Raw genomic sequence first — 56192 nt, forward strand, 5'->3', positions numbered from 1 at the left:
CCGAAGCGTGGAGGATCTCGGCCAGCTCGCCGCGGCCGACCTCCAGGTCACCTCCGGTGAACTCACCGGGCAGGGTGGCGACGGGACGGCCCTTGCCGGTCACGAAGACGACATCGGAACCGCCGGTCTCCACGGCGCGCAGCCGTTCGAGGACCCCCATGCGGTCGAGGACGTCGAGCTGTCGGCACCCCTTGAAGTCCACGTTCTGGCCGCCGGGGCGCACGGCGGGAGAGCGCTCCACAACGGTGACGGCGCATCCGTACCTGGTGAGCCAGTGGGCGGTGGCGGCCCCGGCGATGCTCGCCCCCGAGACCAGGACCCGGGTCCCCTCGATGTTCGGCATGGTGGCACCTTCATCTGTGTCTGGTAGATACTGTTTCTGATGGACACAATTAGTATCTGGTAGACACGGTTTTGACAAGGGTGGGTCTGAGCGGTGACGGAGGGGCGGCGGATGGCTGAGCGCGCAGAGGCGGACCGGCACGAACGCACCGCAGCAATGCTGTGGGGCCCGCCCCGCGTGCCGAGTCGGGGCCCGCGCCCCAAGCTGTCCCAGGACCGCATCGTCGGCGCCGCCGTCGCCCTCGCCGACGCCGAGGGGATCGAGGCGGTGTCCATGCAGCGGGTGTCCTCGGAACTCGGTTACACGAAGATGTCGCTGTACCGGTACGTGTCGCGCCGCGACGAACTCCTCGCCCTCATGACCGATGCCGCGCACGGGCCCGCCCCTGGGGTCGGCGGCCCTGAACTCGGCTGGCGGGAGCGCCTGCGGACCTGGGGGACGGCCCTGTGGCCGGTCCTGAGCGAGCACCCCTGGCTGCTGCGGACCGCGGTCGGGGCACGGGTGATGGGCCCCAACGAGCTGGCTTGGACGGAAACGGCGCTGAGGGCGCTGTCCGGGTCCGGACTCGGCGGCTCGGAACGGCTGGACGCCGTGGCGCTCGTCGCCGGGCACGTGCGGGGGATCGCGCAGCAGGCCCTGCCCACCGAGCCCGGCCCACGGGGCCCGCAGGAAGGGGAAGGTGCGGAAGAGGCGATCCTGAGGGCCATGGCGCCGGTCCTGGCCCAGCACGGCGAGCGGTACCCCGAGACCGCCGCCGCCTTCTCCGGCGGTGAGGGGCGCGACTCAGCACTGGAGTTCGGCCTGGAGTGCATCCTGGACGGCCTCGAACACCGCATCGGCCAGGATTCGGGCCGCTAGGCAGGCCGTTGGTCCGGACGAACCGCTGGACCGGCAGCCACGCCAAACGGAGACCAGCCCGAGCACCGCGGCCAGCGCCACGAACGCACTCTGCAACTTCTCTGGCGGGGGCACGCGGCGGCTTGCTGGGTGGGTCGGGCAGGGCTTGGGGAGGGCATGGGTGTGGGGCGGATGGAGTGGGGGCGGATTGAGTGGGGCGGGCGATAGACGGCGGGGTCCACGCTAGCCGACTCAGACAAAAGCGGAGAGCCCCGGTCAGTGCTCATCCGTAGTTCTCCCGCAGTCACCTTTATCGGGCCTTCGAACTTAACGTGTCTTCGAAGTTAATAAGGGTCGGTGGTGTCCTTTGGCGTGGGGTTGCCTTGCGGGTTGGGGGTGTCCTCCTTTCCCGCCGCGTGATTGTGGCCGTCTCCGCTGCGCGCGTCAAGGTCGTCGCCGTCGGGCGCTTCGCGCGTCAACGGCGCTCCACCTTGACGCGCTCCGCTGCGACGGCGGGTTGGCGGCTATCGGGAAAGGGGGACGGGTAGTCGAGGTCCATGCCATTTCGGGCTTCGCCCGAAAAACTGAACTCCTCGGCCTGGCGGCCGATGCCTGCCACGCCGCCGGAGCGTTGACGGGTCGGGTGTCACGGCTGGTCATGGTGGGCGGCGTACCCCGACGGCGGGGCCTGGCGGCCGGGTGGTCCACTGCGCCGGAGCGTTGACGCCTGGCGGTGTCGCGGCTGGTCACTGTGCGCGGCGAAAACCCCGATGATCTTGCTCCTGTCTCCACCCTCGGCCGTCGAGAATGGCGACAGGAGCAAGATCATTCCCATTCGGGTGCGCATATGACCGCTTTGTCCAAGAATGCGGCCAGGGGAGGTTTGCTCCCTTTTCTGGAAGGCTTCTTTCCGGGGAATGGGAAAGGCGGATTGGGGTGTCCTGGTAAGTGTTGTGTCACCCCCGGGGTAGGTCCTTTCTGGGCCTTTCTTGGTATCCTTAGGGTATGACTTCTTCTTTCGGGCAGTGCGGGAATGCGGCGGGCAATAAGCCCGCCGTTTCCGCCATGCGCACCGCCCGGGAGAAGATCGCTTCGGAGATGGCGGAGGTGCCCCCGGCGGGTGCGGCCGGTGAGGTCCTGGATGTGATTTCTCAGGTGTTCGAGGACTTCGACCGGGCCCAGCTGGCGATGCTGCTGCGTCTGGCGCAGCTGGAGGCGGCCGGGACCCTGTTGGAGGCGGGTGGGCAGAGGTCGGTGCAGAACTGGCTGATCCACTCGGTGGGGATGGCCCCCGTTGAGGCCAACGGGCGCGCCCAGCTGGCGCGGCGGTTGTTCGCCCAGGAGTTGCCCGCGACCCGCCAGGGCTTGGACTCTGGGTTGTTGTCGATCGGGGAGGCGGTGGCGGTGTGCAAGGCCGCTGATAAGGCGGTGGGGGCGCGCAACACTAAGGACTGCCCGGATGCTGGCCTCTTCCGGCGGATGGTGGAGGCCGGGATTTTGGCTTCCAAGGCCAGGGAGCCGTCGATGTCGGCCTCCGACATCGCCCGGCTGGGTAGGGAGCTGCTGGCCCAGTACAACCCGGCGGTGGTGGAGGAGCAGTACCAGGCCGCCTTCGACGCCCGTGGTGCACGCCTGGTGCGCACCTTTGATGGCACTCACCTGTTCGAGGCCTGGGGCCCGGGTGAGCACGCCGAGGAGCTTAGGTGTGTGCTCAAGGCCCACGAGGTGGCCTATGCCCCCGAGAGGCTGCACGTGTCGGCTTCGGAGCGGATGTATGACGCGTTCATGAACCTGGTCCGGTCCGCCTCCCACCCCACCGGGGACGGTGAGAGCGCTGAGGGTGCCGACGGTGCCCGGGGCGGGGACGGCCAGGGGAAGGGGCGCAAGGGTCGCAAGCGTGCTGCGGTGGCGATGATCAACATCATGGTGCCCCTGCCCACCTTCCTCGGCCTCCAGAACCAGACCGAGGGTGCGGGTCCGGCGGTGACCCAGGATGGGCAGGTGGTCTCCATGGCCGCGATCCGTGCCCTGGCCCCCAACAGTGTGCTGCGCCGGATGGTCACCTCCCCTAAGGGTGACCGGGTGTTGGACGTGGGCCGTACCCAGCGCGATGCGACGGGTGCTCTGCGGGATGCGGGGCTGTTCGGTCACTCCACCTGCGCTTGGCCCCAGGGGTGCAACTTCCCGGCCAGCGGGTCGGAGGCCGACCACAAGATCAGCTTCTCGGCCGGTGGGTCCACCAGCGCGGACAATATTCAGCCGCTGTGCTCGGACCATAACCGGTTGAAGTATCGCCGGGAGACCAACCCGGAGGCCTCGACCTGGCAGGGTCGTCCCTCCCACCGCAACCGCAACCGCAGCAACAAGGGGGAGGACTCGGACGGGGACCCGGAGCCAGCCCAACCCCCTTCTTGGAGTCACGGTCACCCTCGTTTTTGACTCCAACTGGGGGGTTCACCACACACCCACCTCAACCCAACCCGCCCCGGTGTTTCGCGCTGCCCACCGTGACCGGCCGCGACACCCGACCCGTCAACGCTCCGGCGCAGTGGCCCACCCGGCCGCAGGCCGCGCTGTTCGGGGTCCGCTGCCCACAGTGACCGGCCGCGACACCCGACCCGTCAACGCTCCGGCGCAGTGGCAGGCATCGGCCGCCAGGCCGACCGGGGTTACCCGGCCGAAGGCCGTGTTGGTCCCGTTCGGACCTCGACCACGCGTCCCCCTTTCCCGATAGCCGCCAACCCGCCGTCGTAGCGGAGCGGGTCAAGGTGGAGCGCCGTTGACGCGCGAAGCGCTCGACGGCGACGACCTTGAGGCGCGCAGCGGAGACGGCCACAATCGGGCGGCGGGAAAGGAGGACACCCCAGCCAACAGGGGCACCCCCTGGAGCGGCCACCCCATCACAGAAGGGACCCTCCGCCACAACCCTCCGCCACACCCCCCGCCCCCAGAAGTAGGGCTCCGGATGGGGCGAGGCCTGGTTGTTCGGGCGCCGACTACGGGGTCCAGGTCCCTAAGGGGCCCTACGGCCTAGCCGGGCAGCTCACCCTTGCGGGCGAGGTCGCCGTACCAGCGGCCGCTGGGTTTGACGGTGCGCTCGAAGGTCTCCCGGTCCACCTCGACCAGGCCGAACGTGGGATCCCACCTGCCCCACTCGTAATTGTCCAGCAGCGACCAGTGCAGGTAGCCGCGCACGTCCACCCCGTCGGCGATCGCGCGGCCCAGTCCGGCCAGGGCGCCGGTGGTGTACTCGATCCGCTCGTCGTCGGAGGAGGTCGCGATGCCGTTCTCGGTCACCACGACCGGGACCCCGCCGGTGCGTTCGGCGGTGTGCCGAATCGCGCCCTCCAGAGCCTGCGGGTAGAACTCCCAGCCGGTGATGGTGCGGCGCGTGCCCGGCTCCGGCTCCCTCGGACCCTCGGGGCCGATCACGACCCGGGTATAGGCCTGCACCCCGACGAAGCCGTCCTCCTTCGCGGCGTCCAGGAACTGGTCCTCGCGGGTGTGGGCCCACTCCTCGGCGAGGGCCTCGGCCCCGTCCACCGCCTGGAAGTTCTGGTTGGCGACGGTCCATCCGGTGGCCAGACCGGACAGGTCCGACAGTTCCCCGCTGGCCGCGCGGTGCGCGGCCATCAGCGCCTCGGAGGTCTCCTGGTCCGGCGGCGGCATAGCACCGGCCACGGCCTCCTTGCGCTCGCCCTGGCGGAACATGCTGGCCATCATCGCGACCATGTTCGGCTCGTTGATCGTGCACACCCACGGCACCCCGTCCAGGATCCGCTTGACCTGGCACACGTAGCGGCGGAACAGCTCGATCCCGTCGTCGCCGGTCCAGCCGCCCGCCTCGGAGAACCACTGGGGGGAGGTGAAGTGGTGCAGGGTGACCATGGGGGTGATCCCGCGCTCCAAGCAGCCCTCCACCATGCGCCGGTAGTGCGCCAGCGCCGCGTTGGAGAAGTGGCCCCGGGCGGGCTCGATCCGCGCCCACTCGACCCCGAAACGGTACGAGTTCAGCCCCAGGTCCCGGACGATGTCCAGGTCCTCGCGCCACCGGTGGTAGCTGTCGCAGGCGTCGCCGCTGCGCTCGGGCAGGATCGACCCCTCCGTGTTCTCCAGCGCCCAGATGCTGCTGTTCGTGTTGTTGCCCTCGACCTGGTGCGGTGCGGTGGCCGCGCCCCACAGGAAGCCCTCGGGAAGTGCCGTCATCGTCTGGTCCTCTCTCAGCCGGTGATTTCGCCGCGCTCGATCGCGGCCAGCCGCCGGGCTTCCACGTCCTCCACGAGGAGGTCGATCATGTTCTCGTCGATCCCCAAGCCGAAGGTCCGCAGGGTGACCAGCGGCAGGGAGTCCGCCATGCGGAGCATGTCCTCGGGGACGCTTTCGAGCTCGGGCATCCCCTGGCGCAGCTCGGCCATGACCGGGCCGCCGACGGGGTGCCCGCGCCAGTCGCCGACGGTGGAGCGCTTGGTCAGCGGCGGGACGAACCGGTCTCCTTCGGTGGTGACCTCGCCGACGAGGCGCGTGTCCCGGGAGGAGGCGCCCACCGCGACGGTGTACGTGCCGGCGGCCAGCGACCAGCGCCGGTACTGCGGGTCCCAGGTGGACAGGTCGTGCCCGGTCAGGGGCAGTTCGACCCGGGCGCTCCGCCCCGGCTCCAGGCTGACCTTCTCGAACCCGCGCAGTTCTCGGCGCGGCCGCGTGGGGTAGTCCTGCTCCACACCGGTGTACAGCTGGGCGACCTCGGCCGCGGTGCGCCCACCGGTGTTGGTGACGGTGAACGACACGGTCCACTCGTTCTTGCCGGAGGACGCCACGGACAGGTCCCCGTACGCGAACGTGCTGTAGGTCAGCCCGTGCCCGAACGGGTAGGCGACCGGCCGGTCCAAGGTGTCGAAGTGGCGGTAGCCGACGAACACGCCCTCGCCGTACCGCACGTGCCCGTACCCGCCCGGGAAGTTCAGGTACGAACCGTGGTCGCTGAGCTTCAGCGGGATGGTCTCGGTCAACCGCCCGGAGGGGGAGGCCGCGCCCGTCAGGACGTCGACCACCGCCCCGCCCCCGGCCTGGCCCAGCAGCCAGCCCTCCAGGACGGCGTCTGCCCGGTCCTGCCAGTCGGACACCGACACCACACCGCCGTTGGACAGCACGACCACGACCCGGTCGCTCACCTCGCGCACCCGGGCCAGCAGTTCCAGCTGGTCGGCGGGCAGGTCGATGTGGGTGCGGTCGTAGCCCTCGGACTCGGCGGCGTCGGGCAACCCCAGGAAGAGCACCGCGGTGTCGGCCTCGCGGGCGTCGGTCACGGCCTCGCGCACCAGCGCCGGGTCGGCGACCCCGTCCAGGGTGAACCCGGGGGCGAACCGGACCCCTTCGGGTAGCGCGGTGCCGAACGCGTCCAGTGCGCTGGTCACCCGGGTCGGCACCACGCGGGAGGAACCGCCGCCCTGGTAGCGCGGGGTGCGGGCGAACTCCCCGATCACGGCCACGGAGCCGCCCTGCGGCAGCGGCAGCGCGCCCCCGTCGTTCTTCAGCAGGACCAGCGCCTCACGGGCGGCCTCGCGTGCCAGTTCGTCGTGCGCGTCGTGCTCCAGCCTGCGGGTGGTGTCCGCGGACACCCGGTCCTGCAGCCTGCTCAGCCGCTCCACGACCGTGTCCAGTACGGACTCGTCCAACTCGCCCTTCTCCACGGCCGCCGTGACCACGTGGTCGGTGCCGCTGGGCGGCATCTCCAGGTCCAGCCCGGCGCGCACGGCCTCGACCCGGTCCACGACGGCGCCCCAGTCGGAGACCACCGCGCCTTCGTACCCCCACTCACCGCGGAGCAGCTCGGTCAGCAGCCACGGGTCCTGGCTGGCGTACACCCCGTTGACGCGGTTGTACGAGCACATCACCATGGCGGGTGCGGTGGTGCGGATGACCTCCTCGAACGCGGGCAGGTAGACCTCGCGCAGCGTGCGGTCGTCGACGTCGGAGCTGACCCGCATGCGGTCGGTCTCCTGGTTGTTGGCGGCGAAGTGCTTCACGCACGCGCCGACCCCCTCGGCCTGGATGCCCTCCACCAGCGCGGCGGCGATCCGCGCGGTGGTGTGGGGGTCCTCGGAGACGTACTCGAAGTTGCGGCCGCACAGCGGCGAGCGCTTGATGTTCATGCCGGGGCCGAGCACGACGTCCACACCCATGGCGCTGGCTTCGGCGCCGAGGGCTCCGCCGACCCGGCGGACGAGCTCCGGGTTCCAGGTGGCGCCCAGCCCGACGGCGGGCGGGAAGCAGGTGGCCGGAACGCTGCCGCCGATGCCGAGGTGGTCGCCCTCCTCGGGCTGTTGGCGGATCCCGTGCGGCCCGTCGGCCAGGTGGAGGGCGCGCAGAACGCCGTCCACCCCGGTGCTGTGCCAGGTGTCGGAGCCGGAGGTGACGGAGGCCTTGGCGGCCGGGTCGAGGCGGGGTTCGGTACTCATCTGGGCCTTTCTGGGGAGGAGGGGTCATCCGGTTCGGCGATGCCGAGACCGCGGAGGAAGGACACGACCGCGGCACGCATGTCGACGGCACCGGGGTCGAGGAGCCACTGGATCTGGAGCCCGTCCTGGAGCGCCAGGAACTGCTGCGCGGCGGTCTCGGGGGTGGGGTAGGGGCGGCCGTCGAGCAGTTCGGCGAAGGCCGGGACGAGGAGCGAGCGCAGGATCTGGTAGCGGCCGAAGAAGTACTCGTGCGCGGGGTGCGAGGGCTCGGTGGCCTCGGCTGCCAGGTTGACGTAGAGCGACACCAAGCCGGGCGTGCCCGTGTTGCGCTCGACGATCTGCACGATGTTGTCGATGAGTTCGCGGTGGGTGAGCCCTTCGTCGAGGACCAGGGGGGCGTCGACCTCGTCACGCCTGCTGAGGACGTGTATGAGGGTGGCCTCCTTGTTGGGGAAGTGGTGGAGCACCCCCGCGTGGGTGATCCCGGCGTGCGCCGCGATGTCGCGCAGGGACACCGCCCGGTAGCCGGACCGGGAGAACAGCTCCGTGGCGGAGTCGATGATGCGCTGCCGGGTGCGCTCCCCCTTGGTCAGGCGGGGTCCTTGATTCAGGCGCTGCCGGGCGCGCTCTCTGTCCGTCACGGGGCCGTCTCCTAGCGGGTTGTTATGCGTTCGTGCCGCGGGTCTCCCAACGGCCGTGCTGGCCGTGTTGGCTCCGAGATTACGGTTCCGGCGCCCGCCATCCCGCTCTTCCGGGACCCGATCCCCGTGTTGTACGGTGACCGGCACAAAACTTACCATGTGGTTAGTTTGTGCTGCCAGACACAGTATCCGATCCCCGGACAGCCTTCCGGGCCTTGCTCACCGGAGTGGGACATGCACACGAAATCCCGAGTCAACGCAGGTGTGGCCGCCGCTGGCGCGCTTGCGCTCATGCTGACCGGTTGTTCCGGGGCCGACGGTGGAGGGGACGCCTCGTCACTGACCATCGGGACCATGACGGTCCCCCAGAGCCTGGATCCGGCCGAGGCGATGGGCAGCGCGATCCCCTACTTCCAGCCCGTCTACGACACGCTGATCAAGCGCGAGGCCGACGGAACGTACGCGCCGATGCTGGCCACGGAGTGGGACTACGACGAGTCCCGCACCGAACTCACCCTGACCCTGCGCGACGACGTCACCTTCGACGACGGCACACCCTTCGACGCCGAGGCGGTCAAGGCCAACCTGGAACGCTTCCGTGACGCGGGCGGCGGCCAGGCACACGTCCTGGAGCACCTCACCGAGGTCGCGGCCGTCGACGACACCACCGCTGTCCTGCACTTGGACGAGCCCAACCCGGCGATGGTCTTCTACCTCAGCGACGCGGCGGGGTTCATGGCCAACCCCGCCGCCTTCGACGGCGACTCCCTCACCACCGCCCCGGACGGCACCGGGCCCTACGAGCTGGACTCCGAGCGCACGGCCGTCGGCACCACCTGGGTGTACACCCGAGCCGAGGAGTACTGGGGCGAGGACCTGCCCTACGAAGAGATCGCCATCAACCTTTTCGACAACGAGAACGCGATCGTCAACGGCGTCCGCACCGGGCAGATCAACGCGGCCATCCTCCAGGACGTCGACCAGCAGGCGGTCGTGGAACCGGACCCGGAGATCGTCACCCAACCTCAGGACATCGACTACCAGGGCATCATCCTGTTCGACCGGGACGGGCACATCACCCCGGAACTCGCCGAGCCCGAGGTCCGCCAGGCCATCAACCACGCCGTCGACCGCGGGACCATGCTCGAACAGCTCCGCGACGGCCAGGGGGAGGCCACCAACCAGGTCTTCGGCACCGAGACCGACGCCTACGACCCCGAGCTGGACACCTACTACGACCACGACCCCGAGCGCGCCCGCGAACTGCTCGACGAGGCCGGGTACGCCGACGGCTTCGAGCTCACCCTGCCGCGCATGAGCGAGATCGTCACCGACCCGATGGCGACCAGCCTCCAGAGCGACCTTGACGAGATCGGCATCAACCTGACCTGGGACAACCTCGACGAAGGCGATGCCCTCAACAGCATCTTCACCGAGCAGGCCTACCCGGGCATGGTCATGAACAACGCCCAGCCCGCCGAGGACTGGGTCACTACCGCCGAACTCGTGCTCCCCGGCACCTTCAACTTCTTCGGCGCCACGGACGAGACCATCGAGGAGCTGACCCAGACCCTCCGGACCGCCCCCGAGGGCGAGGCCGTCGAGGAGGCCCAGGCGCTCAACCGGCACCTCGTGGAAGAGGGCTGGTTCGTGCCCTTCTACCGGATGACGTTCCTGCACGTCACCGACGGCACCGTCGACGTGGAGACCCAGTCGGGCATGGCCGTCCCCTCCGTGTACAACTACGAGCCGGCCGAGTAGCGGACCATGATCCAGTTCATCCTCCGGCGACTGGGGTCCGGGCTCCTGCTCCTGGTCGTCATCTCAGCCTTCGCCTACCTGCTGCTGTCCCTGCCCGGTACCGACGTCGGCCGCCACGCCCTGGGGCCGGCGGCCCCGCAGGACGCCGTCGACGCGCACAACGCCGGCCTCGGCCTGGACCGGCCGGTGGCCGTGCGCTACCTCGACTGGCTGACCTCCGCCCTCCAAGGCGACTTCGGGCGGTCCTGGTTCACCAGCGAGGACGTCACACTGGCCCTGGCCAACCGGCTGCCGGTCACCCTCAGCCTGATGGTCGGCGTCACCCTCGTCACCACCGTGGTCTCGTTCGTCCTCGGCGTGTGGGCGGGGGTGCGGCGCGGAGCCGTGGACCGGGCGGTACAGATGGTCAGCGTGCTCGGCTACGCCCTACCGGGCTTCCTCGTCACCCTGATCATCGTGCTGGTGTTCGCGGTCCAGCTCGGCTGGTTCCCCGCCATCGGCTACACACCCCTGAGCCAGTCCTTCAGCGGCTGGTTCGCCACGGTCACCCTGCCGATCCTGTCCCTGTCCATCGCCGGCATCGCCGGGGTCTCCCAACAAGTACGCAGCTCCGTCATCGACGTGATGGGCCGCGACTACGTGCGCACACTGCGCGCCCGGGGCCTGCCCGCCTCCCGAGTGATCTTCCGGCACGTGCTGCGCAACGCGGCCACCCCGGGGCTCACCGTGCTCGGCATGCAGTTCGTGGGTCTGCTCGGGGGAGCGGTGATCGTCGAGCAGATCTTCGGCCTGCCCGGCATCGGCGCGATGACCGTCCAGTACACGACCCGGGGGGACATCCCCGTGATCATGGGCGTGGTCATGGTGACCGTGATCGTGGTGATCGTGATCAACCTGCTCGTGGACGTCCTCGTCGCCTGGCTCAACCCGAAAGCGAGGGTCTCGTGAGTACCCCTGGCACCCCCGGTACACCCGGCCCGGACACCTCGGCCGCCGCGAAGCCGGAGCGCGGATCGGGGCCGGACACCTCCGGCCCGAGGCGCCGGTCGGGGACGGCCCGACGCTTCCTCACCAGCCCGCAGGCCGTGCTGTCGTCCCTGGTCCTGGCGGTCATCCTCGTCCTGGTCGTGTTCGCCCCGCTCTTCACGGCGCACGACCCCAACGCCGCCAACCTGCAGGACGCCTTCGGCCCGCCCAGCGCCGACCACCTCCTCGGCCTGGACCCCTCCGGCCGCGACGTGTGGTCCCGCCTGCTGTACGGCGGCCGCAACACCCTCGGCGGCGCCGCCCTCGCCGTGGCGGTGGCCCTCGCCATCGGCCTGCCCAGCGGCCTGGCCGCAGGATACTACGGCGGCTGGTTCGACTCCCTGTCCAACTGGTGGGTCAACCTCGTCATGGCGCTGCCCGCCATGGTCGTGCTGCTGGCCACCCGAGCCGTCCTCGGCCCCACGGTGTGGGTGCTCATGGTCGTGCTCGGCGTCCTGGTCGCCCCCAGCTTCTACCGGCTGGTGCGCGGCACCGTCGCCGCGATGCGCGGCGAACTGTACGTGGACGCCGCGAGGGTGTTCGGCCTGCGCGACTCGCGGATCATCGCCCGCCACGTCCTCACTGTCGTGCGCGCACCCATCATCATCCAGGGCGCCCTGGTCGCCGGGATGGCGATCGGCCTGCAGGCCGGACTGGAGTTCCTCGGCATCGGCAGCGGCGACCTGCCCACCTGGGGCGCCATGCTCAACGAGGCCTTCACCAACATTCAGCGCGCACCGCTGTTCATGCTCTGGCCCGGTCTCGCGCTCGGCCTGACCAGCGCCGCCCTCGTTCTGCTCGCCGCATCCCTGCGCGACGTCCTCGAGGACCGGGGCAGCGGGCCCGCCACCGGACACAGGGCCCGGCACCTCGAAGCCGACGCCCCCACCACACTGGACTCCGCCGGTGAGCGCTCCGACCTGCTCTCCGTCCGGGACCTCGCCCTCACCTACGAACTCGCCGACGGCAGCTCTCGTGAGGTCGTCCACGGGGTCGACCTGGACGTGCGCCGCGGCGAGGTGCTCGGTCTGGTGGGGGAGTCCGGTTCCGGCAAGACACAGACCGCCTTCTCCATTCTCGGCCTCCTCCCCGAAGGCGGACGCGTGTCGAGGGGCAGCGTCCGACTGGACGGCACCGAGGTCGTGGGATCCACGGAACGGACCCTGCGCGGACTGCGCGGGGACACCGTCGCCTACGTGCCACAGGAACCCATGAGCAACCTGGACCCCGCCTTCACCATCGGGGACCACCTCACCGAACCGCTGCGCGTCAAGCTCGGGCTCTCCCGCTCGGCCGCCCGGAAACGCGCACTCGAACTGCTCCGACAAGTGGAGATCCCCGACCCCGAACGCACGTACCGCAGCCACCCGCACCAGATCTCCGGCGGCATGGCCCAGCGCGTGCTCATCGCCGGGGCGATCTCCTGCGACCCCGCCCTCCTCATCGCCGACGAACCCACCACCGCCCTCGACGTCACCGTGCAGGCCGAGGTCCTCGCCCTCCTGCGGCGCCTCCAAGCCGAACGCGGCATGGGCGTGCTACTCGTGACGCACAACCTCGGCGTGGTCGCCGACCTCTGCGACCGGGTGGCCGTCATGCGCGGAGGCCGGATCGTGGAGTCCGGCGGCGCGGAGCACATCCTCACCGCACCGGAGGAGCCCTACACCCGGGGCCTCCTCGACGCGGTACTCGACGACACACCGGCCCGAGCGCCGTGGCAGCCCCGGGAGGAGGCCCCGTGAACGAAACGAACCCCCTGCTCGACCTCCGCGACCTGCACGTCTCCTTCCCAGGCAAAGGATGGCGGGCCCCGCGCGTCGAGGTGCTCAAGGGTGTGTACCTGGACATCCGGCCCGGAGAGACCCTCGGCCTGGTGGGGGAATCCGGTTCGGGCAAGTCCACCATCGGCCGGGCCGTCCTCGGCCTGGTCCCCACCTCCGGCGGCAGCATCAGCTTCGACGGTGAGCGCATCGACCGCGCCACCAAACGCAGGCGGCGCGCGCTCAGCCGGGACATCCAAGTGGTCTTCCAGGACCCCTACACCTCACTCAACCCGTCCATGCTCATCGGCGACACACTCGCCGAACCCCTGCTCGCCCACGGCGTGACCGCGGCCGAGGCCCGGGGCCGCGTGGCCGGCCTGCTCGACCGAGTGGCGCTGCCGCGCGACGCCGTACACCGGCTGCCCCGGGAGTTCTCCGGAGGCCAGCGACAGCGCGTGGCCATCGCCCGTGCCCTGGCGATCTCGCCCCGGCTGATCGTGTGCGACGAACCCGTCTCCGCCCTGGACCTCACCACCCAGCGCACCGTCATGGATCTGCTGCTGGAGATCCAGGAACGCACCGGAGTGGCCTACCTGTTCGTGTCGCACGACCTGTCGGTGGTGCGGGCGCTCAGCCACCGGGTGGCGGTCATCCACGGCGGCGAGATCGTCGAGTACGGCGAAGCCGAGCAGGTCACCGGCGATCCCGAGCACCCCTACACGCAGCGCCTGCTGCTGTCCGCGCCGGTCGCAGACCCGGAGCGCCAGAGGCAGCGCCGCAACGAGTACGAAAGGCGGTTCCATGCCGAAGCACACTGAACCGGCCGGGCTGGTCCCGGCCCCCGCCGAACACCGGACCGGGACTCCGGTCGGGGCAGGGTCTGCGGTCCGGATCGGCACGGCGGGGAAGCTGACTCTTGCCGGGGCCGTCCCCGACGCCGTCGACTGGTTCGCCTGGTCCTGCGGGCGCCTGCACGGACTCCGAGTCGAGCCCGTCCAGGGCGAAGCGGACGTCGTGGTCTCCACCGAGGCCGAGGCCGCCGAGTTCGCGTCCGTCGCCCCGGCCACCGGGGTGGACCCCCGACCCGAGCCGGGGGCGGACGAACGGCACCGCCTGGAGATCGCCGAGGGGCGGGTCCGGCTGTACTCGACCAGCGTCGAGGGTGCCTTTCGGGCACTGACCAGCCTGGTCCAGCTGCTCACCGTGGACGGCGACGGCCACGTATGGGCACCCGAGGATGTGATCGTCGACGGCCCCCGGTACGCCTGGCGCAGCCTTTCGCTTGACGTGGTCCGCCACTTCTTCACCTCCGACGAGGTGCGCAGGGTCATCGACCTCATGGCGCTGTACAAGTTCAACGCGCTGCACCTGCACCTGACCGACAGCGAGGGGTGGCGGCTGGAGTCCCGGGCATGGCCCGAGCTGACCCCTCCCAGGTCCGACGGCAGCCGCGGGTACTACACGCGTGAGGAGTTCGCGGGCCTGGTCGCCTACGCGGCCCGCTGCCACATCACCATCGTCCCCGAGGTGGACCTGCCCGGCCACACCCGGTGGGCCTTCGACGCCTACCCCGAGCTCGCCGACGGCATCGACTACCCCCATCCCCGGCTGCGCTACCTGCACCCGGACTCCGAACCCGCCCGCCGCTTCGCCCGGGACGTGATCGCCGAGTTCGCCGAGGCCGCGCCCGGCCCCTTCGTGCACTTGGGCGGCGACGAACCGTTCGGGATGGACCACGACGACTACGTGGCATTCATCCGCCTCACCCACCAGTGGCTGAGGGAACAGGGGAAACGCGCCCTGGGCTGGCAGGAGACCGCGCGGGCCGGAGTGCTCGACGGAGAGGACGTCCTCCAGTACTGGATCGGGGCGCCGGAGGAGTTCGACCCCGACGCCATCAAGGAGTCGGTGCCCGAGGAGTACCACCCGCTGGTGGACCAGGCAGCCGAGACCTTCCGGATCTCCCCGGGTGACGTGCCCGCGGCCACCAAGCAGGGCGTCCCCGTGCTGATGGCGCCGAACTCCCGCCTCTATCTGGACCGCCCCTACGCGGACACGTGCGCGGATCCGGCCCAGGAGAGCGATCGCACGCGCTTGGGTCTGCCCGCCTACACCCCGATCACCGTCGAGGGGACGTTCGCCTGGGACCCGGCCGAAACCGCGGAAGCCCAGGCTCCCGGGACCGTGGTCGCCGGAGTGGAAGCGGCGGTCTGGGGCGAGACCCTCACCGAGTTCGGCGATCTGGCGTTCCTCTTGCTGCCCCGCCTGCCCGGCGTGGCCGAGAAGGCCTGGACCCAGTCCCGAACCACCTGGGGAGACCATCATGGCCGGTTGGCGGGCCACAAACCCCTGTGGGAGGCGCTCGGCTTCGAGAACCACTTCCGTCCCCAGCACTGACCGCACCCTGACCGACCCTGACCGGCGCCGCCCCGGCAGGGGTTGTCCACAGGCGAACGAGCAGGCCTGGCACCAGCAGCGCGGGCACGGTTGACGCCTGCGGTGGCCGGGCCCTCATGCTGTGGGCTCCCGCTGCCTGGGCCAGGCCCCTCATCACGTGGGTGCGGACCGCTCACAACACCGAGACGGTCAGCGGTGGCCCGCCAGCTCATACCGCACAGGGCGGCTGCCATACAGGGCGGATCATAGCGGGCGAAACGGCTCAGAGGAATACAACACCGGGCCCTGAACGGAGAGGGGACACGGACGGCAGATCCGGGGGCTCATGCTCGGGACACAGCCCGCAACAGCTTGACGAAACCGTCCGCGTGCCATGCGGCACGGCCGATGAAGAGTCCGTCGACGTCTTCCAGGGCAAGAAGGCCGGGCATGTTGTCCAACGTCACCGACCCCCCGTAGAGCAAGCCCGCCACAGTGTCCCCGTACTCGCGCCGCAACGCGGCGAACGGCCCCTCCAGTTCTTCCCCGCGTGCCGGCCGGCCGAGTTCCCCGATAGCCCAGCGGGGCTCGTAGGCGATGAGTACCCTGGCCAGCTCCGACTCCGGAACACCGGCCAGGGCACCGCGGGCCTGGGCCAGGATGTACGACGAGGCGTCACCGCTGGCGCGGGTTTCGGCGGGCTCGCCGATACACAGCAGGGGCATCAACCCGTGCCGCAGCGCTGCCTCGACCTTGAGGCGGGTGGCCTCGACGCTCTCGTGGAAATGTGTCCGGCGCTCAGAATGGCCGATTTCGACCATCGTCGCGCCCGCATCCTTGACCTGCGGCATCGAGACCTCGCCCGTCCAGGCGCCGCTGTCCTGCCAATGCGCGTTCTGAGCACCGACCCGAACGCCGCCAGCGGTATTGGCCTGTCGGCCGAGCCGCTCGGTGACGGTGGCAAGCGCCGTGTGCGGCGGGATCACGAAGGCCTCGACGCCCTGGGTCAGGCAGGGATCCTCCGCGATGGCGGTGGCGACCGCGGTCGTGTACTCCCCGGCCTCTGCCAGAGTCTTGTTCATTTTCCAGCTTGTTCCGACCCAGAGCTTCGACTTGCGCATTACTTCATGTCGCGGAAGTACTCCGCGAGGGTTTCCACGAGCACGGCGAATGAGGTGGCTCCGGGGTCGGGGGTGCCGAGCGACTTTTCGCCCAGCGCTTGGGAACGCCCCCGCCGCGCGGTGAATCCGGAGGTCTTCTCCGCGGCCTCTCGCGCCGCTACCGCGGCAGCGGAGATCGCGGCGGCGAGGTCATTCCGCACGTCCATTTCCTGCTCAAGCGTCGCGGCGAAGGGCAGCGCCGCGTCGATCATGGTTTTGTCCCCGGGTATGGCACCGCCCACCCGCTGCACCGCCTTGACCCCGTCCAGCAGTGCACGGGCCGCCGTGGTGCCGTCCCCACCGTTCTGGTCTCCCAGCGCACCCCCGGCAGCGGTGAGTGCGGCACCCCAGAGCGCTCCGGAGGTGCCGCCGGCCGTCTCGGACCACGCGGTACCCGCGTGCACCAGGAGCGTGCACGCCCCGGCTCCGCGCTCCAGGGCCTGACGGCCGGCCCGCACCGCCCCGCCGGAGCCCAGAACCATGGCGTGACCGTGGTCGCCGTCGCCGGCGACCGCGTCGATGCGTCCCCAGTGGTCCTTGTTCCGCTCGCACTGGTGCTCAAGGAGTTCCAGGGCTCTCTGGACCTGCGCGGCGAGTGCTTGGGAATCAGCTGACGCAGCGGGAACGCCTTCTTCGCCTGGCGTGTAGATCTCGGTCCGTTGCGGAGCACCCCACGACCGCCCGAGGCCGTTCAGGTGACCGCGCCGGTAGGCGGGCGTGTCCGCGGGGGCGGCCCAGTACTCCTCGAGCTCCTGGTCGAGGAACACCAGGGTCAGAGACAACCCCGCCATGTCCAAACTGGTGACGAACTCGCCGACCTCGGGCCGTACCGGTGTCAACCCCGCCTCTTCGAGCCGCTCGGCAAGTCGGCCGTAGACGACGAAGAGCTCCTCGTACTTGACCCTGCCCAGACCGTTGAGCACGACGGCGACGCGACCGGAGCGGCCGTCGGGCGCCTCCGCCATGACCCCGTCGAAGAGCAGGTCGGCCACCTCGGACGCAGTGCCCATGGGAAGGTCCTTGATCCCGGGCTCTCCGTGAATGCCGAGCCCCACCCCCATCGTGCCCGCGTCCACACCGAAGAGCGCGCTCTTGGCCCCCGGCAGTGTGCAGCCGTCGAACGCCGCACCCAGGGACCTGGTCGCGTCATTGGCCTTCCAAGCGATCCGCTCCGCTTCGTCGATCCCTGCTCCGGCTTCGATGGCCGCCCCGGCGATTTTGAAGACCGGCAGGTCTCCCGCGATGCCACGCCGCTCCCGATGCTTCTCCGGCGGGTTGGAGGCGATGTCATCGCTCACCGCGATGATGCGGACGTCGATGCCCTCAGCGCGGAGCTTCTCCGCGGCACTGCCGAAATGCAGCACATCGCCGGCGTAGTTTCCGAAGCCCAGGATCACACCGCCACCGTTCTCCGCGTTTCGGGCAACGGAGTAGACCTGTGACGCCGAGGGCGAGGAGAAGATGTTGCCGCACGGGGCGCCGTGGGCCATGCCGGGCCCTACCCAACCGGCGAAGGCCGGATAGTGCCCCGAGCCTCCACCGACCACCAGCGCGGGCTGTCCGGCGGGGGTCTGGCGGGAGCGGACCACACCACCGTGCACGGCCGTGGCGTACTGATCATTGGCCAGGGCGAAGGCCTGGACGGCTTCATGGGAGAAGTCTGATGCCGAGTTGAGGAGGAAGGTCATGACGGTCCTTGCCGGTTGTGCGGACGTTCATACTCGGATGGCTTGGTGGGAACGGAACCCGGGGGTAGTGGCGCGTGTTACTTCTCCACTTGGCTGGTGCGGGTGTTGTTGCCCGCACTGACCGGGTTTGGCTCAGGCGCACTTCCCCGTCTGCTCAAAATCGATGAGGGACTGGACCTTCTTGGCGGACGCGCTCGAGGAATCGAACTCGTGGGTCAACCATTCACGCACCAGTTTGCGGGCGAGTTCCCTGCCGATCACTCTCTGGCCGAGGCACAGGATCTGGGCGTTGTTCGAGAGGACGGAGCGCTCGACCGAGTAGCTATCGTGCGCGGTGACGGCGCGGACGCCCTCGACCTTGTTCGCGGACATCGCGACACCCAGTCCGGTACCGCAGATCAGTAGGGCGCGGTCCGCCTCGCCTGCCGCGACCATCTGGGCGGCGGCAACGGCGATCGTCGGATACTCCGTGATCTGCTCGGCCCCGACACCCACGTCGCGTACCGATGACACGCGTTCATGGGCTTCGAGCTCTTCTTTCAGGAACTCCTTGTACTGAAATCCCGCATCGTCCGACCCGACCACCATGCTGAAACGCTTCCCCATAGCGGTTGCTCCTTGCCGCGTAGAACGAAGATGCCGACTCTCAGCACCGTCCTCAGCTTGAGACAGCCGGGAACAAATGTCAAGGACACATGTTCTGCATCTGTTTCGCCGGGCGCCGCCGCGATCGTCCACCGCGGCGGCGAGCACGGCACCGGGATCGAGCCCGGCGCCGTGCGGCTCCACGCCCTAGGGCGACCCCGCCTGACTTGCGAGTTCGGTACGCACCGTGGCGACGAGCTCGTCCCACGACACTTGGAACTTCGCCAGGCCGTCCTCCTCCAGGTCCGCGACGACCTGCTCGTAGGAGGTCCCCGCGTCCGCGAGCTGCCGCATGACCTCGCGGGAATCCTCGTAGCTGCCGCGCACGGTGTCCCCGCGGAGCTCGCCCCGGGCGGCCACGGCCTCCAGGGTCTTCTCCGGCATCGTGTTGACGGTGTCGGCCGCCACCAACTCCGTGACGTACATCGTGTCGGGGTATTCGGGGTTCTTAACCCCGGTCGATGAGCGAAGCGAGGTTGCCGGACTCAAGGCGTTCGCGCGAGAGGTCGTCGAGCCAGACCGAGACCTGTTCCTTCGCGAGCTGTTCCAGTGGGATACTCAATGGTCTCTCCTAGCTAGTTGGTGAAGGACGAGTCCGCCCCGTAGGGTGCGTCCGGGCCGTCGGCGGGCCCGGCCGCGTGGCTCGGCCGGGGGGCGGTACCGGTGCCGGACCGTGCGGCTTCGATCGAACTGCGTGCCGCCTGGGCGACCGCTTCTGCCGTGATGCCGAGTTTCTCGAATACGGTGGCGTAGTCCGCTGAGGCCCCGTAGTGCTCGATGCCGACGATGCGACCGGCATCGCCGGCGACGTCGTGCCACCCGAATGCGACCCCCGCCTCGACGACCACCCGTGCGCGTACACGCGCAGGGATGACGTGGTCGCGGTAGGCGGCCGTCTGCCGCGCGAACCATTCGCGCGAGGGCATCGACACGACCCGGGCACCGACGCCCTCGGCGGCGAGAGCGGCGCGCGCCTCGACCGCTAGCTGCACCTCGGAGCCAGTGCCGATGATGAGTACGTCCGGGTCGTCCTCGGTATCCAGCAGGATGTAGGCGCCGCGCGCCGTGTCTTCGGCTCCGTTGTACACAGCGCCCGAAGCGTCGGCCGTGCCGCGTGCGAAGACGGGTACGTTCTGACGGCTCAGGGCCAGCGCGACGGGGCGGTCGCTCTGGCCGAGGGCGGTACGCCAGGCATGCACCGTTTCGTTGGCGTCGGCGGGCCGGACGACGTCGAGCCCGGGGACCGCCCGGAGGGCGGCGAGCTGTTCGATCGGCTGGTGCGTGGGGCCGTCCTCTCCGAGGCCGATCGAGTCGTGGGTCCAGACGTAGACCACGGGGAGCTCCTGCAGGGCGGCGAGCCGGACCGCGGGCCGCATGTAGTCGCTGAACATCAGGAACGTTCCCCCGTAGGGCCGGGTCGGGCCGTGTAGCGCGATGCCGTTGAGGATCGCCCCCATCGCGTGTTCGCGGACACCGAAGTGGAGTACACGGCCGTACCAGTGGCCCGTGAAGCTCTTGGTCGAGCGGTCCGGCGGCAGGAACGAGGTCTGGCCTTCGGGCGTGGTGTTGTTCGACCCGGCAAGATCGGCGGAGCCGCCCCAGAGCTCGGGTAGCAGCGGCGCGAGGGCCGACAGCACCTCACCCGAGGCTTTGCGGGTCGCGATGCCCTTCTGGTCGGGGCCGAACTCCGGCAGCGCGTCGGTCCACCCGTCGGGCAGGCGGCGCGCGTGCAGGCGTTCACGCAGCTCGGCCGCCCCGGGATTGCGCTCGGCCCAACGTGCGAGCTGGTCGTTCCAAGCCGAGCGCGATGCGCGTCCCCGCTCGCGTGCTGTGCGGGTATGCGCGATGACGTCGTCGGCGACCGCGAAGCGGGCGGCGGGATCGAAACCGAGGACCTCCTTGGTCGCGCGGATTTCGTCCTCGCCGAGGGCGGCACCGTGGGCGGCGCCGGTGCCCTGCATCTTCGGTGCCGGCCAACCGATGACGGTGCGGAGCACGATGATGCTGGGGCGGCGCGTTTCGGCCGCTGCGGCACGGTAGGCCCGCCAAAGGCCGTGGACATCCTCGCGGTAGCCGCCGTTTCCGCTCCAGTCGATGGTCTGTACGTGCCAGCCGTACGCGGCGTAGTGGGCGGCGACGTCCTCGCTGAAGGCCACGTCGACGTCGTCCTCGATCGAGATCCGGTTGTCGTCGTAGAGCACGGTGAGGTTGCCGAGTTCCTGGTGGCCCGCGATCGACGATGCCTCGGAGCTGACGCCTTCCTGGATATCGCCGTCGGAGGCGATGACGTACACGGAGTGATCGAAGGGGCTCGAGCCCGTGGGGGCCTCCGGGTCGAATAGCCCGCGTTCGCGGCGGGCCGCCATGGCCATCCCTACCGCGTTGGCCAGGCCTTGGCCGAGGGGGCCCGTGGTGACCTCGACCCCGGGCGTGTGGCCGTACTCGGGGTGGCCGGGGGTCTGGCTGCCCCAGGTCCGAAGTGCCTTGAGGTCCTCCAGAGCCATCGGATAACCGGCGAGGTACAGCTGCACGTACTGCGTCAGGCTCGTGTGTCCGCAGGAAAGAACGAAGCGGTCCCGGGCGGACCAGGCCGGATCCGCCGGGTCGTGGCGCATCAGCTTCTGGTATAGCAAGTACGCCACCGGCGCCAGGCTCATGGCGGTCCCGGGGTGACCGTTGCCGGTTCTCTGTACGGCGTCGGCTGCCAGGAGGCGAGCGGTGTCGACCGCCCGGTCGTCCAGCTCTGTCCACTCGAGACCGCGAAGGGCTGTCGTCATAGCATGTGCTCCAAAGAGGATGAACGAATGTGCTTGACACGTGTTCTGGACATTCTAGGATTGAAACCGTGACATGCACCACCCGCGATCAGCGGATAGGAGTCCGCTCCACCGCACCTGGTTTGAGGAGTAACGCGATGAACACCACTCCCACCGCCTCTTCCGAGGCAGCGTCGGAGCAGATGCTTCCGTCCGAGATGCGAGCTGTCGTCGTTCATGGTCCCGGCGACTACAGGATCGAGCAGCGCCCCGTTCCGGTACCGGAAGCAGGCGAACTCGTGCTGAGGACCGACGCCGTCGGTGTGTGCGCTTCCGACCTGAAGTGCTACCACGGGGCCGAGAAGTTCTGGGGTGGCGAGTACAAGCAGGCGTGGGCCGAGACCAACCGCATCCCGGGCCATGAGTTCGTGGGCACAGTGGTTGCCGCCGGTGAAGGCGCCCTCGCGTCCCGAGGCGTCGAGCTGGGTGACCGGCTCGCGTGTGAGCAGATCGTGCCCTGCGGTGAGTGCTTCTACTGCGGCCGTGGGATCTACTGGATGTGCGAACCCCACGACATGTTCGGGTTCAAGGGTTTCGACGGAGCCATGGCGGAGTACGTTCTCGTTCCGTCCCGGGCGCTGGTCCACCCGGTTTCGTCCGCCCTGCCCGGACACTTCGCGGCTTTCTCCGAGCCGCTTTCGTGCGCGATGCACGCCGTGGAACGGGCCAGCATTCAGTTCGAGGACACCGTCGTCGTCGCCGGAGCCGGACCGATCGGACTCTCCGCCATCGCGGGGGCGCGGCAGAAGAACCCGATGCGCATCATCGCCCTGGACATGGTCGACGCCAAACTCGAGCTCGCCCGGGACTGTGGTGCCGATCTGACCGTCAACATCACCACCGGGGACCCCGTTGCCCGCGTCAAGGAACTGACGGGCGGATACGGCGCCGACGTCTACATCGAGGCGACCGGGCACCCCTCAGCCGTGGCCCAGGGCATCAACCTGCTGCGCAAACTCGGCCGCTTCGTCGAATACTCCGTGTTCAACGAGAAGGTCTCGGTCGACTGGTCCATCATCTCCGATGACAAGGAGCTCGACGTACTCGGCGCCCACCTCGGTCCGCACTGCTGGCCCTCAGCGATCAAGCTGATCGAAGCCGGTGCGCTGCCCTTGGAGCGCGTGTGCACCCATCAGTTCCCCCTCGAGCGCTTCCAGGACGCTCTGGACGCCGTCGCGGACTCCTCTGGAGAGTCCGTCAAAGTCTCGATCCTGCCCAACGGGCCCATCCCCGCAGGCACCGCCAACAACCTCGTCGGGGGTGTGCCGGCATGAGTGATACCTCCCAAGCGCCGGTATCCGCGCAGCAGGAGGCGGAGCGCGACAAGGGCGCCGGGAGCGGAGAAGGCACGCGGCCGACCTCCCCGGGGCCGCGGCGCAGAACCTCGCGGACGCGGCGCCGCGTCGTGATCGGTGCGCTCCTGACGGTCCTGGTGGTCGCGATGCTGGCGAACACCAGGTTCCTCACCCCGGCGGAGGTCGACGAACTGACCTCCGATGACTTCGATCCGGCGGTCACCGCCGATGAGCTCTTCGAGCAGGCACGGACCGAACTTCTCGCCGACCCGTCCGAGCTCGGCGCGGTGGCCGCGGCGCTGGCCGAAGATCCGGATGCTGCCGCTGATGAATTCGACGCAATGGAGCCGAGCGAAGAGACGACCGCCTTCGCCGTGAGGGCGACGGGTGCTGTCGAAGAGGCGGACGACGAAACCCTGACGCTCGATATCGAAGACGTCGACACCGGACAAACCGTCACCGTGCCTCTGGGCAACGCCCTGGACGGAGGCCTGATTCGCAACGTCACCGGCTACGAGTTCGGCGATGCTCCAGGGCAGACCGAATACCAGCAAGTCGGTAACGAACTGAGCGCGCTGATGCTGACCAACGTGCAGGAGGCGTTCGGTTCCGACCCCGGCGCGGCGCAGGGAGAGCAGATCAGCATCGAAGGCATCCTCAGCTACGCCGGTTCCGATGCCGACGCGGCCGCGCAGCGCCCGCTCATCATCCAGCCGCTGGACGTCGGAGCCGACTCATGAGTGCCGTTGTGCCGCCCCCTCCCGCAGCCGTGGCAGAGCGGTCCGCGCAGACCCGTTCGGGCGATGTCGTCCTGCGCGCGGTCGATATCAGCAAGACCTACGGGGTCACTCGTGCCCTCAAGGGCGTCAACTTCGACGTCAGCGCCGGAAAGGTCACGGTTCTCTTCGGTGAGAACGGTGCCGGCAAGTCGACGCTGATGAAGATCCTCTCCGGCGTCGAGCAACCGACCGCCGGGCACCTCGAGCTCGACGGGGAGAAGATCGAGATCTCTTCCACCACGGATGCCGTGGAGAAGGGCATCGCGATCATCCATCAGGAACTGAACCTGAATCCGAACCTCAAGGTCAGTGACAACATCTTCCTGGGGCGCGAGATCGCATCGGTCCGCGGAATCCACTACGCGGACCAGGACCGGGTGACACGGGAGCTGATGAAGCGGCTCGAGGAGCCGATTTCGCCCGACACTTTCGTGCAGGACCTGCGCGTAGGGCAACAGCAGATCGTGGAGATCGCCAGGGCCCTGTCCACCGACGCGCGCATCCTCATCATGGATGAGCCCACGTCCGCGCTGAGCGCGGCCGAGGTCGAAGTGCTGTTCAAGATCATCCGAGAACTGCAGCGCCAGGGCGTAGCCATCGTCTACATCTCCCACCACCTCGAGGAAGCCCTCGAGATCGCCGACTACGCGGTGGTCTTCCGTGATGGGGACCTGGTGGCCACCGAGGAGGCCTCAGCCGTCGATCTGGGCTGGGTCGTGCGCCAGATGGTGGGCCGTGAAGCGGACTACGACTTCCGCGATGAGACTCGTGAGCACGGGGAGGTCGCGCTCTCCGTCCAGGACGTGACGGTCGCCGACACGGTACGCGGCAAGTTCCCGGTCGACCATGTCTCACTGGACGTAAGAGAGGGAGAGATCGTCTGCCTCTTCGGTCTGATGGGCGCGGGAAGAACCGAGTTGATGGAAGCGCTCTGCGGACGGGACGAGCTAGCGGGTGGCCGAGTGCTGCTCGCCGGACGCGACCTCGCGGGCCAGAACATCGCCGATCGCATCGACCTCGGTATGGGGCTCGTACCCGAAGACCGGCAGCGCGACGGGCTCATCCAGATGCAGACCGTCGGTAAGAACATGTCGCTCGCGAGCCTGAGCTCCTGGGTGCGGCGCGGATTCATCGCCGTGCGCGATGAGATGCGAGGCGTCAAGGACCAGATGAAGAGGATCGGGGTCAAAGCCGAAGGGCCCGAGACACCGATCACTGCCCTCTCCGGCGGGAACGCCCAGAAGGTCGTCATCGGCAAGCTGCTGATGTCCCAGCCACAAGTCCTACTACTGGACGACCCCACACGCGGCGTCGACGTCGGAGCCAAGGGCGAGATCTTCTCGCTGTTGTTCTCCCAAGCGAAGAAGGGGCTCGCGGTCCTCTTCGTCACCTCCGACGTCGGCGAAGCGCTGAACGCCTCACACCGCATCGTCGTCATGGACCGCGGCCGGGTGGTCACAGAGTTCGACCCGCGCAACGCCACACGCGAAGAAGTGATGGCGGCCGCCGAAGGCAGCGGCGGTAAAGCAGCAGAGCCGGCCACGACAGAAGAAGGGGGACCACGATGAGCGCAGCGACCACGCCGGAAAAGACATCGGGCTCCAAGATCAACCTCGGCGCCTTCTTCATCGAGGCGCGCGCCCTCGTCGCGCTGGCGATCATCATCGTGATCTTCGCGTCGATGAGCGATACCTATCTCTCGGCCGGCAACCTCGTGACGGTCGCCAAGGATGTCGCCTTCAACGCCATCATCGCCCTCGGGATGCTGATGGTGATCCTCCACTCGGGCATCGACCTTTCCGTCGGTTCCACGGTCGGACTCACCGGTGCCGTGGCCGGCAACCTGTTCCAGGGGGTCCATCTGCCCCTGACCGACGCGGTCATGTATCCGTCAACCTGGGTGATCATCGTGATCGCCGTCGCCGTCGGGATGTTCGTCGGCTGGGTCAACGGCTTGTTGATCGCCCGGCTGAACCTTGCTCCGTTCATCGTCACGCTGGGCATGCTCTACGTCGGTAGAGGTCTGACCCAGGTACTGCTCGGTGGCACCAACATCACCAATGAACTCCGGGGCCAAGAGGAGTTGGGCAACACCGGCTTCTTCGACGTCTTCGCCAGCAGCCCTCTGGGCGTGCCGATCTCCGCATGGGTGATGATCGCGATGGCCGTCGCGTTCTCCATCATTCTGACGCGCACCCCCTTCGGGCGCTGGCTGTACGCCATCGGCAGCAACGAGCGCGCTGCGGCGCTCTCCGGCGTACCCGTCACTCAGGTCAAGACCAGGGTGTACGTGCTCACCGGACTGTGCGCGGGCATCGTCGGGATTCTGCAGATCGCGAATATCCGTTCATCGACTGCGGACCTCGGCCAGTTCTACGAGCTGAACGCCATCGCGGCAGTGGTCATCGGCGGCGCAGCCCTTTCCGGTGGCCGCGGAACGGTGCGCGGCACCATTATCGGCGCCTTCGTCATCGGATTCTTGACCAACGGGCTCGTGATCGTCGGTGTCTCGCCCTTCTGGCAGACCGTCATCACCGGTGCGGTCATCATCCTGGCTGTGGCCGTCGACCAGATCCAGCAGATCCTGCAGCGCCGACAGGCACAGGCGCGCGCCGTCGCCGAAGCCAGACGGGAATCCGAGAAGAGTCTCGCCGGGGCTGGCGCCGGGACCGGAGGCCGTGAGGGCCCGTCCTCGAAATCGACATCGTAGTTACCGTCGTTGCAAGAAGAGAAAAAAGGGGAGACCCATGTACCGGAAATCGATGGCAGCGATCGCGGCCACCGCGTTCGTTCTCACCGGATGCGGGAGCGACGGCGGGGGAGGCGCTGAGGGCGGCGGGGAAATCGCCATCATTACCGTTGACCCCTCGAACCCCTACTGGGCCGCCGAGGTGAACCGCGCGGAAGAGTTGGCCGAAGAGCTCGGATACAGCTACAACGTCGGCGCTCACGAGAACGATCCCGACGAGCAGACCCGACTGATGGAAACCGCCATCAACAACAACGTCGATGGCATCCTCCTCGACCCCGCCGGTGCGGACGAGAGCGTGGCGATCGTTGAGCAGGCCGTCGACGCCGACATCCCCGTCTCCCTCGTCAACGCCGAGATCTCGGAAACCGGCCTGGCGGAAGCCCAGTTCGTCTCGGACAACGCCCAGGGTGCGGCCGAGGGGGCCGAGAGATGGGCCGAGGCCATGGGCTATGAGGGCACCTATGTGGAACTGTTCGGCGAGCCGAGCGACAACAACGCGCCGGTCCGCTCCGAGGGCTACGAGAGCGTGCTCTCCCAGTACCCGGACATGGAGAAGGTCGGTGAGGAGATCGCCAACTGGGACCGCCAAGAGGGCCAGACGGCCATGGAGCAGCTGCTCTCCCGCAACCCGGACATCGACGGTGTGATCTCCGGCAACGACGAGATGGCTCTGGGCGCGATCAACGCCCTTGAAGAGGCCGGGGTCCTCGACGACGTGGAGGTCTTGGGCTTCGACGGGAGCAACGATGCCGCTGAGGCCGTCGCGGATGGCAAGATGGTCGCTTCGGTCCTGCAGCCCATCGACGACGCCACGACCCAGGCCCTCGAGGTCCTCGACGAGGTCATCCGTACGGGGGAGTCGTCACTGGACGGTGAGAAGGTCGCGTTGGACTGCATCCTGATCACCGAAGAGAACGCCGACGACCTTCAGGACTTCGTTATCGAAGAGTGAATCGAACACGCCCTAGTCGCGGTCCGGACGCACATCCGGCAGACCCGGCCGCCCTCTCGCTGTACTACCGGCGAGAGGGCGGCCGGTCCCGTCACGGTAGGTGTGCGGCGATCACATGTCCCGCTCGATCGCTTGGGCGGTGGCCTCATCTGTCACCAGCTGATTCAGCCAACCCGATCGCGCGGCGACAGTGATACTCAGGGTTTTCTCCTGGCCGACGGCCACGGCGATGCGGTGCGGTACGGCGCGAAGCGCGTCGCCGGGCACCCTGACCATGCGCTCGTTTCCCGGGAACGTGACCTCGGCGCCTTCCCGGTCGAAGAAGGCGAGGCAGACATCCCCCACCGACTTGGCCAAGTTGGGGTGGTCACGGGGGACGGAGCGGGAGATGGATTCCCTTGAGAGGGGCGGAGCCCCGACGCCGACGAGTGCGGCCTTCGCCGACCCCCAGTCCTGAACGATCTGCTGAAAACCCGGATCGTCCTGCAAAGCGGTCAGCAGGGCTGGTGACGGCAGCGCGGGGGCGAAGAGGTAATGCGGACGGCCCCCGGAGGTTGAGGTGAACATCCGAACGACCTCGTTCGTCTGGTGCCAGGGGTCCGCCTCGGCTTGCCCACCGACCGTGGGCGCGACGATGACACCGGGGTAGTCGCCCATGCGCTGTTGGGCCAAGGCGTAGGTGGTCACTCCGGAAGCGATGAGCAAGACGTCACCGGGACGCAGGCCCACGCCGCTCAGCGCGTGGCGGGCGAGCGGACCCAATCCCAGGCCCACCCGTTCCGACTGGTCCCCGGGGGCGATATGAACGGCGTCGAGCTCCAGGGCCTCGCGCAGCCGCGCACTCAGCTCTTGGGTGCTCTGGGAACTGGGGCGATGAACGGTGATTTCGACAAGCCCGACAGCTCGCGCCTCCGCCAGCAGGCGACTGACCGAAGGTCTCGAAACGCTGAGCTGTTCGGCGACCTCTGCCTGAGTCGCACCTTGCTCGTAATACAGCTGCGCGGCGCGATAAAGACGCTCGGGGTCTGTGTCGGGTCCGTTGCCTGCGGAAACATCCATCGTCATCGAGCTCTCATGAATTGTCGGTGGCCGAATCGACGTGCTGGCACGGAGCTCTCCTCATCATCTGTGCACGGTCCAGCACAGTTTAGATGAACCCGTGAACATTTGTGCCTTGATTCAGTGCAGTGGCTGAAGTGCTGGAGCACGCGGCCACGGCATCGTCGGGGTGCGGGAAACAGCCCGTTGGGCCCTTGCTTCAGGTCTTGGACACGCTGTACCCGACACGGACCGGGAGGAGGCGGGAACCGGGGAACCAGCGCCAAGGCCGCGCAAGGGGCTCCGGCGCACACATTGACCGGCCGCGACAGCCGACCCGCCTCAGCGCTGACGAGAGTGGCGGTCACCGGCCACCAGGCCGACAGCTGAATCTGGGCAGCACGAAGCTGGCACAAGCTGGACTCCCCCGATACAACAAGTCAACCGGGTCTGCCTCCGTCGTGCCAGCCCCGGATCCTGGCCTGTGGACAACCCCCCGCTTCCCCCTCTGGGCGGCCTTTCCTCTGAACGGTCCTTCTTCCGGACGGCTCTTCCCCCGGACGGCGCGATTCCTCACGGTGCACCACGCGCGGGCGGCACGGGTCACCGCCCGGCACCCTCAAACAGGGGGTGTGGACCCCCGCCCCGGCGGGCGCAGTTTGGCCGCGGCGTCGCGGAGCAGCCCGGGGGCTAGTCGGCGGTGCAGGGCGGACAGCGCGGGCCACACGACTCTGCCGAGGGCCCGCCGGTAGTGCAGGAAGGTACCCAGTGACACCCCGGCACCGTCGGCCCGGACCACGAGGTTGCCGTTCAGGAACCAGGAGTCGGCTTCGAGTCGGATCCAGTCCTGGCCGCGCCCGGCGATCCGCCATCCGGCGACGGTGTCCCGTGCGGAGCCCCGGCTGAGGCGCAGACCCAGGAATCCGCGCCAGATCAGCCAGGCCGCGAGGTCGGGGTTATCCCCGAACATCGCGCGGGCCCATCCTTCCGGGGGCGCGCTCAGTCCGGTGGTGAGGGTGAACGCGTCGGCGTAGTCGATGCGCGGCAGTGAACTGGCTGAACGGAGGGAGCCGGGGACGGCACTGACCCCCACGGCGCTCTCTACGTGACCGTCTCCCCTGTGCCTCGGGTGTGGAATCGGATCATCCGGCATTGCGCTACCCCCAAATATACGGTGGCGTATATATCGGCTTCGGCTAATCTATACGCTGCCGTATGTGACGTCGAGAGGTGAGGGGCCGCATGGGTGCTGTGCGCACACCGCGTGAGAAGTGGGTCGAGGAGGGCCTCCGCGTCCTGGCCGCCGACGGGCCGGACGCGGTCCGTGTCGAAGCCCTGGCCAAGAGGCTCCGGGTGACCAAGGGCGGCTTCTACGGGTACTTCGCCGACCGGAACGCGTTGCTGGACGCGATGCTGGAGACCTGGGAGCGGGAGAGCACCGACGACGTGATCGACCAGGTGGAGCGGGAGGGCGGCGCCCCCAAGGACCAGGCGTACCGGGCGGGCATGCTCACCTTCTCCGACGACCGCCTCCTGCCCATCGATCTCGCGGTCCGCGGATGGGCCAGGCACGACGAGGCGGTCGCGGAGCGGCTGCGGCGGGTCGACAACCGGCGCATGGAACTCCTGCGCGGGGTGATCGGTACCTTCTGCTCGGACCCCGACGAGGTCGAGGCCCGTAGCCTGCTCGCCTTCTGCGCCGCGATCGGGGAGCACTTCCTCGCCGCCGACCACCCCGGCCGCAGCCGGGCCGACGTCCTGGCCCGCGCCGCAGACCTCCTACTCGATCGTCCTCAGGCCCAGAGCTCCAGTCCGGAGTGTTCGGAACGGCGGGCCTGACAGCACGTGACGGGCCCGCCGGTGACCGGTTCAGCTCCTCTCCCACACCCCCGTCCCTGCGGCCTTGGCCGCGTAGTCCCCGAAATCGCCTGCCGGGCGGCCGAGGGCACGATGGACCCCGTCGGCGGGCTTGGTGTTGCGCCCGTCCAGGACCTGGGTGAACAGCGTGACCAGACCCTGAGCCAGTTCCTCGGGTACGCCTTCAGCCGCGGCCCAGGAGACGTACTCGTCCGGGGTCGCCTTGCGGTAGGCCACGGGGTAGCCCGCCGCGTCACCCAGGACCTTTCCGGCTTCGGCGAAGGTCAGCGCCCTCGGTCCGGTCATCTCGTACAGCTCGCCAGCGTGTCCTTCTTGGGTGAGGGTCCGGACAGCGGCCTCCGCGACGTCGTCCAGGTCCACGAACGGCTCGGGCACGTCCGCCACGGGCAGGGCGAGCGTCCCCGAACGAACCCCGTCCAGAAAGAAGTACTCGGAGAAGTTCTGCGCGAAGAAGGAGCAGCGCAGCACGGTCAGGGCGGGGAAGACGGACCGGACCACCTCCTCGGCGCGCTGGGCCTCCGGCTCGCCGCGGCCGGACAGCAGCGCCATCCGGCGCACCCCGTGCCCGGCGGCCCGTGCCGCGAAGGCCGAGACGATGTCGGACGCCCCGGGGAAGGCGAGGTCCGGATGGTAGCAGAGGTAGACGGAGTCGGCCCCCTCCAGGACGGTGTCCCAGGTGTCGGGGGAGTGCCAGTCGAAGGGCGGGGTGCCGGACCCCGGGTGGCCCGCCCTGGAACCGACCCGGTGCTCGATGCCGAGCTGGGTCAGCAGTCGGGTGACGCGGCGCCCGGTCATCCCGGTTCCGCCGGTGACGAGGACTCGCCGAGTGGTGCTGTGTGCGCTGCTGTTCGTATCCATGAACCCAGTACAGCGGGAAAGCTCTGGACGGGACATGGTTCATCTGCTGGACTCCATAAGAGAACGTCCACTGTTCGTGCCGTAGCCGGTCCCGGCCCTGTGGGAGGAGACCATGGACCCCCTGGTGCACCTGATCGACGGGCCGCGCGCCCGGGCCGCCTTCACCCTGCGCATCGTGATGGGTCCGCCCTGGGCCATGGACATCCGCGACGGAGCCCCGCTCGCGCTGGTGGTGATCACCGGCGGCCGGGTCTGGCTGCGCCGTGAGGGCTTCGCCCCCGTCCTGACGGGCCCCGGAGACGTGTTGCTCATCCGCGGCCCGGAACCCTACGTGCTCTCGGACCACCCCGACACGGCTCCCGGCACCATCGTCTATCCGGGTAACCGTTGTATGAGCCTCGACGGCCGGGAACTCCACGTGACCATGAGCCACGGCGTCGGGACTTGGGGAAACGACCCCGACGGCACGGACACGATGATTCTGGGCGCCTACGAGGACACCGGCGAGATCGGGCGCCTCGCCCTCGCCGCGCTGCCCCCGCTGGCGGTGCTGCCGGCGGGGGCCGTAGACCCGGCGGTGGTCACCCTGCTCGCCAGGGAGATCACCAGCGCGCGGGTAGCCCAGAGCGCACTCAACGACCGCCTGTTGGACTCTTTGCTGGTCATGGCGGTCCGGGCCTGGCTGGAATCGCACCCGGACACCGCGCCGAACTGGCTCAGCGCCCAGCACGACCCGACCGTCGCCCGCGCCCTGGACCTGGTGCACGAACAGCCGACCCACCCCTGGACCCTGGAGTCGCTGGCGGCGGGGTGCTCGGTCTCCCGGTCCACCCTGGCCACCCGCTTCCAACGCGCGGTGGGCAGCCCGCCCATGACCTACCTGCGCACCTGGCGGCTGAGCCTGGCCTGCGACCTCCTCGTGGCCGAACCCGACCTGGGCCTGGAACCGCTGGCCGCCCGCGTGGGGTACGGGAGCGCGTTCGCGTTCAGCGCGGCCTTCAAGAACCAGCTGGGCACAAGCCCTTCCGAGTACCGAAAGTCCAGGACCGGCACCGCCTCCACCCCGCCGACCGACACCGCCGTTGCCCCGCCGACCGGGGTCGTCGGCTGAGCGCTGTCGCGGTACTCGGTCATTGACCAGAACTGTGCGCACGGGCGGTCCTCCCTGGGGAGCTGGGTAAGGGGTGGGATCCATTCCAGTGAAACCGCAGCGGGCCGCCCGCGCCAGAGGCACTTTCCAGGTTGTGGACAACCGGCTGGAGCCCGCGGACAGGGCACGGCCCGGCCCTCTGCGCAACCCCAGCGGTACACCGCGCGGTGACCCTGCGTCCCGACATGCCACCGAACCGTCACGGACCGGGAGCAAGCGCTATGATTCCGCCGTAGCAGGCAACGGCTCATCCGCGGCGGAGGACGCCCCATGAACGACCGCACCCAGGCTTTCGAAGGTCTCACCGAGAACTACCGGGCCTTCCGCCCCGGGTACCCGGAAGAGGCCCTGGGCACCCTGCGCGACCACGTGCGCGCCGGTGCCTCAGACGCCTGGCCCGACCCGTGGCTCCTCCTCGACGTCGGGGCCGGGACCGGAATCTCCACGCGCGCTCTCCGCGGTGCCTTCGGCCCCGGGCCGCGCGTGGTCGGTGTGGAACCCGGCCACGACATGCGCGATGCAGCCGTTGCGCCCGCCGCGTCCGAAGCCGCAGTGACCGGCGCTGACCCGGCCGAGGGCGACGCGGTCGAGTACGTGGACGCCCGAGCCGAGGACATCCCCTTCCCGGGCGCCTCCGCCGCCCTGGTGCTCACCGCCCAGGCCGTGCACTGGTTCGACCGTCCCGCCTTCTACGCCGAGTCCGCGCGCCTCCTCACCACAGGCGGCACCCTCGCCGTGCTCAACAACAACCGCGACCTCGACGGCAGCGCGTTCACCGACGACCACGAGGACCTGCTGGAGCGCTACAGCCCCGGATACGACCGCTACTACCGCACGTACGACCTGGTCGGTGAAATGTCCGAGACCAGGACCCTGACCGGCGCGACCGAGCACACCTTCCCGTGGGTCCGCGAGCTCACCGTGGACGGCTACCTCGGTATGGCGATGTCCTCCAGCAAGATGGCGGCGGCAACCGAGGAGGCCGGTGCGGACCGGGTCCGGGCCGAGCTCCGGGCCATCGCCGACCGCCACTTCCCAGACGGAGCCGTCCGCGTCCCCTACACCACCCAGCTGGTGGTGTCCCGCAAGTCCTGAACCGGGGCGAACTCCGCCTCCACGTGTGAGAACCACGGCGTGGGTAAGTCTTTCGGAGAGACCGACCCTGGGAGGCGCACCGAGTGGAGATCGTCCTTGCCCTCGCGCACGAACTCGCTGATCCCTCCCGAAACCACCCGCTGGCCCGCCTCATAGGCCTGCTGGCGATCTGTATCCCCCTAGCGTTTTACGTCGGCTACCGGCTCCTGGGCAACGAGCGGGAACGCCGTCGAGACGCCCGGACGGCTGCCGACTGGTCCACCGCAAGCGGAACCGTCCTCGTCGCGAAACCGGTCTGGGCCAGACCGCCCCACGCCGTTCCCGAGCTCGCGGGTAGGGAGCCACAGCCCAAGCTCGACAGGGTCGGGGTCAGGTACGTGTTCGAGGTCGACGGCCAGGAGTACGAGGGGAACACTCCCAACCCCGACGAGCTCACCCGGCGGCGCTGGGGTGCCCACCGCGCCTGGAAGTACGCTCAGCGCCACCCGCCCGGCAGCGAGGTGGCCGTTCGCTACGATCCCGAGGACCCCACCCGCAACTGCGCCGATCCGGCGGCAACCGCTTCCGGGCAGACACAGGAGTAGATCCGAAAGGCACGCATGGAACTCGGCCCGCTCGGCTACCTGATCGTCGCCGTGGCCGTCCTGGCCTGGTCCTACGGCCTTTACCGGATGGTCCGGCGCCAGGTGCGGCGCGAACAGGACCCAGACGACCCCGGCTACGGGCCAGGCGGGCCGCTCCGCGACTGGTGAGGTTTTGCGGGATCCGGGACTCCCGGTGACGTTGGCCGAAGCCGGCCCCGGGAAGACTGCGGCAGATCGGGCCCTGCACCCGGGCCCGGAGCCGACGACGGAGGAACACACCAATGGCGCAGTTGATCGTGCTCGGAGTGACCGACCGGGACACCGCCGAGGAGGCACTCGACATCGCCGCCGACCTCAGCAAACAGGAACTCCTCCACCTGGAGGACGCCGCCTACGCGTACAAGGACGACAAGGGACGTCCCCGCATCCACCAGACCGTCAACCTCACCGGCTACGGCGCCGCGGGCGGCGCGCTGTGGGGCACGCTCATCGGCATGCTCTTCCTGAACCCGCTCCTCGGACTGGCCGTCGGCGCGGGTGCCGGGGCGATCGCGGGCAGGCTCAGCGACGTCGGGATCGACGACGACATGATCAAGGACATCGGCTCCGAACTCCAGCAGGGCAGGGCCGCCGTGTTCCTGCTCGCCGACGACGCCACCATCGACCGCGTCGTCGACGCCTTCCGGCCGCTGCACCCCACGGTCATCCAGACCAACCTGTCCAAGGACAACGAGCACGAGCTCATCGAGGCACTCCGAGGCTAGGGCCCGAGCCCTCTCACGCCGCCGGTGCGGGCCACTCGCACCGGCGGCTCCTCACTTCCGCTTCCGGGTCGCGGACCAGCCCCCGCCGGTACTCACCGGGCGCCTTGGTCAACAACAGAGCCGAGCGTTGCACTCCGCTGAACCCCTCGCCCCGATCATGGATCTTGCGCCCGTACCCGGCCCGCTGGCCAGCGTCGACTCGACGAGGAGAAGTGATGACCGGTAACGGACCCGACCACGCCGATCCCACCGACTTCGCCAACGCGGACCGGGGACTGATCGCCCGGCTTGAGCCGGGGCAGGTCAGAAACGAGGAGGGCCGGGTGGTCTGGGACGCCGACGCCTACGCGTTTCTCGACGGGGAGTGCCCGGACAGCGCCAACCCGAGCCTGTGGCGCCAGTCCCGCCTGTGTGCCAAGCAGGGGCTGTTCAAGGTCACTGAGGGGATCTACCAGGTCAGGGGCCTGGACCTGTCGAACATGACGCTGGTCGAGGGCGACCAGGGCGTCCTCGTCATCGACCCGCTGATCTCCGCCGAACCCGCACGTGCCGGGCTTGAGCTGTACCGCGCGAACCGCGGCGACCGCCCGGTCAGCGGGGTGATCTATTCGCACTCGCACGTCGACCACTTCGGCGGGGTCGGCGGCGTCACGGACGGCACCGTGCCGATCCTCGCACCGTCCGGGTTCATGGAGCACGCGGTGTCGGAGAACGTCCACGCCGGGCCCGCCATGGCCCGCCGCAGCCTCTTCCACACGGGATCCCACCTGGAACCGGGGCCGCGGGGACAGATCGGGCTGGGCCTCGGACAGACCAACTCGAGCGGCACGGTCACCCTCATCGCGCCCAACCGCGACATCACCCGGACCGGCCAAGAGGAGGTCGTGGACGGGGTTCGGATCGTCTTCCAGATGACGCCCGGAACCGAGGCGCCCACGGAGATGAACTTCTACTTCCCCGAACACCGGGCCCTGTGCATGGCGGAGAACGCCACCCACAACCTGCACAACATCCTCTCGCTCCGCGGGGCCCAGGTCCGCGACGCCCGGATCTGGTCGCGCTACCTCGACGAGTCCGTCGAACTGTTCGCGCACGATTCCGACGTCCTGTTCGCCTCGCACCACTGGCCCACCTGGGGCACCGACAACCTGGTCAGGTACCTGAGGCAGCAGCGCGACCTCTACGCCTACCTGCACGACCAGACCGTGCGGATGATGAACCAGGGGTACGTGGGCTCCGAGATCGCCGAACACCTGCAGTTGCCGCCCGGACTGGAGGGGGAGTGGCACACGCGCGGCTACTACGGTTCCGTCAGCCACAACGTCAAGGCCATCTACCAGCGCTACATGGGCTGGTTCGACGGCAACCCCGCCCACCTGTGGGGCCACCCTCCCGAGGAGGAGGCCCGCAGGTACGTCGACTGCATGGGAGGTGTGGACGAGGTGGTGCGCAAGGCGGACGAGTACCGGGGCCACGGGGACCTCCGGTTCGCCGCGACCCTGCTCAACCACGCGGTGTTCGCCGAACCCGGGCACGGCCGGGCCCGAGCAGCGCTGGCCGGGGTGTACGAGCGGTTGGGTTTCGGCTCGGAGAACGGTACCTGGCGCAACTTCTACCTCCAGGGCTCAGCCGAGCTGCGGCGCGGCAAACCGGACCACTCGCCCGACCTGGGCGCCGGTATGACGGCCGCGCTGTCGATGGGCCAGCTCTTCGAGTCGCTCGCGATCCGGATCAACGGCCCCAAGGCCTGGGACACGCACATGGTCATCGACTGGGTGTTCTCGGACCTGGGCACCACGTACCGCACGACCCTCTCCAACGGGGCGCTCACCACACGGGAGAAGCCGCGCCGAGGCGAGCCCGGGCTGGTCGTCACCCTGAACAAGTTCCGGCTGCTGCGGTTGCTCGCGGGCAAGGGGACGGAGGGTATGGCGTTCTCCGGTGACGAGTCGCTCCTGGACCACCTGTTCGGTCTCCTGGACCAGCCCGACCCGAACTTCGACATCGTGACCTCCTGAACGGGCCCCTGAACGGTCAGGGAAGCGCACTCGCTGCCGACGACTGCGCGGCGATCCCGTCCAGGACCATGTCCAGCCCGGTGAGGACCCAGTCTCCGCCCTTCTTCCCGTCGTCCTCATCGGATTCCGGGGAGGAACTGACGAGGGCGGCAACACAGGGGAAGCCGGAGAGGTCCTCGCCGCCGAGCCTCCTGCGCCAAGCGTTCCCGGGGCTCCGGTCCGCGAGATCACCGGTATCACCCAGTCCGCTCGCGCCGCCCGGCCCGGTCTCGTCGCCCAGTGCCATGCGGGCGCTGCCCTGGAGGTAGTGGGTGACGGCCATGATCGCGCGCCCGGCCTGGGGAGGGGTGAGGTCGAGGGGTTCGAGAGCGGTCAGCGCCCACTCCATGGACGCGAGCATGTGCGGACCGGCTGGCGGGGCGACGGTCGCCGCGGCGGTGAGCAGCCAAGGGTGGGCGGTGTACATGGCCCAGTCGTGCCGGGCGAGCAGGCGCATTCGCTCGCGCCAGTCCAGGCCGCCGGGATCGGGGTAGGCGTGCCGGGCGTGGAGGGTGTCGATCATGTCCCGGAGCAGCTCCTCCTTGTCGGAGACGTGCCGGTACAGCGACATCGCGCCGGCGCCGAGCTGCTTGGCGATCCGGCGCATCGACACCGCGTCGAGCCCCTCGCGGTCGGCGAGGCCGATCGCCGCCTCGACGATGCGTTCCCTGTTCAACGCCTGTCCCGCCACACTCACCGCCCGGTTCGCCGTTGCGGTCATGCTAACCCTTGCGTACGGTGTACCCACGTGCATGCGTACACCGTACTCAAGGAGCTGTCGTGACCACTCGCACCCAGCGAACCCACTCCCGGCGGTGGCTCGCCTTAGGCGTGCTCATCGTCCCCGTCCTGCTCACGTCCATGGACATCTCGATCCTCTACATGGCCGTGCCCGCCATCACCGCGGACCTCGCCCCCACAGGAGGGCAGACGCTGTGGATCCTCGACATCTACGGCTTCCTGCTGGCCGGGCTGCTCATCACCGCGGGCAACATCGGTGACCGGATCGGACGGCGGCGCCTCCTGCTCCTCGGCTCCGCGCTCTTCGGCGCGGCCTCCTTGGCCGCCGCCCTCTCCCCGACCCCCGAGGCGCTGATCGCCGCCCGCGCCCTCATGGGGGTCGGCGGGGCCACCCTCATGCCGTCCACGCTCGCGCTGATCCGCAACATCTTCACCGACCCTGCCGAACGCACCCGGGCCATCGGGCTGTGGACCGCGGGCTTCGCCGGAGGGGCGGCGCTCGGCCCGATCGTCGGCGGCGCCCTGCTGGAGTTCTTCGCCTGGGGATCGGTCTTCATGATCAACGTGCCGATCATCCTCGCCCTGATGGCGGTGGGCGCCCTGGTGCTGCCCGAGTACCGGGACGAACGCGCCGAGCGCCTCGACGTGCCCAGCGTCCTGCTCTCCTTCGCTGCCGTCCTGCCCTTGGTGTGGTCGGTCAAGACCGCCGCGGAAGCGCTCGCCGTCTCTCCGGCCAGCGCGGCGGCCCTGGCAGTCGCCCTGCTCGCCGGGGCGGCCTTCGTCCTGCGCCAGCGCCGCCTGGCGGTACCACTCGTGGACGTGTCGCTGTTCGCCAACCGGCGGTTCACCGGCGCGGTGCTCGCGGGCGCACTGATGATGTTCTCCCTCGTGGCGATGATGCTCCACACCGCCCAGTTCCTCCAGCTGGTCCAGGGCTTCTCACCCCTGAACGCCGCGCTCATGCTGCTGCCGGTCCTGGCCGGGGTGGCGGCGGCCTCGGCGTCCGCGGCCACGGCCGCCCGACTGTGGGGTCACCGGACGGTGTTCGCGGGCGGAGCCCTAGTCTCGGCCGGTGGCATGCTCACACTCGGCCTCGTACCGGCTGACCCGCCCACCTGGTGGGTTCTGGCCGGGGGAGCGCTAGTCGGCATGGGCGTGGGCCCGGTCGTCGCCCTGGCCGTGGACGTGGTGGTCGCCGCCGTCAGCCCCGCACGGGCAGGCGCGGCCTCGGCGGTGTCGGAGACCGCGAACGAGTTCGGTGCCGCGCTGGGTATCGCGGTCCTGGGCACGGTCAGCGCGGTGTTCTACCGGACCGGGGTCCGGGAACGGCTCCCCGACGATGTCCCAGAGGAGGGGGTGGAGGCGGTCGGGTCCAGCCTCGGCGCGGCGCTGGGGGTCGCCGAACAACTGCCCGACGCGGCCGCGGCGAGCATGACGGCCTCGGCGCGGGAGGCGTTCGTCGAGGGGATGTCCGCCACCGGCCTGACCGGTGCCGCACTCCTGCTCGCCTTGGCGGTGGGGCTCCTCGTGCTCCTGCGGCAGCGTTGAGTGCGGAGGGCCAAGGGGGTTCCGCTCAGCTGCGCACACGCAGGCGGCGGAGCATGCGGGCGTCCTGGAAACCCACCGCCCGGGCTGCCGACTCCACCGTCGCACCGCCACCGATCAGCTGCTCGGCGCGCTCCACCCGCAGACTCTGCTGGTACCGCAGCGGAGTCAGGCCCGTGGCCCGGGTGAAGGCCCGGGTGAGTCTGCCGGTGCTGGGAACTGTGCTCATACCCGAACCTTCCCAGCGGTCCGGGGCCCGGGCCAGGCACGATCCCGGCCCCTACCGGACTGATCCGGTCACAAGTCCAGGGACCAGTACTGGCCGACGAGGTCATGCCCGAAACTGTGGTGGGGCTCCTCCTCCACCAAGGTGAATCCGGCTTCCTGGTAGATCCGTCGCGCCGACGCCAGGACGTCGTTGGTCCACAGGGTCATCCGCTTGTAGCCCTGTTCCCGCGCGTAGGACAGGCAGCGTTCCACGAGGGCGGAGCCGATCCCCAGGCCGCGTGCCCCAGGGGCGACCAAGAGGAGCCGGAGGCGGGCGGTGCCGGGTTGGCCGTCGGGAACACAGAAGACACTGCCAGCCCGTGCCCCGTCCGCCTCCGCGATCCACGCCGCGCCGGTGGCCGGGTCGAAGTCCGCGACGATCCTAGCGACCAGGGCCTCGTAGGTCATGTCCCAGCCGTACTGCTCCGCGTACGCCTCGCCGTTGACCTTGACCACCCATCCCAGGTCGCCGGGGGCTCCGAGCGGTCGGATCCGAGTCTTCACAGCGCCCTCCAGGATACTGACACGACTGTTTCAGTGCTCCTAGACTAGGCGCGTGCCCACCGACGGATCAAGCCCCTCACCGCGCCGGAACCACCTGCTGGAAGCGGCTTACCGATACGCCCTCGACCACGGGCTGGCCGACTTGTCCCTGCGCCCCCTCTCCGCCGCCATCGGCACCAGCCCGCGCGTACTGCTCTACCTGTTCGGCAGCAAGGACGGGCTCGTCCGCGAACTCCTCGGACGCGCCCGCGCCGACGAGCTCGCACTCCTGGAACGGCTGCCCCGCGGCACCGACCTGCCGGAGACCGCGGCCCGGGTGTGGGGGTGGCTGACCGCCGAAGAACGCCAGCCCCTGCTGACCCTGTGGGTGGAGGGCTACGCCCGTTCCCTGGTCGCCCCCCAGGGGCCCTGGGCCGACTTCGCCGCCGCCACCGTCCGCGACTGGCTGGAGGTCCTGGCCCGCTCCCAGCCCGACCCGGACACGCCCGAGGCGCTCGCCCAGCGCACCCGAGCCCTCGCCCTCCTGCGCGGAGCCCTGCTCGACCTTCTTGCCACCGGCGACACCGACCGCGTGACCCGGGCCGTCCAAGCCGACCTGGCCGACCTGGCGGACCAGTCTGGTCGAGCTGGGCGCTCTGGCCGGGCCGACCAGTGACACCCGCTCGGTCGAACCCGGGCAGGGGCCGGGGACCGTCCAGGGGCCCGGGTGCCGCTCCCTCCGCGGGCTCAGCCGAGCCGCTTCTTGAAGCCCACGTGGCTGGCCTCGTAACCCAGGTGCTCGTAGAAGCGGTGGGCACCCTCCCGCTGCGCGTCCGAGGTGAGCTGCACCAGCACGCAGCCGCGCCTGCGTGCCTCGTGTTCGGCCCACTCCAAGAGCTCGGTGCCCAGGCCGCTGCCGCGCTCCCCGCTGTGGACCCGCACCGCCTCCACCTGGGCGCGGGAGGCGCCCTTCCGTGACAGTCCGGGCAGGACCGTGAGCTGGAGGGTACCCACTACGCGGCCGTGCCGACGGGCCACGGCCAGGTACTGGCGCGGGTCGGCGTCGATGTCCTCGAAGGACCTCAGGTACGGGGCCAGGTCGTCGGGGGTCTCCCGGGAGGCTCCCAGGGGGTCATCGGCCAGCATGGCGACGATCGCCGCCACGTCCGTCTTCACGGCGCGTTCGATGGTGAGCATGTTGCCCAAACTAGCTCTCCGCCCCCGCGCGGCCCCGGGCCTGGCCGTCCGGAGGCCGGTCAATTACCGTTGACCCATGGACTCCGAACAGCTCACCGCGCTCACCCGGTCGATCGATAGCGACGATCCACTTGTGGGTCTGGACGCCGTCGTCCAGTTGCGAGGGGAGGCCGAACGGGTCGAGGCCGTCCTCGTCCGTCGAGCCCGCAACCAGGGAACCACCTGGGCCCGGATCGCCGAAGTCCTCGGGGTGTCCAAACAGGCCATCCACAAGAAATACGGGGGCAAGGGCATCCTCCGGTCGGAGAAGTAGCCGGAGCCAGCCAGGGGAGGGTGGGCCGGAGCCGGTCAGCGCAGGGCGGCCACGAACCGCACCATGCGCTCCTCGAACCCTTCCACGTCGCCGAACCACACGCCCACCGAGTCCGCGCCTGAGGCCGCCAGCTCGCGAAAGCGCGCCACCGCGGCCTCGAACTCCTCTTCGCCCCCGGTCCACGCCATCCGCGTTCCAGCGCGCAGGGGGCGCGCGGTGAGCTCGCGCAGCCGGTTGCGGGCCGTGCGGAAGGCCTCGGGTGACGGGTCGACCCCCTGCCACTCGTCGGCCCACTCCGCCGCCCGGCGCAGTGCCGCCTCGGAACCGCCGCCCACCATCAGCCGGATCCGCTCCGGCGGGCGCGGCTCGAACACCCCCTTCTCGTAGGAGTGGAACCGTCCCCGGAAGGGGCCCTCACCCTCGAACAGGTGCCGCAGCAGCTCCAGAGCCTCGTCGGTCCGGGCTCCCCTGGTGGTGAAGTCGGACCCCACGGCCGCGAACTCCTCGCGCGACCACCCCACGCCCACCCCCAGCGTGAAGCGGCCGCCGGAGAGCCGGTCCAGGGTGGCCACCTGCTTCGCCAGGACAACGGGGTCACGCATCGGCAGTACCAGGACCGACGTGCCCAAGCGCACCCGCTCGGTGCGCGCGGCCAGGTACGCCAGGGTCACCAGCGGCTCGTACACACCGCCGAACGTCGTCCCGTAGGGCTTGGGCGGCAGTAGGTGGTCGGGCAGCCAGACGGTGTCCACACCGAGGGCCTCCGCGCGAACTCCCAGGTCCACGAGGGCTGACGGCGGCATCAGGGGTGACTCGTCGGGCAGGACCACTTGGAGGCGCGGTCCGGTCATCGGTTCGGTGAGCTCGCTCATGCGGCGACCGTAGCTCCTGACACCGGTGTGAGGGTCAAGATCCCGCGCGCGTCGTCACGCCGGCCCCGGTCGGCGGGAAGCCCTCAGTCCGACTCTCCGGGCAGGGCCAGGCTGGCGACCAATCCCCGGTGGTCGGTGCCCGCCACGTCCAGGAACTCCAGGTCCGCCACCGCCACCCGCTGGTCCACCAGGATGCGGTCGAGGGCGACCTTGGGCAGCGGTGTGCCCACCGGCCAGGTCCCGGTCAGGCCCAGCCCCAGGTGGTCGGCGGCGTCGGTGTAGCCCCGGTTCAGGACCGCGCGCATCTCCGCGTGGTCGAGGGTGGCGTTGAAGTCCCCGGAGAGGATGCGCAGGGTGTCGTCATCGGACTCGGGCAACGTCCGGAGCCCTTCCTGCCAGAGGGCCATGGTGGAGGGCCGCAGGGGAGGCATCGGGTGGACCGACACCACCTCTAGCGGGAGCTCGGCCCCGGGCACCGCCAAGCCGGCCCTCGGCTGGGCCAGTGAACCGATGTCGTGCCCGAGGTCGCCGAGGTCCGTGAGCGGGTATTCCGAGTGCACGCTGCCGCCGGAGGCCGCCCGGTCGGAGCGGTCCACCGCGTACGGCAGTTCCTCCGCCAACCCGGCCGCCTCGAGCCCCTCGAACAACTCGGGGGTGATCTCCTGGAGTGAGAGGACCTCGACCTCGTGTTCGCGGACCAGGTCGACAACGAGGTCCGGGTCGAGCTCGCCCAAGTGGGCGTTGAGAGTGAGCAGGCGCAGCTGCGGTCCCTCCGCGTCCGTAGGCCCGTCCGCCACCGCTCGGGGCAGGACCACCACTGCCAGGAGCACCCCCGCGACGGCAACGGCCGCCACCGACCACCACTGGCGGAGGAGCGCCGCGCCCACCAACAGTACGGGTGAAAGCAGCAGGGCCAAGGGGACGTAGGCGACCAGCTGTACGAGCGGGAAGCCCCACTCCAGCCCGAACACCCGCACCAGGGCGTACACGAGGGAGACCGCGGCGGCCGCGCGGACCAGGTGGGCCGTCCGCCGAACCAAGCGTGTGCGTCCGTCGCCGGCTGCCTCTGACCCGTTCGTCCTGCGTCCGTCGCCCGGGTCCGCTGGTTCGGCCGTCCGTTCAGCGGTCATCCGGCCGTATCCGGTCGATCGCCCCGATCAGCAGCTCCGGGGCGAGGTCCTGGCGGGCGCTGTCGGAGAGTGAAGCGCTGCGGGCCGGACCCCTGGTCGGGCCCGGGCGTGCGGGATCGGAGGGTGCCTGCAGAGCGTGCATGGCCCGCACCCTAGCGGCCACGGTTCGGGTCGGGGGAACGCTGGCCACCTCCGGCCCTGCCACAGATACCTCCGGCTGCCGTCCCCTAGCCGAACGTGTCCGCGCCGTGTCCGTTACGGAACGCCGCCGCATAGGCCCGCGCCCCAAGGACAGCCTCCGCCCGTGCACCGATGCGGTCCACGTCGCCCCTCTCCGCTTCGGGCAGGGGCGCGCCCACAGACTCCCGTGCGGCCGCGGCCGCCCCCAACAGACGGGCCGCCTCCTCCGCGTCACCGTCGAGGACCGCGACCCCCGCGGAGCCCTCCAGCGCCAACGCCACCGCGCGCGTATCGCCGGTGGCCCGCGCCGCTACCAGACCTTCCGAGTGCAGCCTCCGTGCGGCGTCCGCATCGCCCCGCAGCTCCGCAACGAACCCCAGCTCCGCCTTGCCCAGGGCGACCCCGGGCAGGTAGCCGCTCCGCTCGTTCCACTCCATGAGCCGTTGCATGCGTTCCTCCGCCGCATCGAGCCTGCCGTTTCGGCGGTCGGCCAGGGCCAGCCCGTTCTCCGCGAAGGCCGCGCCCGCACCGTGGGCGCGTTCCCGCGCGATCCGCAACGCCCGCTCGTGAAGGTCCGCCGCGGTGTCGAAGTCGGCTGCGAGGAGGGACAGCCGCCCCAACCCCGACAGCTGTTCCGAGACGAACGTCCACAGGCCGAGGTCCTCGGCCACCCGCAGGGAGTCGGTGTGCAGCCGCCGGGCGGTGGTGTACCGGCCGCCGATCTCCGCCAGCGTGCCGAGGATGCGGGTGGCGCCCAGCCCGCCGTGGTCGTCCCCGGCCTCCCGGAACAGGGCCAGGGCCGACTCGGCGTCGGTACGGCAGCGGTCCAGGTCCCCACCGACCAAGTTCAGTTCGGCCCGGACGACGAGCGCCGACGCGATCCCCCACCTGTTCCCGAGGGCGCGGAAGGCGGTCAGGGCCTCCTCCGCCAGCCCGCCGATGACGGCCGTGTCCCCGGCACCCAGCATGCTGGCCGCGCAGAGCAACCGTGCGTGGGCGGCACCCACAGGGTCGTTGGCGGCCGTGTAGGCGTCGAACAGCTCTGATAGCTGGTCGTGGCGGTCCTCGTCAACCGGGTCCAGGAAGCCGACGGCGGTGCGCCAGGCCATGGCCCGCAGCCGGGCGGGGGAGTGCTGCCCGCCGACCTCGGCTCGGGTGCCGAGCGCGGAGGCCAGGCAGCGGCGCGCCTCCCTGAGCCGGCCCCGCATGGTCCAGTACCGTCCCAACGCCCCGGCCAGCCGTACGGCCAGCTCGTCCGCGCCCCGGTCGGATGCGAGGGCGGCCCAGTCGAGGGCGGCCCGGAGGTTTGCGGCCTCGGCGTCCAGACGGCACAGCCAATCGCGCTGCCGGTGCCCGCGCAACCCGCGCTCGGCCTCTTCCGCGAGGTCGGTGTGGTGCTCGGCGTGGGCCCGCCGCACACGCTCACCCTCACCGGATTCGGCCAGCCGCTCCAAGCCGTAGGCGGCCACGGACTCCAACAGCCGGTACCGGGGTGAACCGGCCGCCCCCTCCTCGACCACCACGAGGGAGCGGTCCGAGAGGCGGGCGACCAGGTCGAGGACGTCGTCCTCGGGCACGCCGCCGCCCGAACCCACCCGCTCGGCCGCCTCCAGCGTGCAGCCGCCCCGGTGGACGGCGAGCCGGCGCAGCACGGCGCGTTCGTCGCCGTCCAGCAGTTCCCAGCTCCAGTCCATCACCGCGCGCAGGGTGCGCTGGCGTTCCGGCGCGGTCCGGTGCCCCCGGCCCAGGACCCGGAAACGGTCGTCGAGCCGCCGCGCCAGTTCGCGGACCCCCAGGGTGCGCACCCGGGTGGCGGCCAGCTCTAGCGCGAGCGGGATCCCGTCCAGGCGGCGGCAGACCGCGGCCACCGCCTCCCGGTCGTCCTCCTTCAGCGCGAACCCCGGGGAGGACCGTGCGGCGCGGGCCACGAACAGGCGCACCGCGGCCGAGCGGTCGGCCTCCTCCGCGCTCTCGGGCAGTTCCAGCGGGGGAACGGGGTGTACCCGCTCGTCCACCAGTCCCAATGGTTCGTGGCTGGTGGCCAGGGCCCGGACCCCCGGGGACGATTCCAGCAGCTGTTCGCACAGGCGGGAGACGGGGTCCAGAACGTGCTCGCAGGTGTCGAACAGCAGGAGCGCCCGCTGGTCCCGCAAGGCGGCGCACAGCCGTTCGGCTGACCCGCGCCGGTCCCTCTCCCGGGGAGCGTGCTCGGGTACCCCCTCACGCAGCCCCAGCACGGCCGCCACCGCCTCGGCGATGCTCTCGGTATCGACAGAGACCTGCCCCCCGGGCTCGGGCCCCAGCCCGCCGAGCGCGACCATCCACACCCCGTCAGGGAACCGGTCTGAGATCCCGCGCAGGGCCTCCACGGCCAGCCGCGTCTTGCCGACCCCGCCCGGCCCGACCAGGGTGACCAACCGGTCCGACCCCAGGAGTGCGCGCACCCGGTCGATCTGCGGGCCCCGGCCCACGAGACCTCCGTCCGGCTCCCCGCTGAGCGGCGCGGCAAGGTTGGTGCGGCCGCGCGGAGGGCCCGGAGCCGCTTCGGGCGGGGGCTCCAATGAGGCGTCGCGGGCCAGGAGGGACGAGTGCAGGGCGGTCAGTTCCGCGCCCGGGTCCAGGCCCAGTTCCTCCGCCAAGTGCGAGCGCAGCCACTCGAAGCTGTCGAGGGCCTCGCTCTGCCGACCCGACCGGTACAGCGCAAGCATGTGCGCGGCCCGCAGACGTTCCCGCAACGGGTGCCGCTCCACCAGGTCGCCCAGTTCGCCCACCAGCAGCCGGTGTTCGCCCAACTCCAACCGGGCCTGGGCCAGCTCCTCCTCAGCGGTGAGCCGCAGCTCCTCCAAGCGGGCGGCGGCGTGGTGGGCGAACCCCTCGTCCGCAACGTCGGCGTAGGCCGGTCCCCGCCACAGGGCAAGCGCCTCCCGCAGAGCCTCGGCCCTCGAACCCGGATCGGTGGCGCTCCTCGACCGCTCCAGAAGCTCCCGCGCCCGCGTCGCGTCCACGTCGGAGGGGTCCGCCGCCAGGCGGTACCCGCCCGGTCCGTGCTCCACGAGCGCGCGCCCGCCCGGCTCGGCTTGGTCCAACGCCTTGCGCAGGCGCGAGACCTTGGTTTGGAGCGCTCCGGCGGACTGGCTCGGCGGGCGACCGTCCCACAGGGCGTCCACCAGACGGTCCACGGACACCGGATGACCCTCGTGGACGAGCAGCACGCACAGCAGGGCGCGGACCTTCGTGCCGGGAACCCGCACCCGCTCGCCGCCGGAGGTCCACACCGCGATCGGACCGAGAACCCCGAATCTCATGCCGCCCACACTAGATGCTCGCCCCTGACGGCAGATGGCCAGCGGACGGTCAGCCGACGGTCAGCGCCCGCGGCCACGGTGGGCCCAACGCCGCAGTCCCACACGAACAGGGAGAACCCGATGACCGCCCAGAACGCCCGCATCGCCGTCGTCTACTACTCGTCCACCGGCAACATCCACCGCCTCGCCGAGGCGGTGGCGGACGGGGCCGCCGACGCCGGTGCCGACGTCCGGTTGCGCCGGGCGGCCGAACTGGCCCCCGCGGAGGTGGTCGAGGCCCACCCCCACTGGCGCGCCCACCTGGACGCCACCGCCCACATCCCCGAGCCCACGCTGGACGACCTGCGGTGGGCCAACGGCTACGCCTTCGGTTCGCCTACGCGGTACGGCAACGCCGCCGCCCAGCTGCGGCAGTTCCTGGACACGACCAGCGACCCCTGGCAGGCGGGCGAGCTCGCTGACAAGCCCGCGACCGGATTCACCGGAAGCTACGAGGAGCACGGCGGCCAGGAGTCCACCCTGCTCTCCCTCTACAACACGCTCTTCCACTGGGGTGCGGTCATCGTGCCCACCGGATACGTCGACTACGAGCTGGTCGCAGCGGCGGGTGGCAACCCGTACGGCGTCAGCCAGGTCGAGGAGCGGGCCGAGGCGGACCCGGAGTACGTGAAGGCCGTGCTCGCCGCCGCCCGCTGGCAGGGCGGACGGCTGGCCGCCTTCGCCGGGACCCTGGCCGCCGCCCGCACCGGATGACCACCGGTGCCACTTCCCGACCCAGCCAGAAGGAGCCTCCGATGACAGTCGAAAACACGACCATGGAACACGACGGCCGCGCGGACGAGGATGGGCGTCCCCACGTGTCCGCCCGCTGGGACTCCGAACCCCTGGACCTGGCGGCCTACCTCGAGCGGATCGGCTACGACGGGCCGCTCGCTCCGACCCTCGACACACTGCGGGCTCTCCAGTCCGCGCACCTGGAGGCGATCCCGTTCGAGGGGATCAACGCCTACCTCGGTGTCCCGATCCCGCTCGACATCGACTCCCTGCAGGACAAGATGGTGCGCGGCCGACGCGGCGGCTACTGCAACGAACAGAACATCCTGTTCGGCACGGTCCTCGACCGCCTGGGCTTCCAGGTGACCGGCCGCAACGCCCGCATGCTGATGGGCGCCGACGAGCGCGTCATCACCGGGCGCGGGCACGCCATCCTGTCGGTGCTGGTCGACGGGACGGACTTTCACGTGGACGTGGGTATCGGCAACGTCGGGCCGCGCGGCCCGGTCCCCTTGGCCGAGGGCGTACGGACCGCCACGGGGCCGTGGGAGTACCGGATGGACCGCTCCGACCTGGACCACTGGGTACTCCGCTACCGGCGTCCGAAGCAGGGCGACTGGTTCAACGTCGTGCAGTTCACCGAGGAGAGGCACTACCGGTCCGACTACGCGGAGCAGAACATCATCGCCGCCACCCACGAGTCCTCACCCTTCACCCAGCAGCCCATCGCCGCATTCAACGGCGCCGAGGAGCGGCACGCGCTCGCCGGACTGGTCCTGAACACCTACCTGCCGAACGGGCAGAAGAGCACCCGCGAGATCTCCGAGGAGGACGTCCCCGGGACACTCCGCTCGGTTTTCGGGATCCACCTGTCCGAGGAGCGGGAACGCGCTCTCGTGGAGCGCCTTCGCACCCAGGAGCTCCCGGAGGAATCGCCGCTCGGGGGGTGATCCCGGGAGCCGCGGGGCCGTCCGAACCCGGGCCGTATGAGCTTGGGGCGGGCGGCCTCACCAGTGGCGGGCTGCTCCCAAGAGGCGTGACCGGACCAGTTCCAGGTGCGGATTGTCGGTCACACCGGGGCGCCGGGCCAGGTACAGGGTGTTGAACGGAGGGTCCTCCGGCTCCAGCAGTGCCACCAGATCCCCGTCGAGCAGCGCCCGCTGGCACAGGTAGCGCGGCAGGACGGTCACCCCCGCCCCGCCCATCACGGCGGCCATCACCGCACGCAGGTCGGGAACGGTGATCGCGGGCGTGTAGGTCAGCCGCACCCCGAACACGTGCCGCCAGTAGCGGCGCGCGATGGGAAGGTCGTCGGCGTAGGTCACCAACGGCACCCCGCAGAGCGCGGCACAGCCCTGGCGCTGGACTCGGTCGAGACCGATCCGTTCGGCCCATGCGGGTGCGGCGACCAGGACGAACTCCTCGTCCATCAGAGGTTCGGCGATCAGCGCCCGGCCGCGGGGGCGGACCGTGGACAGCACCAGGTCGTGCCGTCCGGCCCGGAGCCCTTCCAACAGTTCGTCGGTGAGTCCGGTGTGCACGCGCAGGCGCAGGTCCTCGCCGGTGACCAGCGGGGCGAGCGCGGGCAGCACGCGCTCGCCGAGCAGCTCGGCCGGGCCCGCCAAGCGCAGCGGCACGGGCGGTAGCGACGACGAGCCGGGGCCGGTCCGGCCCGCCACCACCTCCAGATCGTCGAGGGGTCCCGCTACGCGGGCGGCGAGGTCGTTCGCGTCGGCGGTGGGTGCCACACCGCGTGGGAGGCGTTCGAAGAGCTCGTGACCCAGGCGGCGCTCGAGGGTACGTATCTGGGTGGTGACGGTCGGCTGCGAGAGTCTTAGCAGCTGCGCCGCCGCGGTGAACGAACCCGAGCGGTGCACCGCGAGGAAGGTGCGGAGCAGCTGGAGGTCGAGGGGCCCGTCCGCCACGGGATCCGGTGCCGGGGCCGACGACGGGACCGGCTTCGCAGCTGACGAGGCGGAACCATTGGAAATCCTATAGGTCACCTCGCCGATTCTATTGGCATCTGTATGCCGCCCGGGTCTAGTGTCGAGGTCCCGTGGCTGTGCCGGTTCCCGGACCCACGAAGTCGAATCAGGGGGAGAGCTTCACCATGCCCGTTTCCAAGGAAGTCCACCTCGTCGCCCGGCCCTCCGGTGAGCCGAAGCCCGAGGACTTCGCCGTGGTCGAGGCCGTCGTCGCCGATCCCGGGCAGGGCCAGATCCTGGTCCGCAACGACTGGATGTCGGTCGACCCGTACATGCGCGGCCGCATGAACGACGTGAGGTCCTACGTGCCGCCCTTCGAACTGGGGAAGGTCATGGAGGGCGGCGCCGTCGGCACCGTCGTCGCCTCCGAGAGCCCTGACGTCCCCGTGGGCTCCTCCGTCCTGCATTTCCAGGGCTGGCGCGAGTACGCACTCATGGACGCCACCCGCGCCAAGGTCGTCGACACCGACGCCGCTCCCGCGCAGGCCTACCTCAGCGCGCTCGGCATGGTCGGCCTCACGGCCTACGCGGGGCTGACCGCGGTCGCCGGGCTCAAGGAGGGCGACGTGGTGTTCGTCTCCGGTGCCGCGGGTGCGGTCGGCAGCATCGCCGGCCAGCTCGCCAAGCTGCTCGGAGCATCGAAGGTGATCGGCTCCGCCGGCGGCCCTGAGAAGAAGCGCCGCCTGCTGGAGGAGTTCGGTTACGACGCCGCCATCGACTACCGCGAGGGCGACCTCGAGGGACAGCTGGCCGAAGCCGCGCCCGAAGGCATCGACGTCTACTTCGACAACGTCGGCGGCGACCACCTGCGCGCCGCCATCCAAGGCATGCGCGTGCACGGCCGGGCCGCCCTGTGCGGAGCGATCTCGGTCTACAACGCCACCGAGCCGGTACCCGGGCCGGACAACCTCGCTCTGCTGGTCGGCAAGCGCATCAAACTCCAGGGCTTCCTCGTCGGCGACCACGGCGACCTGGCCCCCGAGTACCACAAGCTCGCGGGACCGTGGCTGGCCGAGGGAAAGCTGCGCACGGAGGAGACCGTGGTGGACGGGATCGACCACTCGGTAGAGGCCTTCCTCGGCATGATGCGCGGGGCCAACACCGGCAAGATGCTGGTCCGCCTGGGCTCCTGAACCCATCCCCACACCGGGCCGTGGCATGATGCGCCACGGCACACCCCACACCCCACACAGTCGAAAGGCACACCCTTGCAGCACGTCACGCTGAACAACGGCCTCACCATGCCGCAGCTCGGATACGGCGTCTGGCAGGTTCCCGACGACGAGGCCCACACCGCCGTCACGGCCGCCATCGAGGCCGGTTACCGCAGCATCGACACCGCACGGCTCTACGACAACGAGAAGGGCACCGGCCGGGCCATCGCCGACTCCGGTGTGGCCCGTGAGGACATCTTCCTCACCACCAAGCTTTGGAACGACGACCAGGGCTACGACAAGGCCCTGAAGGCTTTCGACGCGAGCCTGGAGCGCCTGGGCACCGAGTACGTCGACCTGTACCTGATCCACTGGCCGGCCCCGGAGCGCGACTCCTACATCGACACTTGGAAGGCGCTGGAGCGCATCCACGCCGAGGGGCGGGCCAAGGCCATCGGCGTGTCCAACTTCACCGCCAAGACCCTGGAGCGCCTGATCGGTTCGGCCGAGGTCGTGCCCGCGATCAACCAGATCGAACTGCACCCGTACTTCTCGCAGACCGGCATGCGCGCCACCAACGCCGACCACGGACTCCTGACGGAGGCCTGGAGCCCGCTGGGCCAGGGCAAGGGCCTGCTCGATGACCCGACCCTGGTCGACCTTGGGGCCAAGCACGGCAAGTCCGCGGCCCAGGTCGTGCTGCGCTGGCACCTCCAGCTCGGCAACGTCGTCATTCCCAAGTCCGTGACCCCGTCGCGGATCAAGGCGAACTTCGACGTGTTCGACTTCGAACTCACCGCCGAGGACATGGAGCGGATCGACACCCTCGACCGCGGCGGCCGCATCGGCCCGGACCCTGACACGTTGAACTAGGCTGTGTTCGCCGGACACGCCCTAACCCAGCGGACGGACCGTTCAACGTCCCGATGATCCCATCGTGGCCCGTACCGATCACCCGGTGCGGGCCACCAGGTCCGACGATCCGAGGGTAAACCCGGGTACGGTCGGATGACCGCTTCCGGCCGGAGAATCGACCCCAGTACCAGGGCAAACACAGCCAACACGGGACACTTCGCGAGGGGTATAGACGTGTTGTGCGCGGCCGTCCGGCGACACCTCATCAGGGACTTGCGTCCCGGAGTGGCGAGGGGCCGAACAGAGGCGTACAGTCCTCCATGGTGCGCCGGGACAGTTCACACGGCGGACGCCACATCTCTCTCTACGCGAAACCAGATTCATGACCGTCGTCCCCCTTCGCGCCGCGCGTGTCTACCGCTCCGAAACCGCTGAGCGGTCCGTGCACGCCTGGTGTCACAAAGCCCTGAGCCAGTGGCCCGAACTCGGCCCCCTTCCTCCGGTGGAGACCCGATTGGGTCCCACACAGGCCTTTCGGGCCTCGGGTGGAACAGGTACGCCGGTGCTGGTCCTGTCCGGAACCAACTTCAACGCCGCCACCACGGTCCCTGCCGCCCGCGAGCTCGCCGCGGACCGGCCGGTGCTGCTGGTCGACCTTCCCGGGCAGCCGGGTCTGAGCTGTAGTCAGCGGACCGCAGGTGCCCGGGTCGGAGCCTACGGTGCGTGGCTCGACGAACTGCTGCCGCAGATCACCGACGGCCCGGTCCTCGTGCTGGGCCACTCCAGGGGTGCGGCGATCGCGCTGTCCTCGACCCCCAACCCGCTGGTCGCCGGAATGCTGCTGCTCAACCCCGCCGGGTTGACGGCGGCCGGTGTCAGCTCGGAGTCGATGCGCGCGACCCTGCCGTGGATGATCCATCCCAACGAGCAGACCAGTACCCGACTCATCGAGTTCCTCAGCGGCCCGTCCACGGACACCGGCTGTGCGGAACACCGCTCCGAGGCGGAGTGGCTGGCGCTGGTGTCGCGCCACTGCCGAACCCACTCGACCCCGACCCCGCTCCACGCGGAGTCCTTCATGGCCTGGTCCGGTACCCCGGTCCGGGTGGCCACCGGCTCGCACGACCCGTTCTTCTCACCCGCGCGCCTACACGGGCCGGCCCGCCGGTTCCTCGACTCCGAGGTGCGCACCATAGAGGGGGCCGGGCACCTGTCCCTGTACGAGCAGCCCGAGGCGGTCGCCGAGCTCCTGCGCGAACTCGACACCTGACCCGCAGTCCTCCGGTGCCGCGGGCCGCGGCCCTCCCGGTACCGGAGTCCGTGCACTCACTCCGGCAGCGCCCGGCGCAGGTCCGCGGCGGAGGTGAACACGTGCCCTCGGAGTCCCAGGGCGCGGGCCGCTTCCACGTTGGCCCGGTTGTCGTCCACGAAAAGGACGCCGTCGGCGGGGAAACCCATCCGTTCGAGGCACCAGTGATAGGCGTCGGCCTCGGGTTTGGCGCGGCCGATCCGGCAGGAGAGGCCCAGTACCGGAAACAGGGCGAACACGTGTGCGTGGCGTTCCTCGAAGCGGGCGGCCAGCTCCTGGGGGATGTTCGAGAGCATGCCGAGCGGGGTCCCCGCTTCGGAGAGTTCGCGCACGATCTCCACGGTGTCCTCGTTCAGCCGCGACCAGCTGTCCAGGTCCAGCGCGATCAGGTCTTCGACCTGCCCCGGGGTGAACGGGGTGCCGAGGAGGTCGCCCACCGCCTTCCAGTAGGCGGAGCCGTCCAGGTCGCCGCGGTCGTAGTCCGGGCGCGGCGTCCAGTAGGCGTTCCAGAAGGTGCCGTGGTCGTGGCCGGAGTACTCCACCATCGCGGCGCGGACCGTCGGCGACTGGTCCATGGCGACTACACCGAACATGTCGAACAGCACTGCGTCCAAGAGTTGCTCCCAGGGGTTGCGAACGGGTGGTTTCAGGGCCGGTACGGGTGGGCTTCTTCCCGCGTGCCGCGCCACTGAACCCTTGCGTGCTTCGCCACGGAACGGTACTCACGACGGTATGCCGACGCCCCACAGCATCATCCGTTGCACCCCCCACACCGCTCCCGCCCCTGACGAGGTCGAACGGCTCTACGCCGCGGCCTCCGCGCCGCCCCCGCTCAGTGAACCGCCCTCCGCGGCAGCCCTGTTCGCGCGGCTCTACGCGTCCTACCGGGGCAAGACCGCGACCATCACCCTCGCCGCCCGGCAGGGCGGAGAGCTCAAGGGCTTCGTGTACGCACATCCGTGGACGTGGGCCGAGGACGACCTCTGGGGGCAGCAGCTGTGCGATCGGCTGGGAGAGGCCCACCGGGAGCTCGACGGGACGCACGCCGTCTTCCTGCTGGCGGTCCATCCGGACTCGGGAGGGCGCGGCTTGGGCGCCGCTCTGATGGAGCGGGTAGTGGCGGAGATCCCCGGCCGGGCGTGGCTCCAGACCACCGATGCGGACACTCCCGCGCGCCGCCTGTACCTGCGGCTGGGTTGGCGCCAGGTCGGCTTCGGGCCGGACGCACCGGACGGGCGCCCCGGCGCAGTGTTCGTCAGGTGAGGTCTGTTGGCTTTTGTTCGCATTTATGGATCGATGATCGCCTGATGGATTCTGGGATATTTTCACCGATGTATTTCGGTGTGGTGGGAATGTCTCCGGGGAAGGACGGTTCCAACTCCAGTACAAGGGAACGGCATAACAGGTCACCCCCTCCCGGTGCGTATCCTTGCCCGAGATAGTCACGTGGGCGAAGGGGTTTTTCTTCCCTGCCGAACAACCCCGAAACACCAGAAAGCAGTCGGCATGCTCGAAAAGCTGGCACGGAAGCTGGGTCTGGAGACAAACCCGGCAATCTTCTTCATATCGGCGGCGCTGACCATCGTTTTCGTGGTGTGTGCCATCGCGTTCACCGAAACGATGGACCTCGTCTTCGGTACGGCTTCGGAGTGGATCCTCTCCAACCTCGGGTGGGTCTACATCCTCGGCGTGACCTCGTTCCTGATCTTCCTGATCTGGATCGCGCTGAGCCGCTTCGGCCACATCCGCTTGGGTGCACCGGACAGCAAGCCCGACTACAGCAATCTCTCGTGGTTCTGCATGCTGTTCGCGGCCGGCATCGGCAGCATCCTCATGTTCTGGGGTGTGGCGGAGCCGGTCAGCCACTTCGCCAACCCGCCACAACAGAACGCGGAACCCGAGTCGGTCGAGGCCGCTCAACAGGCCATGGGCTTCACGCTCTACCACTTCGGCCTGCACACCTGGACGATCTTCTGCCTGCCCGCGCTGGCCTTCGCCTATTTCGTGTACCGCAAGGGCCTTCCGTTCCGGGTGAGTTCGATCTTCTATCCCTTCTTGGGCGAGCGCATCCACGGTCCGATCGGGCGGACGGTCGACATCGTCGCGGTGATCGGCACCCTGTTCGGTGTCGCCGTCACCATCGGCCTCGGTACCATGCAGATCAACAGCGGCCTCAACACCCTGTTCGGTGTCCAGGAGAGCGCGGTCACCCAGGTGATCCTCATCGCCGTGGTCACCTGCATCGCGGTGATCTCCTTGGCCACCGGACTCGACGTCGGCATCAAGTGGCTCTCCCAGATCAACATCCTGATGGCGGTGGGGCTCCTGGTCTTCGTGTTCCTGGCGGGGTCCTCGGTCTTTCTCGCCAAGGGCGTCATCGAGACCACCGGTGTCTACGCGGAGTGGCTCGTACCGCTGGCCTTCTGGACCGACACGTTCGGCGACACGGGATGGCAGGGGTCGTGGACGGTCTTCTACTGGGCGTGGACCATCACCTGGTCGCCGTTTGTCGGCATCTTCATCGCGCGGATCTCCAAGGGGCGCACCATCCGCCAGTTCGTCCTGGGTGTGCTGGGGCTGCCCACGGCCTTCAGCATCGTCTGGTTCAGCGTCTTCGGGCTGTCGTCCTTCGACATCGAGATGACCCGGGACGGTGACCTGGTGGAGGAGGTCGTCGTCAACGAGGACATCCCGGGCGCCCTGTTCACGTTCCTGGCCAACTACCCGTGGGCCACGGTCCTGTCCGCAGTGGCCATCCTCATCGTCGTCATCTTCTTCACCACCTCCTCGGACTCCGCGTCCTTGGTGGTGGACATGCTCTGCTCCGGCACCGAATCGTCGCCGACCCGTCAGAGGGTGTTCTGGGGCGTCACCGAGGGGGTGGTCGCCGCCACCCTTCTCACGGCGACCGGGGTGGGAGGCCTGGAGGCACTGGAACAGACGATCATCGTGATCGGGCTGCCGTTCTTCTTCATCGGCTTCTTCATGATGGCCGCACTGGTGACATCCCTCCAAGCGGAGACAGCGCAGGGCTCCGGCGTCCAGAGGCAGCGGAGCGCGCCCCTGGAGGCGCGGGCCCGCAGGATGAAACGGGACCATCAGCGCGAGAACGGCGGGGCCGCGGCCGGGCGGTCCGAGGAGGATGAGATCTGACATGAGCGGTTAGAAAGGTCAGGCGTCAGGCTGGCCAGAAGAACGCGTCGACCTCGGAGTGCAGGTAGAGCAGTTCGGGGTCGACGCGGTTCCGTCCGTAGGAGTCCAGGAACCGGTCCACGTCCGACTCGCCGAAGTGCGGATTCAGCCGGTTGCGCAGACTGCCGACCATCGCGGCCAGATCAGAGTGCGGGTCGGCCGGGCCCGCCTTCCCCA

General features: G+C 69.7%; 53 protein-coding genes (2 of these 53 cut by a window edge). 29 read left to right on the forward strand and 24 right to left on the reverse strand.

The window, feature by feature from the left end:
• Nucleotides 1-343, reverse strand: the 5' end (the start) of a protein-coding gene (locus ACYVD1_RS04980; RefSeq protein ID WP_460768373.1) for an FAD-dependent monooxygenase. 917 nt of this gene lie to the left of the window's left edge; the window shows 343 of its 1260 coding nt (coding positions 1-343); it begins with the start codon at nucleotides 341-343; the stop codon falls past the left edge of the window.
• Between the two features lie 111 nt (nucleotides 344-454).
• Here ACYVD1_RS04980 and ACYVD1_RS04985 point away from each other — a divergent pair, with 111 nt between their 5' ends.
• Entirely contained in the window at nucleotides 455-1201 is a 747-nt protein-coding gene (locus tag ACYVD1_RS04985) for a TetR/AcrR family transcriptional regulator (protein ID WP_460768376.1), read from the forward strand.
• A gap of 454 nt (nucleotides 1202-1655) precedes the next feature.
• Here the strand turns inward: ACYVD1_RS04985 and ACYVD1_RS04990 are convergent, their stop codons facing one another.
• Nucleotides 1656-1799: a hypothetical protein gene (locus ACYVD1_RS04990; RefSeq protein WP_460768378.1), complete on the reverse strand. Its 144-nt coding sequence runs from the start codon at nucleotides 1797-1799 to the stop codon at nucleotides 1656-1658.
• A gap of 386 nt (nucleotides 1800-2185) precedes the next feature.
• Between ACYVD1_RS04990 and ACYVD1_RS04995 the strand changes: the two genes are divergently transcribed.
• Nucleotides 2186-3619 (forward strand): HNH endonuclease signature motif containing protein, encoded by a 1434-nt coding sequence (locus tag ACYVD1_RS04995; protein ID WP_460768380.1) that lies wholly within the window; start codon nucleotides 2186-2188, stop codon nucleotides 3617-3619.
• Between the two features lie 591 nt (nucleotides 3620-4210).
• Here ACYVD1_RS04995 and ACYVD1_RS05000 read toward each other — a convergent pair.
• Genes ACYVD1_RS05000 through ACYVD1_RS05010 form a run of 3 tightly spaced genes read right to left on the reverse strand, consistent with a single transcriptional unit; the run spans nucleotide 4211 to nucleotide 8276 of the window.
• Nucleotides 4211-5386 (reverse strand): glycoside hydrolase family 1 protein, encoded by a 1176-nt coding sequence (locus tag ACYVD1_RS05000; protein ID WP_460768383.1) that lies wholly within the window; start codon nucleotides 5384-5386, stop codon nucleotides 4211-4213.
• A 14-nt stretch (nucleotides 5387-5400) separates the two neighbouring features.
• Complete coding sequence (locus ACYVD1_RS05005) at nucleotides 5401-7635, reverse strand: glycoside hydrolase family 3 C-terminal domain-containing protein (protein ID WP_460768386.1); 2235 nt, start codon at nucleotides 7633-7635, stop codon at nucleotides 5401-5403.
• Entirely contained in the window at nucleotides 7632-8276 is a 645-nt protein-coding gene (locus ACYVD1_RS05010; RefSeq protein WP_460768390.1) for a TetR/AcrR family transcriptional regulator, read from the reverse strand. The genes ACYVD1_RS05005 and ACYVD1_RS05010 overlap by 4 nt, the downstream gene beginning before the upstream one ends.
• A 234-nt stretch (nucleotides 8277-8510) precedes the next feature.
• Here ACYVD1_RS05010 and ACYVD1_RS05015 point away from each other — a divergent pair, with 234 nt between their 5' ends.
• The 5 genes from ACYVD1_RS05015 to ACYVD1_RS05035 are packed head-to-tail and all read left to right on the forward strand — an operon-like array spanning nucleotide 8511 to nucleotide 15223.
• Entirely contained in the window at nucleotides 8511-10037 is a 1527-nt protein-coding gene (locus ACYVD1_RS05015) for an ABC transporter substrate-binding protein (protein WP_460768392.1), read from the forward strand.
• A 6-nt stretch (nucleotides 10038-10043) separates the two neighbouring features.
• A complete protein-coding gene (locus tag ACYVD1_RS05020) occupies nucleotides 10044-10985 on the forward strand; it encodes an ABC transporter permease (protein ID WP_460768394.1) in 942 nt (313 codons plus the stop codon).
• The gene (locus tag ACYVD1_RS05025) at nucleotides 10982-12805 is read left to right on the forward strand and encodes a dipeptide/oligopeptide/nickel ABC transporter permease/ATP-binding protein (protein ID WP_460768396.1); all 1824 of its coding nucleotides are present in this window, start codon (nucleotides 10982-10984) and stop codon (nucleotides 12803-12805) included. Before ACYVD1_RS05020 ends, ACYVD1_RS05025 begins: the two co-directional genes overlap by 4 nt.
• Complete coding sequence (locus tag ACYVD1_RS05030; protein WP_460768400.1) at nucleotides 12802-13644, forward strand: ATP-binding cassette domain-containing protein; 843 nt, start codon at nucleotides 12802-12804, stop codon at nucleotides 13642-13644. Before ACYVD1_RS05025 ends, ACYVD1_RS05030 begins: the two co-directional genes overlap by 4 nt.
• Nucleotides 13628-15223 carry a family 20 glycosylhydrolase gene (locus ACYVD1_RS05035; protein WP_460768403.1) on the forward strand — a complete coding sequence of 532 codons (1596 nt, stop codon included), beginning with the start codon at nucleotides 13628-13630 and terminating at the stop codon, nucleotides 15221-15223. The genes ACYVD1_RS05030 and ACYVD1_RS05035 overlap by 17 nt, the downstream gene beginning before the upstream one ends.
• 323 nt (nucleotides 15224-15546) lie before the next feature.
• Here the strand turns inward: ACYVD1_RS05035 and ACYVD1_RS05040 are convergent, their stop codons facing one another.
• From ACYVD1_RS05040 to tkt, 5 genes are all read right to left on the reverse strand, one after another.
• Nucleotides 15547-16323 carry a triose-phosphate isomerase gene (locus ACYVD1_RS05040; RefSeq protein WP_460768405.1) on the reverse strand — a complete coding sequence of 259 codons (777 nt, stop codon included), beginning with the start codon at nucleotides 16321-16323 and terminating at the stop codon, nucleotides 15547-15549.
• Nucleotides 16323-18050: a dihydroxyacetone kinase family protein gene (locus ACYVD1_RS05045; protein ID WP_460768408.1), complete on the reverse strand. Its 1728-nt coding sequence runs from the start codon at nucleotides 18048-18050 to the stop codon at nucleotides 16323-16325. The genes ACYVD1_RS05040 and ACYVD1_RS05045 overlap by 1 nt, the downstream gene beginning before the upstream one ends.
• A gap of 132 nt (nucleotides 18051-18182) precedes the next feature.
• Nucleotides 18183-18656, reverse strand: coding sequence for a ribose-5-phosphate isomerase (locus tag ACYVD1_RS05050; protein ID WP_460768410.1), 474 nt, complete (start codon nucleotides 18654-18656; stop codon nucleotides 18183-18185).
• Nucleotides 18657-18842: 186 nt separating this feature from the next.
• Nucleotides 18843-19121, reverse strand: a complete 279-nt coding sequence (locus tag ACYVD1_RS05055; protein WP_460768412.1) for a transaldolase family protein — start codon at nucleotides 19119-19121, stop codon at nucleotides 18843-18845.
• A 149-nt stretch (nucleotides 19122-19270) separates the two neighbouring features.
• Nucleotides 19271-21472, reverse strand: coding sequence for a transketolase (tkt, locus tag ACYVD1_RS05060; protein WP_460768414.1), 2202 nt, complete (start codon nucleotides 21470-21472; stop codon nucleotides 19271-19273).
• Between the two features lie 137 nt (nucleotides 21473-21609).
• Here tkt and ACYVD1_RS05065 point away from each other — a divergent pair, with 137 nt between their 5' ends.
• Genes ACYVD1_RS05065 through ACYVD1_RS05085 form a run of 5 tightly spaced genes read left to right on the forward strand, consistent with a single transcriptional unit; the run spans nucleotide 21610 to nucleotide 27289 of the window.
• Complete coding sequence (locus ACYVD1_RS05065; RefSeq protein WP_460768416.1) at nucleotides 21610-22785, forward strand: zinc-binding dehydrogenase; 1176 nt, start codon at nucleotides 21610-21612, stop codon at nucleotides 22783-22785.
• Nucleotides 22782-23546, forward strand: coding sequence for a DUF2291 family protein (locus tag ACYVD1_RS05070; protein ID WP_460768418.1), 765 nt, complete (start codon nucleotides 22782-22784; stop codon nucleotides 23544-23546). The genes ACYVD1_RS05065 and ACYVD1_RS05070 overlap by 4 nt, the downstream gene beginning before the upstream one ends.
• A complete protein-coding gene (locus tag ACYVD1_RS05075; RefSeq protein ID WP_460768420.1) occupies nucleotides 23543-25153 on the forward strand; it encodes a sugar ABC transporter ATP-binding protein in 1611 nt (536 codons plus the stop codon). Before ACYVD1_RS05070 ends, ACYVD1_RS05075 begins: the two co-directional genes overlap by 4 nt.
• Nucleotides 25150-26295: an ABC transporter permease gene (locus ACYVD1_RS05080; RefSeq protein ID WP_460768422.1), complete on the forward strand. Its 1146-nt coding sequence runs from the start codon at nucleotides 25150-25152 to the stop codon at nucleotides 26293-26295. The genes ACYVD1_RS05075 and ACYVD1_RS05080 overlap by 4 nt, the downstream gene beginning before the upstream one ends.
• A 52-nt stretch (nucleotides 26296-26347) precedes the next feature.
• Nucleotides 26348-27289, forward strand: coding sequence for a substrate-binding domain-containing protein (locus ACYVD1_RS05085; protein WP_460768424.1), 942 nt, complete (start codon nucleotides 26348-26350; stop codon nucleotides 27287-27289).
• Nucleotides 27290-27400: 111 nt separating this feature from the next.
• Here the strand turns inward: ACYVD1_RS05085 and ACYVD1_RS05090 are convergent, their stop codons facing one another.
• Nucleotides 27401-28354, reverse strand: a complete 954-nt coding sequence (locus ACYVD1_RS05090) for a sugar-binding transcriptional regulator (protein ID WP_460768426.1) — start codon at nucleotides 28352-28354, stop codon at nucleotides 27401-27403.
• A 592-nt stretch (nucleotides 28355-28946) separates the two neighbouring features.
• Entirely contained in the window at nucleotides 28947-29420 is a 474-nt protein-coding gene (locus tag ACYVD1_RS05095; RefSeq protein WP_460768428.1) for a hypothetical protein, read from the reverse strand.
• Between the two features lie 149 nt (nucleotides 29421-29569).
• Here ACYVD1_RS05095 and ACYVD1_RS05100 point away from each other — a divergent pair, with 149 nt between their 5' ends.
• On the forward strand, nucleotides 29570-30166 hold the full coding sequence (locus tag ACYVD1_RS05100; protein ID WP_460768430.1) for a TetR/AcrR family transcriptional regulator: 597 nt from the start codon (nucleotides 29570-29572) through the stop codon (nucleotides 30164-30166).
• A gap of 30 nt (nucleotides 30167-30196) precedes the next feature.
• Here ACYVD1_RS05100 and ACYVD1_RS05105 read toward each other — a convergent pair whose 3' ends face one another.
• A complete protein-coding gene (locus ACYVD1_RS05105) occupies nucleotides 30197-31063 on the reverse strand; it encodes a Rossmann-fold NAD(P)-binding domain-containing protein (protein ID WP_460768432.1) in 867 nt (288 codons plus the stop codon).
• A 112-nt stretch (nucleotides 31064-31175) separates the two neighbouring features.
• Here ACYVD1_RS05105 and ACYVD1_RS05110 point away from each other — a divergent pair, with 112 nt between their 5' ends.
• The 6 genes from ACYVD1_RS05110 to ACYVD1_RS05135 all read left to right on the forward strand — a co-directional run bounded on the left by ACYVD1_RS05110 (nucleotide 31176) and on the right by ACYVD1_RS05135 (nucleotide 36674).
• Nucleotides 31176-32174, forward strand: coding sequence for an AraC family transcriptional regulator (locus ACYVD1_RS05110; protein WP_460768434.1), 999 nt, complete (start codon nucleotides 31176-31178; stop codon nucleotides 32172-32174).
• 309 nt (nucleotides 32175-32483) lie between these two features.
• Nucleotides 32484-33308, forward strand: coding sequence for a class I SAM-dependent methyltransferase (locus ACYVD1_RS05115; protein ID WP_460768437.1), 825 nt, complete (start codon nucleotides 32484-32486; stop codon nucleotides 33306-33308).
• Nucleotides 33309-33391: 83 nt separating this feature from the next.
• Nucleotides 33392-33892, forward strand: coding sequence for a DUF3592 domain-containing protein (locus ACYVD1_RS05120; RefSeq protein ID WP_460768440.1), 501 nt, complete (start codon nucleotides 33392-33394; stop codon nucleotides 33890-33892).
• Between the two features lie 15 nt (nucleotides 33893-33907).
• Nucleotides 33908-34060, forward strand: a complete 153-nt coding sequence (locus ACYVD1_RS05125) for a hypothetical protein (protein WP_460768442.1) — start codon at nucleotides 33908-33910, stop codon at nucleotides 34058-34060.
• Nucleotides 34061-34173: 113 nt separating this feature from the next.
• Nucleotides 34174-34656, forward strand: coding sequence for a DUF1269 domain-containing protein (locus ACYVD1_RS05130; protein ID WP_460768444.1), 483 nt, complete (start codon nucleotides 34174-34176; stop codon nucleotides 34654-34656).
• A 215-nt stretch (nucleotides 34657-34871) separates the two neighbouring features.
• On the forward strand, nucleotides 34872-36674 hold the full coding sequence (locus tag ACYVD1_RS05135; protein ID WP_460768447.1) for an alkyl/aryl-sulfatase: 1803 nt from the start codon (nucleotides 34872-34874) through the stop codon (nucleotides 36672-36674).
• Nucleotides 36675-36690: 16 nt separating this feature from the next.
• Here ACYVD1_RS05135 and ACYVD1_RS05140 read toward each other — a convergent pair whose 3' ends face one another.
• Nucleotides 36691-37434 carry a TetR/AcrR family transcriptional regulator gene (locus ACYVD1_RS05140; protein WP_460768449.1) on the reverse strand — a complete coding sequence of 248 codons (744 nt, stop codon included), beginning with the start codon at nucleotides 37432-37434 and terminating at the stop codon, nucleotides 36691-36693.
• A 59-nt stretch (nucleotides 37435-37493) separates the two neighbouring features.
• Between ACYVD1_RS05140 and ACYVD1_RS05145 the strand changes: the two genes are divergently transcribed.
• Nucleotides 37494-39002, forward strand: coding sequence for an MFS transporter (locus ACYVD1_RS05145; protein ID WP_460768451.1), 1509 nt, complete (start codon nucleotides 37494-37496; stop codon nucleotides 39000-39002).
• A gap of 25 nt (nucleotides 39003-39027) precedes the next feature.
• Here ACYVD1_RS05145 and ACYVD1_RS05150 read toward each other — a convergent pair whose 3' ends face one another.
• Nucleotides 39028-39228: a helix-turn-helix domain-containing protein gene (locus ACYVD1_RS05150; protein ID WP_460768453.1), complete on the reverse strand. Its 201-nt coding sequence runs from the start codon at nucleotides 39226-39228 to the stop codon at nucleotides 39028-39030.
• A 68-nt stretch (nucleotides 39229-39296) separates the two neighbouring features.
• Complete coding sequence (locus ACYVD1_RS05155) at nucleotides 39297-39770, reverse strand: GNAT family N-acetyltransferase (protein ID WP_460768455.1); 474 nt, start codon at nucleotides 39768-39770, stop codon at nucleotides 39297-39299.
• A gap of 52 nt (nucleotides 39771-39822) precedes the next feature.
• Between ACYVD1_RS05155 and ACYVD1_RS05160 the strand changes: the two genes are divergently transcribed.
• Entirely contained in the window at nucleotides 39823-40425 is a 603-nt protein-coding gene (locus ACYVD1_RS05160) for a TetR/AcrR family transcriptional regulator (protein WP_460768458.1), read from the forward strand.
• Between the two features lie 71 nt (nucleotides 40426-40496).
• On the opposite strand, the gene ACYVD1_RS05165 is transcribed toward ACYVD1_RS05160, so the two are convergent.
• Nucleotides 40497-40946 carry a GNAT family N-acetyltransferase gene (locus tag ACYVD1_RS05165; protein WP_460768461.1) on the reverse strand — a complete coding sequence of 150 codons (450 nt, stop codon included), beginning with the start codon at nucleotides 40944-40946 and terminating at the stop codon, nucleotides 40497-40499.
• A gap of 76 nt (nucleotides 40947-41022) precedes the next feature.
• Here ACYVD1_RS05165 and ACYVD1_RS05170 point away from each other — a divergent pair, with 76 nt between their 5' ends.
• A complete protein-coding gene (locus ACYVD1_RS05170; RefSeq protein WP_460768464.1) occupies nucleotides 41023-41259 on the forward strand; it encodes a hypothetical protein in 237 nt (78 codons plus the stop codon).
• Nucleotides 41260-41294: 35 nt separating this feature from the next.
• On the opposite strand, the gene ACYVD1_RS05175 is transcribed toward ACYVD1_RS05170, so the two are convergent.
• From ACYVD1_RS05175 to ACYVD1_RS05190, 4 genes are all read right to left on the reverse strand, one after another.
• On the reverse strand, nucleotides 41295-42131 hold the full coding sequence (locus ACYVD1_RS05175) for a TIGR03619 family F420-dependent LLM class oxidoreductase (protein ID WP_460768468.1): 837 nt from the start codon (nucleotides 42129-42131) through the stop codon (nucleotides 41295-41297).
• A gap of 83 nt (nucleotides 42132-42214) precedes the next feature.
• Nucleotides 42215-43171, reverse strand: a complete 957-nt coding sequence (locus ACYVD1_RS05180) for an endonuclease/exonuclease/phosphatase family protein (protein ID WP_460768471.1) — start codon at nucleotides 43169-43171, stop codon at nucleotides 42215-42217.
• A gap of 79 nt (nucleotides 43172-43250) precedes the next feature.
• Nucleotides 43251-43403 (reverse strand): hypothetical protein, encoded by a 153-nt coding sequence (locus ACYVD1_RS05185; protein ID WP_460768475.1) that lies wholly within the window; start codon nucleotides 43401-43403, stop codon nucleotides 43251-43253.
• Between the two features lie 85 nt (nucleotides 43404-43488).
• Nucleotides 43489-46746, reverse strand: coding sequence for a BTAD domain-containing putative transcriptional regulator (locus tag ACYVD1_RS05190; RefSeq protein ID WP_460768477.1), 3258 nt, complete (start codon nucleotides 46744-46746; stop codon nucleotides 43489-43491).
• 120 nt (nucleotides 46747-46866) lie between these two features.
• Between ACYVD1_RS05190 and wrbA the strand changes: the two genes are divergently transcribed.
• Together wrbA and ACYVD1_RS05200 are read left to right on the forward strand one after the other, a co-directional pair.
• Nucleotides 46867-47499: an NAD(P)H:quinone oxidoreductase gene (wrbA, locus tag ACYVD1_RS05195; protein ID WP_460768481.1), complete on the forward strand. Its 633-nt coding sequence runs from the start codon at nucleotides 46867-46869 to the stop codon at nucleotides 47497-47499.
• A 41-nt stretch (nucleotides 47500-47540) separates the two neighbouring features.
• Nucleotides 47541-48470, forward strand: a complete 930-nt coding sequence (locus ACYVD1_RS05200; RefSeq protein WP_460768484.1) for an arylamine N-acetyltransferase family protein — start codon at nucleotides 47541-47543, stop codon at nucleotides 48468-48470.
• A gap of 57 nt (nucleotides 48471-48527) precedes the next feature.
• Here ACYVD1_RS05200 and ACYVD1_RS05205 read toward each other — a convergent pair whose 3' ends face one another.
• Entirely contained in the window at nucleotides 48528-49445 is a 918-nt protein-coding gene (locus ACYVD1_RS05205) for a LysR family transcriptional regulator (RefSeq protein ID WP_460768592.1), read from the reverse strand.
• 185 nt (nucleotides 49446-49630) lie between these two features.
• Between ACYVD1_RS05205 and ACYVD1_RS05210 the strand changes: the two genes are divergently transcribed.
• From ACYVD1_RS05210 to ACYVD1_RS05220, 3 genes are all read left to right on the forward strand, one after another.
• Entirely contained in the window at nucleotides 49631-50638 is a 1008-nt protein-coding gene (locus ACYVD1_RS05210; RefSeq protein ID WP_460768486.1) for an NADP-dependent oxidoreductase, read from the forward strand.
• 75 nt (nucleotides 50639-50713) lie between these two features.
• Nucleotides 50714-51532 (forward strand): aldo/keto reductase, encoded by an 819-nt coding sequence (locus ACYVD1_RS05215; RefSeq protein ID WP_460768488.1) that lies wholly within the window; start codon nucleotides 50714-50716, stop codon nucleotides 51530-51532.
• 364 nt (nucleotides 51533-51896) lie between these two features.
• Nucleotides 51897-52784 carry an alpha/beta fold hydrolase gene (locus ACYVD1_RS05220; protein WP_460768490.1) on the forward strand — a complete coding sequence of 296 codons (888 nt, stop codon included), beginning with the start codon at nucleotides 51897-51899 and terminating at the stop codon, nucleotides 52782-52784.
• 56 nt (nucleotides 52785-52840) lie between these two features.
• On the opposite strand, the gene ACYVD1_RS05225 is transcribed toward ACYVD1_RS05220, so the two are convergent.
• On the reverse strand, nucleotides 52841-53437 hold the full coding sequence (locus tag ACYVD1_RS05225) for an HAD family hydrolase (RefSeq protein WP_460768492.1): 597 nt from the start codon (nucleotides 53435-53437) through the stop codon (nucleotides 52841-52843).
• Between the two features lie 118 nt (nucleotides 53438-53555).
• On the opposite strand from ACYVD1_RS05225, the gene ACYVD1_RS05230 reads away from it, so the two are divergent.
• Both ACYVD1_RS05230 and ACYVD1_RS05235 read left to right on the forward strand, forming a co-directional pair.
• Nucleotides 53556-54086 (forward strand): GNAT family N-acetyltransferase, encoded by a 531-nt coding sequence (locus tag ACYVD1_RS05230; RefSeq protein WP_460768494.1) that lies wholly within the window; start codon nucleotides 53556-53558, stop codon nucleotides 54084-54086.
• Between the two features lie 243 nt (nucleotides 54087-54329).
• Nucleotides 54330-55976 (forward strand): BCCT family transporter, encoded by a 1647-nt coding sequence (locus tag ACYVD1_RS05235; protein ID WP_460768496.1) that lies wholly within the window; start codon nucleotides 54330-54332, stop codon nucleotides 55974-55976.
• A gap of 25 nt (nucleotides 55977-56001) precedes the next feature.
• Here ACYVD1_RS05235 and ACYVD1_RS05240 read toward each other — a convergent pair whose 3' ends face one another.
• Nucleotides 56002-56192, reverse strand: partial view of a phosphotransferase gene (locus ACYVD1_RS05240; protein ID WP_460768498.1) — the final stretch only. The gene runs 634 nt beyond the window's last position; only the last 191 of its 825 coding nucleotides appear in the window; its start codon lies beyond the right edge, outside the window; it ends in the stop codon at nucleotides 56002-56004.

The sequence above is a fragment of the Nocardiopsis nanhaiensis genome (genome assembly GCF_054778635.1).

Coding starts and splice junctions, on each gene's coding strand:
- ACYVD1_RS04985 (WP_460768376.1), top strand. CDS start 455: ATGGCTGAGCGCGCAGAGGCGGACCGGCACGAACGCACCGCAGCAATG.
- ACYVD1_RS04995 (WP_460768380.1), top strand. CDS start 2,186: ATGACTTCTTCTTTCGGGCAGTGCGGGAATGCGGCGGGCAATAAGCCC.
- ACYVD1_RS05000 (WP_460768383.1), bottom strand. CDS start 5,386: ATGACGGCACTTCCCGAGGGCTTCCTGTGGGGCGCGGCCACCGCACCG.
- ACYVD1_RS05005 (WP_460768386.1), bottom strand. CDS start 7,635: ATGAGTACCGAACCCCGCCTCGACCCGGCCGCCAAGGCCTCCGTCACC.
- ACYVD1_RS05015 (WP_460768392.1), top strand. CDS start 8,511: ATGCACACGAAATCCCGAGTCAACGCAGGTGTGGCCGCCGCTGGCGCG.
- ACYVD1_RS05020 (WP_460768394.1), top strand. CDS start 10,044: ATGATCCAGTTCATCCTCCGGCGACTGGGGTCCGGGCTCCTGCTCCTG.
- ACYVD1_RS05035 (WP_460768403.1), top strand. CDS start 13,628: ATGCCGAAGCACACTGAACCGGCCGGGCTGGTCCCGGCCCCCGCCGAA.
- ACYVD1_RS05040 (WP_460768405.1), bottom strand. CDS start 16,323: ATGCGCAAGTCGAAGCTCTGGGTCGGAACAAGCTGGAAAATGAACAAG.
- ACYVD1_RS05045 (WP_460768408.1), bottom strand. CDS start 18,050: ATGACCTTCCTCCTCAACTCGGCATCAGACTTCTCCCATGAAGCCGTC.
- ACYVD1_RS05050 (WP_460768410.1), bottom strand. CDS start 18,656: ATGGGGAAGCGTTTCAGCATGGTGGTCGGGTCGGACGATGCGGGATTT.
- ACYVD1_RS05055 (WP_460768412.1), bottom strand. CDS start 19,121: ATGTACGTCACGGAGTTGGTGGCGGCCGACACCGTCAACACGATGCCG.
- tkt (WP_460768414.1), bottom strand. CDS start 21,472: ATGACGACAGCCCTTCGCGGTCTCGAGTGGACAGAGCTGGACGACCGG.
- ACYVD1_RS05065 (WP_460768416.1), top strand. CDS start 21,610: ATGAACACCACTCCCACCGCCTCTTCCGAGGCAGCGTCGGAGCAGATG.
- ACYVD1_RS05070 (WP_460768418.1), top strand. CDS start 22,782: ATGAGTGATACCTCCCAAGCGCCGGTATCCGCGCAGCAGGAGGCGGAG.
- ACYVD1_RS05075 (WP_460768420.1), top strand. CDS start 23,543: ATGAGTGCCGTTGTGCCGCCCCCTCCCGCAGCCGTGGCAGAGCGGTCC.
- ACYVD1_RS05080 (WP_460768422.1), top strand. CDS start 25,150: ATGAGCGCAGCGACCACGCCGGAAAAGACATCGGGCTCCAAGATCAAC.
- ACYVD1_RS05085 (WP_460768424.1), top strand. CDS start 26,348: ATGGCAGCGATCGCGGCCACCGCGTTCGTTCTCACCGGATGCGGGAGC.
- ACYVD1_RS05090 (WP_460768426.1), bottom strand. CDS start 28,354: ATGACGATGGATGTTTCCGCAGGCAACGGACCCGACACAGACCCCGAG.
- ACYVD1_RS05100 (WP_460768430.1), top strand. CDS start 29,570: ATGGGTGCTGTGCGCACACCGCGTGAGAAGTGGGTCGAGGAGGGCCTC.
- ACYVD1_RS05105 (WP_460768432.1), bottom strand. CDS start 31,063: ATGGATACGAACAGCAGCGCACACAGCACCACTCGGCGAGTCCTCGTC.
- ACYVD1_RS05110 (WP_460768434.1), top strand. CDS start 31,176: ATGGACCCCCTGGTGCACCTGATCGACGGGCCGCGCGCCCGGGCCGCC.
- ACYVD1_RS05115 (WP_460768437.1), top strand. CDS start 32,484: ATGAACGACCGCACCCAGGCTTTCGAAGGTCTCACCGAGAACTACCGG.
- ACYVD1_RS05125 (WP_460768442.1), top strand. CDS start 33,908: ATGGAACTCGGCCCGCTCGGCTACCTGATCGTCGCCGTGGCCGTCCTG.
- ACYVD1_RS05130 (WP_460768444.1), top strand. CDS start 34,174: ATGGCGCAGTTGATCGTGCTCGGAGTGACCGACCGGGACACCGCCGAG.
- ACYVD1_RS05135 (WP_460768447.1), top strand. CDS start 34,872: ATGACCGGTAACGGACCCGACCACGCCGATCCCACCGACTTCGCCAAC.
- ACYVD1_RS05140 (WP_460768449.1), bottom strand. CDS start 37,434: ATGACCGCAACGGCGAACCGGGCGGTGAGTGTGGCGGGACAGGCGTTG.
- ACYVD1_RS05150 (WP_460768453.1), bottom strand. CDS start 39,228: ATGAGCACAGTTCCCAGCACCGGCAGACTCACCCGGGCCTTCACCCGG.
- ACYVD1_RS05165 (WP_460768461.1), bottom strand. CDS start 40,946: ATGCTCACCATCGAACGCGCCGTGAAGACGGACGTGGCGGCGATCGTC.
- ACYVD1_RS05170 (WP_460768464.1), top strand. CDS start 41,023: ATGGACTCCGAACAGCTCACCGCGCTCACCCGGTCGATCGATAGCGAC.
- ACYVD1_RS05175 (WP_460768468.1), bottom strand. CDS start 42,131: ATGAGCGAGCTCACCGAACCGATGACCGGACCGCGCCTCCAAGTGGTC.
- ACYVD1_RS05185 (WP_460768475.1), bottom strand. CDS start 43,403: ATGCACGCTCTGCAGGCACCCTCCGATCCCGCACGCCCGGGCCCGACC.
- ACYVD1_RS05190 (WP_460768477.1), bottom strand. CDS start 46,746: ATGAGATTCGGGGTTCTCGGTCCGATCGCGGTGTGGACCTCCGGCGGC.
- wrbA (WP_460768481.1), top strand. CDS start 46,867: ATGACCGCCCAGAACGCCCGCATCGCCGTCGTCTACTACTCGTCCACC.
- ACYVD1_RS05200 (WP_460768484.1), top strand. CDS start 47,541: ATGACAGTCGAAAACACGACCATGGAACACGACGGCCGCGCGGACGAG.
- ACYVD1_RS05210 (WP_460768486.1), top strand. CDS start 49,631: ATGCCCGTTTCCAAGGAAGTCCACCTCGTCGCCCGGCCCTCCGGTGAG.
- ACYVD1_RS05220 (WP_460768490.1), top strand. CDS start 51,897: ATGACCGTCGTCCCCCTTCGCGCCGCGCGTGTCTACCGCTCCGAAACC.
- ACYVD1_RS05230 (WP_460768494.1), top strand. CDS start 53,556: ATGCCGACGCCCCACAGCATCATCCGTTGCACCCCCCACACCGCTCCC.
- ACYVD1_RS05235 (WP_460768496.1), top strand. CDS start 54,330: ATGCTCGAAAAGCTGGCACGGAAGCTGGGTCTGGAGACAAACCCGGCA.